The sequence below is a fragment of the Micromonospora peucetia genome (genome assembly GCF_900091625.1).
GTDB classification, from domain to species: domain Bacteria; phylum Actinomycetota; class Actinomycetes; order Mycobacteriales; family Micromonosporaceae; genus Micromonospora; species Micromonospora peucetia.
Window position 1 is genome coordinate 4,735,686 of sequence record NZ_FMIC01000002.1, and the last position, 57,671, is coordinate 4,793,356.

Below are 57,671 nucleotides of genomic sequence, written 5' to 3' on the forward strand. Positions count from 1 at the left end.
GTGCAGCAGCAGCACCCCGCCGTCGTCGCGAGCCAGCCAGTGGGCCCGCAGCAGGCGCGGCTGCCCGAGGTCGAACGGGACGGCGAAGAGGGCGCGGGCCCGGTCCCGCCACCCGGCCGCGTCGCCGTCGTCGTCCGGGGCGGGCTCGTGCCACGGGTCGTAGGGCTCGGCCACCACCTGGTGTAGCCCCTCGGGGGTGGCCCGGAAAGCGGTCCGCAACGCCGCATGCCGCGTCACCACCCGGCACAGCGCCTGCCGCAGTGCGCCGACGTCGACCCGGCCTCGCAGCTCGAAGGCGAGCCCCACGTGGTAGGCGGTGGACGTCGGCGACCGCTGCTGGAGCAGCCAGAGCCGCTGCTGCTCCGAGGTGGCCGGCGCGGACCGGGCGCCGGCCGGGGAAGCCGGCAGCGGGTACGGCGAACCGCCCGTGGCCCGGGCCGTGTCGACGGCCGCGGCCAGCTCGGCGAAGTCGCCGCCCAGCACCACCGCCTGCGGCACCTCGCGGCCCCAGCGCCGCTGGATCTCGAAGCGCAGCCGCAGCGCCTTCAGCGAGTCCCCGCCGCTGGCGATCCACCGGTCGTCCGGTCGCAGCTCCGGCACCCCCAGCACCTCGGCGGCCAGCCCGAGCACCATGCGCTGCCACGCCGTGGTGGGCGCGTCGGCGGGGTCACCGTCGCGCCAGGGCGGGTCCTCGCGCCGCAGCAGCGCGTCGGAGTCCACCTTGCCGTTCGCGGTCAGCGGCAGCGCCTGGACCCGGTGGACCCGGTGCGGGCGCAGGTACGGCGGCAGGGTCGCGCCCAGGTGCCGGTCGAAATCCGCGAACGCGAGGTCGGCGGCCGTCACCAGGTATGCGAGCAGCTCGTTCGTCCCGTGCACCGGGTCGCGCCGGGTGCACACGTACGCCTGCCGCACCGCCGGGTGGGCGAGGATCTGCCGCTCCACCTCGCCGGGCTCGACCCGGAAGCCCCGGACCTTCACCTGCCGGTCGACCCGCCCGACGTACTCGATCCGGCCGGCGGCGTCGGCCCGCACGAGGTCACCGGTGCGGTAGTGGCGGTCGGCCGAGCCGTCCAGCCAGGGCAGCCGGACGAACCGGGCGGCGGTCTCGTCGGGCAGGTTGCGGTAGCCGGCCGCCAGCGCCTCGCCACCGAGGTGGAGCTCGGCGACCTCGCCCGGCTCGGCGACGCGGACGCCGTCGACCACCAGGTGCGCGTCGGTGCCCGGCAGCACCCGGCCGATCGGCACCACCTCCGCGTCGAAGTCGCGTGGAATCGGATGGCACAGGGCGAACGTGGTGGCCTCGGTGGGCCCGTACACGTTGTGCAGCCGGGTGCGGCTGGCGACGTTGTCGCGGTACCACCGGCGGATCAGCCGGGCGTTGAGCTGCTCGCCGCCGACCAGCACCTGGCGGACCCCGGCGAAGCAGTGCGGCAGCTCGTCGACCACCGCGTTGAACAGCGCCACCGTGATGAAGAGCGTGTCGATCCGCTCCCGGCGCAGCGCGGCGTCGAGCAGGCGTGGCGTCGCCACCGTCTCGTCGTCGAGGACGACGCAGCAGCCGCCGGTCAGCAGCGGCACCCAGACCTCGAAACTGATCGCGTCGAACGCCGGGTTGGCGAGGCTCGCGTACCGGGGCGCCCCGGTCAGCTCGAGGTAGCCGGGCCGGGCCAGCCGCAGCACGCCCGCGTCGCGGACCTCCACGCCCTTGGGGCGGCCCGTGGTGCCGGAGGTGTAGAAGACGAACGCGACCGGCGCGGGCGCGACCCGCGGTGCCGGCTCCCCGTCCGCACCGGGCGGGTCGTCCACCGGGAACAGCGCCTCCACCGGCAGCGGCCGGACCCCGTCGGGAAGGCCACCGGGCACGTCCGTGCCGTGGACCACCGCCACGGCGGCCGAGTCGCGCAGCATGTGCGCCCGGCGCTCGGGCGGGCTCTGCCGGTCCAGCGGCACCACGGTCGCGCCGAGCCGCAGGATGCCGAGCATGACGCAGACCAGCTGCCAGCCGCGTGGCAGGTGCACCGCGACCGCCTGACCCGGCCGGGCGCCGGCCCGGAGCAGGGCCCGGGCGGCTCCCGCGCTGGCGGCGTCCAGTTCGGCGTAGCTGAGACGCCGGTCGCCGTCGACCACCGCGACCGCGTCGGGCGTACGACGGGCCTGGGCGAGCACCGCGTGGGCGAGACCGGGACCGTGCGCCATCACGCCTCCCGTACGGCCGGTGTCATCGCCGGGGCGTCCCGGATCCGGTCCACCTCGCCGCGCAGCAGCGTGGCGACCCGCAGCACCACCGCGCTCTCCAGGATGTCCCAGTGGTCGCAGTGCACCCGCTCCAGCAGGAAGTCGGCGTCGCCGCGCCGGCGCCAGAAGGCGCCCACCTCGCGCAGGAAGGACTCCTCCCGCCCGGCGGTGGCCTGCAACAACACCAGCCGGGCCGGCGACGCCGGGGGCCGGCAGTCGCGCATGGTCGACCGGTTGTGGTTGTAGACGCGGTGGTACTGGTCGATCTGCTCGTCGTCGATGCCCGGATACATCCCGTTGAACTTGACGAGCTTGTCGCGGAACTCGGCCATGTCCACCGGCTCGATCGCGGCGCGGTGTGCCGGGTCGTCGGTGCCCAGGGTGTCCAGCAGGACCACGCTCAGCCCGGGATGCCCGGCGAGGGCCAGCCGGCGTCCCATCTCGTACGCGACCAGCCCGCCGTACGAGAGCCCGGTGAGCACCACCGGCCCGTCCAGCAGGTGTGCGACCTGCCGCAGGTACGCCTCGGCCATCGCCTCGACCGTGGGCAGGAACTCCTCGCCCGGGTTGACCCCCGGCGACTGGATCCCGTACACGCCGAGGGACTCCGGCAGCGCCTTGGCCAGCGACAGGTAACAGAACGCGGTGCCCCCGGCCGGGTGTACGCAGATCACCCGGCCGGCGCCGTCGCCCGCCCGGAACTCGATCAGGTTGCCCGGCGGCCGGCCCGACGCACCGTGCCGCAGCCGGCCGCCGAGCGCCTCGATCGTCGGATGCAGCATGATCTCGTGGACCGGCAGCGTCTCGCCGAAGGCCTCGCCGATCGCGTGGGCCAGCTTGATCGCCGAGATCGAGGTGCCGCCCACGTCGAAGAACCGGTCGGTGATGCCGATCTCCGGGTGGAGCAGCAACCGTTTCCAGATCTGGTAGAGGGTCAGCTCGATCTGGTCGCGCGGGCTGGCCAGGTTGACCTGCCACGGCGCGCTGGTACGGGCCAGCCGCAGCACCTCGTCCCGGTCGAGCTTGCCGTTGCCGGTCTGCGGCAGTCGCGGCAGCTCCACGAACGACGACGGGATCATGTAGCCGGGCAACCGCCGCGACAGCGCCTCACGCCACTCGCTGACCAGCAACGGCGCCGCCCCGCCCCGGTTGACCCCGGCGACCAGCCTCGGCTCGCCGGCGGCGTCGGAGTCGACCAGCACCGCCGCCTCGCGTACGTCCGGCCGGTCCAGCAGCGCCGCCTCGATCTCGCCCAACTCGATGCGGAAGCCCCGGATCTTGACTTGGCCGTCCCGGCGACCGAGGTACTCGATGTTCCCGTCGGGCAGGAGGCGGGCCAGGTCGCCGGTGCGGTAGAGCCGTTCACCGGGCACGAACGGGTCGGGGACGAACCGCTCGGCGGTCGCTCCCGGACGGCCCAGGTAGCCACGGGCGACACCGGCACCACCGATGTGGATCTCCCCGGTGACCCCGATCGGCGCCGGCTCCAGCCGCTCGTCGAGCAGGTGGACGCGGGTGTTGGCGATCGGCCGGCCGATCGGGCACTGCCGGGCCGACGGCTGCGGGTCGAGGTAGGCGGTGCTGTAGACGGTGGTCTCGGTCGGCCCGTACCCGTTGAGGACCCGCAGGCCGGGCAGCGCCTGCTGGATGCGGTGCAGGGCCTGCTCCGGCAGCGGTTCGACCCCGACGAGCAGTTGGCGCAGCGCCAACCCGGTTAGCCGGTCCGCCGGGTCCTCGTCGATCCACCGGACGAAGGCCGGCGGCAGGTAGGCCTGGCCGACGCGGTGCTCGCGCAGCCAGCCCATCAGCGCCGCCGGATCGCCGCGCAACGGCTCGGGTACGAGATGCAGGGTCCCACCGGTGGTCAGCGGCAGGAAGATCTCCTGCACCGAGACGTCGAAGCCGACGCTCGACCAGAGCGCCGCAGCCTCCCCCGCGGCGGTGCCGAGCCGCGACACCCAGTGGTCGAGCAGGTTCACGACGCTGCCGTGGGCGACCGCGACACCCTTCGGACGACCGGTCGAACCCGACGTGTAGATCACGTAGGCCAGGCTGGCCGGGTGCACGACGATGTCGGGCGGGCCGTCGTGGCGCCCCTCCGCCTCGACGGCGGCCAGGTCGCCGTCGCCGAGCACCAGTGCCGGGGCGGCGTCGGCGACGATGCCGGCGAGCCGCTCCGGCGGCAGGGCCGGGTCCAGCGGCAGGTAGGCGGCCCCGGCCTTGAGGACGCCCAGGATGGCGACGACCAGCCCGGCCGAGCGGCGCGCGTGCAGGCCGACCACCTGATCGGGCCGTACGCCCCGGGCGATCAGCGCGTGCGCCAGGCGGTTGGCCCGCCGCTCCAGCGTGGCGTGGTCGAGCCGCTCGTCGCCGTCGACCACGGCGAGCCGGTCGGGGTGCCGCCGCGCCTGCGCTGCGATCCGCCGCACCAGGTCGGCCGGGCCGGTGAGCGGTCGCGTGGTGCTGTTCCACTCCACCAGCAGGCGGTGCCGTTCGTCCGGGCCGAGCAGCCGCAGCGCCCCGACCGGCGCCGACGGGTCGGACGCGACCTGACCGAGCAGCCGGACGAAGTGGTCGGCCAGCCGGGCGATCGTCGCGGCGTCGAAGAGGTCGGTGTTGTACTCGAAGAGGACGTGCAGCTCGTCGGCATGCTCCAGTACCTCGACCGACAGGTCGAACTTCGCCGCGCCGGTGCTGCTCGACAGGGGCCGCAGCACCAGGCCCGGCAGCTCGAGCCGGCCGCGCGGGATGTTCTGCAACACCAGCATCACCTGGAACAGCGGCGAGTAGCTGGTGTGCCGTTCCGGGTTGAGTGCGTCCACGAGCTGCTCGAACGGCAGGTCGGGGTGGGCGTACGCGTCGAGCAGGTGCCGGCGGACGTCGGCCAGCAGCGCCGCGAAGGACTGCTCCGGGTCCAGCCGGTTGCGGATCACCACGGTGTTGACGAAGTGGCCGATCAGGCCCTCCACGTCGCGGTGGTTGCGGTTGGCGAACGGGGTGCCGACGCAGACGTCGTCCTGCCCGCTGTAGCGCCACAACAGCACCGACAGGCTGGCCATGAGCGTCATGAAGAGCGTCGCGTCGCCTTCCCGGCCGACCTCCCGCAGCCCTCGGACCACCGCCGCGTCCACCGTCGTGCCGTGACAGTCGCCCCGGTAGCGCTGCACCGCCGGCCGGGGCCGGTCGGTCGGCAGGGCCAGCAGCGTGGGCGCACCGGCCAGCGTCCGGGTCCAGTAGCCGAGCTGGCGTTCCAGCTCGCCGCCGCCGAGCTGCCGGCGCTGCCAGAGCGTGTAGTCCGGGTACTGCACGGGCAGCTCGGCCAGCGGTGCGGCCTCGCCCCGCAGGTACGCGTCGTAGAGCGCGGCGACCTCGCCGATCAGGATGCCGACGGACCAGCCGTCGGCCACCATGTGGTGCACGGTGAGCAGCCAGCGGTGCTCGTCGGGGGCCAGCCGGAGCAGGGCGCCGCGTACCAACGGACCGGTGGCCAGGTCGAACGGCGCCCGCGCCTCGGCCTCGGCGGCCTGGTCGGCGCGGCGCGACCGCTCCGACCGGGGCAGCGCGGTGAGGTCCGTGACCGGCAGGGCGACCGGCGCGGCCGGCCGTACCACCTGGCAGGGCTCGTCGTCGACCAGCGCGAAGACGGTACGCAGCGCCTCGTGCCGGCGCACCACCTCGGTCAGGGCACGGGTCAGCACCGGCACGTCGAGGGCACCGACGACGTCGAACGCCACCGGATTGTTGTAGAAGGGGTTGCCGGGGGAGAGTTGGTCGAGGAACCAGAGCTGCCGTTGGGCGAACGCGACCGGCACCGGTGCGTCCGGCCGGGGCCGGCGGGCGATGGTGTCCGGATCGGCGCCGGTCAGGATCGCGATCAGCTGTTGCTTGTGGAGCTTGATGTCGGCCAGCAGTTCGGGCGTGAGGACCTCGCGGGAGGCCGTGAGCCGGAGCCGGTCGCCGTCGACCCGCAACCCCACTGCGCGCCGGTTGAGCGTGTCGAGCAACTCGAAGGCGTTCACAGCTCCACCGTGATCGTGTCGGTGGTCGCGTCGTCGGGCTCCGGCGCGTCCGCCCCCGGACGGCTGCCGCCGACCAGCGCGTAGACCAACCGGTGGGAGGGTTCCAGGTCGAACAGGGCGGCCAGCCCCGTGGTGTCCAGCGAGCCGATCCCGCACAGGCCGAGACCGAGTCCGGGGGCGGCCATCGTCAGCAACTGGGCCATGGCGCCCGCCTCGATGGCGCTGAACGTCTGGCTCTGCTCCTGGTACAGGGGCTCGATGGCCGCGCGCTGCGCCACCAGGAACAGCGCGAACGCGGCGCTCTCGAAGACGGGCCGGTTGACGAAGTAGTCGAAGGCGTCCGGGCTCAGCTCGCGGTCGCGGCCGAGCGCCAGCAGCCGGTGCGCCGCCGGGTCGTGGTGGTACGCCCCGCCCGGCACACCGCTGACCCGTCCCGCCTTGACCAGGACGTACGTCTGCACGGCGTAGGTGCCGCCGGCCGAGCCGTACTGGTACCCGGCCCGGCCGTCGACCTCCCGCTGGGAGAGGGTGGCCAGCAGCCGGCCGAGCGCCTCGGCCGGCATCGGGCCCGCGTCGAACCGGCGGACCGAGCGGTGTCCGGTGTAGCACCGGTCGTACGCCGGGCCGGCCGGCGCGACCAGCGTGACCGCCGGGGTGTCGGGCGGGAAGGCGCGACGGCCCCGTCCGGCCGCCGTGAACGCGGCACGGGCGGCCGGATCCTCGACCACCGTGGCGGCCCGCTGCGCGGTCGCGACGACGGCCCGCTCGGCGGTGTGCTCGCGGAACATCCGCAGCAGGTCCGCGAGGGTCGGTTGGCCCATCAGCCGGGCCAGTTTCGGCCGGAAGCCCAACGAGCCGGAGAGGGCGTTCGCGATCCGCACGATGTCGATCGAGGTGGCACCGAGCAGCAGCAGGTTGGCGTCGGGCGCGACGACAGGCAGGTCGAGGATCTCGGCGACGATCTCCACCAGCCGGTTCTCGGCCGGATCGGTGAGCACCAGCGCCTCGGCGGCGGTGTCGGCTGTCGGCGTCGGTTCGGGAAGCTGGCCACGGTCGACCTTGCCGTTGGCCGACAGCGGCAGCGCCTCGAGGACGGTGAACGACGTCGGCACCATGTACGCCGGCAACCGGTGCTCCAGGTACGCGACCAGGTCGGCCGGTTCGGGCGCAGGGCCCTCGGGCACCACGTACGCGGCCAGCCGCTTCTCGCCCTGCGCCTGGCCGAGCAGCCGCAGCGCGGCGGCGCGCACTTCCGGGTGGCCCTCCAACGCCGCCTCGATCTCACCCAGCTCGATGCGGTAGCCGTGCACCTTGACCTGGCCGTCCTCGCGGCCGAGGAACTCGATCGTCCCGTCCGGCCGCAGCCGGCCGAGGTCGCCGGTGCGGTAGAGCCGTTCACCGGTGACCGGGTGGACGACGAAGCTGGCCGCCGTCGCCGCCTCGTCCCGCCAGTAGCCCAGCGCCAACCCGACGCCGCTGATGTGGAGGTCGCCGGTGGCCCAGGTCGGCCGGGGACGCAGGGCCTCGTCCAGCACGTGCACCCCCTGGTGGGCCAGCGCCCGCCCGTAGGGGATGCTGCGCCAGGCCGGGTCCACCTCGTCGACCGGGTGGTGGATGGACCAGATCGACGCCTCGGTGGCGCCCCCGAGGCTTTCGACCCGGATCTCGGGCAGCGCCTTGCGCAGCCGGCCGGGAAGCGTGAGCGGGATCCAGTCCCCGGAGAGCATGGCCAGCCGCAGCGACGGTGGCAGCGGGCGGCCGGCGTCGGCGTGGTCGAGCAGGAGGCCGGCCAGTGCCGGCACCGAGTTCCAGACACTGACCCGGTGGGTCCGGGCCAGGTCCCACCAGTGGGCCGGATCGCGGGCCAGCTCCGGGTCGAGCGTCACGACCGCCGCGCCGACCGCGAGCGTGCCGAAGATGTCGAAGACGGAGAGGTCGAAGCTGAGGGCGCTGACGGCCAGGACCCGGTCGGCCGGCCCGACGCCGAAGCGCCCGGTGACGTCGAGGAGCGTGTTCACCGCACCGCGATGGTCGATCGTCACCCCCTTCGGCGTGCCGGTGGACCCGGACGTGTAGATCACGTACGCGACATCGGTCTCCGTAAGGTCGACCGGCCGCGGCGCCGGCCCGCCCGCGCCGACCGTGGTCGCGTCCACCACCAGGCGCTCGACGCCTTCGGGCACGGCCACCCGGTCCGAGTCCACCAGGACCAGCCCCGCCCCGGCCCGCTCCAGCACCCGGGTCACCCGCTCGGCCGGCCAGTCCGGGTCGAGCGGCAGGTACGCGCCCCCGGCGTGCAGCACCGCGAGGGTGGCGACGACCTGTTTCCAGCCGCGGTCCAGCAGCACCGCGACGAGCTGGCCGGGACGGACGCCGCGCTCCTGGATGTGCCCGGCCAGCCGCCGCGCCTCGACGCACACGGTGGCGTAGTCCAGCCGCCGGTCTCCGGCGAGCACCGCGGGCGCGGTGGGGGTCGCCAGCGCCTGCCGGTCGACCAGCTCGTGCAGGAGACCACGACCGGCCGGCGGGGCCGCCGGCACCGGCGGCGCGACCGGCCCGTCCACCGTCGTGTGCCAGGCGTCCGGCTCCTCCAACCGGCCCAGCAACGTCCGGTACGCCGCGAACATCTCGGCGACCAGCCCGGCGGGGAAGAGCTCGTCGATGCTGTCCCAGTTGACGTGCAGCCGCCCGCCGGCCTCCAGCACCGTGTGGTCGATCCACACCTGCGGGGTCTGGGTGATGCCGTGCACGACCTCACCGCCGAGCGCCGCCGCGAGGCCGCTGTCGCCGACGTCGGGCGCCGCCTCGGTCAGCGTGCTGTTGAAGACGACCGGCAGGGCCGCGTGGCGGGTGCCCCGAGCCCGGGCGAGTTCGCGGTTGACCCGTACGCCGCTCACCGCCGAATGGTCGATGTCCTGCCAGAGCTGCTCCTGCACGGCCCGGGCCCGGGTCACGAAGTCGACGCCGGCGGCCACGTCGACCTCCAGCAGGACCAGCGAGGTGAAGTCGCCCAGCACCGCGTTGATGCCGGGGTGCAGCGGCAGCCGGTTGAACAGCGGCAGGCTCAGCGTGAACCGGGGCTGGCGGCTCCACCGGGCCAGCACCTGCGCGAACGCGGTCACCAGCAGCACCGACGGGGTCACCCCGTGCCGGCCGGCCGCCGCCTTCAGCCGGCTCCAGCGCTCCGCCGGCACCACCTCGTCGTAGCGGGTGAAACGCGGCCGTTCGACGCTCTCCGGTTGGCGTTCCAGCGGCAGCCCCGGCGCGGGGGCCAGCGTGCCGACCCGCTTCCGCCAGTAGTCGAGCGCCCGCTCGTGGCGCGGCGTGCGTCGCAGGGCCCGTTCGGCCAGGACGTAGTCGCGGAAGGTCACCGCGAGTGGCGGCAGGTCGTCGTCCGGGTCGGCGTAGAGGAGCGCCAGCTCGTGTTCCAGGATCTGCCCGCTGGCCGCGTCGAGGATCAGCGCGTCGATGCTGACGTGCAGCCGCGCCTCGCCGTCGAGCAGCGTCACCGCGAACTCGAACAGCGGCCAGCGGCTCGCGTCGAGCAACTGGTGCGACATCCGTTCGCGGGTCTCGCCCAGCCGGCGACCGACGGTCTGCGCGTCGAGTCCGCGCAGGTCCTGCCGGGCCATCGCGTAGCGCGGCACGCTCGGCAGGACCCGTTGGGCTCCGTCGTGGAAGACCGCGCGGAGCATGTCGTGGCGCTCGATCAGCCGGTGCAGCGCGTGGGTGAAGCGCTCCTCGTCGAAGTCGCGGATCCGCAGTTCGCTGTAGCCGTGCGCGCCGACCCCGCCGAGTTCGATGGTGGACCCGCGACCCACCCAGTAGGCCTCCTGGATGTCGGTGAGCGGGAACGGCTCGTGCCGGCCGGCGGGATCTCCGACGAGCGGCGGGAGGGTGTCGACGGCGGGGGAGCCGGGGCCTGCCAGCTCGGCCGCCAGGTCGGCCAGGACCGGCTTCTGGAAGAGGGTACGCAGCGAGAGCCGGGCCGACATCCGCTCGTTGATCGCGTGGACGAGGCGGGTCGCCAGGAGCGAGTGGCCGCCCAGCGCGAAGAAGTCGTCGTGCGCGCCGACCCGGTCGCGGCGCAGCACCTCCGCCCAGATGGCGGCCATCCGGGCTTCCCGATCGTCGCGCGGCGCGACGTAGGCGGTGCTGACGTCGGCCTGCTGCGGCGCGCGTAGGGCCCGCCGGTCCAGTTTGCCGTTGGCGGTCAGCGGCAGCCGGTCCAGCACCACCCAGCGGGTCGGCACCAGGTGCTCGGGCAGCCGGCGCCGCAGCCGCTCGCGGGCCGCCTCGGCGGTGACGTCGCCAACCAGGTAGCCGACCAGGTGCGGGTCGCCGGGCGTGTCCTCGCGCAGTAGGACGGCCGCCTCGCGGACGCCCGGTACGTGCCGCAGGGCGTTCTCCACCTCGCCCGGCTCGACCCGGAAGCCGCGTACCTTGACCTGGTCGTCGGCCCGCCCGACGAACTCGATGGTCCCGTCGGCCCGGCGGCGGGCCAGGTCGCCGCTGCGGTACATCCGCTCGCCCGGTCCGGCGAACGGATCGGGCAGGAACCGCTGCGCGGTCGCCGCCGGCCGGTTGAGGTAGCCGCGCGCCAGGCCGGCACCGCCGATGTAGAGCTCGCCGAGCACCCCGGCCGGCACCGGTTCGCACCGCTCGTCGAGCACGTAGAGCCGGGCGTTGGCGATCGGCCGGCCGATCGGCGGCAGCGCCGGCCAGTCGGCCGCCGACGCGGTGGCCAGCGCGAACTGGCTGACCACGTGGGTCTCGGTCGGGCCGTACTGGTTGTAGAGGTACCGGCCGCCCAGCCCGACCACCAGGGCGCGGACGTCGTCGTTGACCCGCAGCGCCTCGCCGGCGGTGACGATCTCGCAGCCGGGCGCGAGCGGGGGAACGGCTCCGGTGAGACCGGCCATCTGGTGCAGCACGGCCGCCGGCAGGAACGCCCGGCGCACCCCCTGCTCGGCGAGGACGTGGCGTAGCTGGCCCAGGTCCCGGCCGCGCTCCGCACCGATCAGCACCAGCGTGCCGCCCTGGCACAGGGTGCTCCAGATCTCCTGGACGGAGACGTCGAAACCGATCGAGGCGAACTGGAGCACGCGTCGCGGCGTCGGGCTGCCCGGCGCGGCGTAGCGGAGCTGCCAGTCGATCAGGTTGTCCAGGCAACGCCAGGTCTGCGCCACGCCCTTGGGTCGGCCGGTGGAGCCGGAGGTGTGGATGACGTAGGCGAGGTGGTCAGGGTGGGTGCCGGGGTCGGGGCTGGTGGTGGGGTGGTTCGCCCATTGTGGTTTGTCGAGGTTGACGACGGGTGCGGTGGTGAGGCCGTCGAGGGTGGTGCGGGTGACGTCGTGGGTCAGCACGGCGACCGGTGCCCCGTCGGCCAGCAGGTCGGCCAGCCGCTCGGCGGGGTGGGCCGGGTCCAGGGGAAGGTACCCGCCGCCGGCCCTGGCGATGGCCACGAGCGCGACGATCAGTTCGGGTGAGCGTTCCAGGCAGACCGCGACGAGGGTGTCGGGGCGTACGCCGTGGTCGCGCAGGTGGTGGGCGAGTTGGTTGGCGCGCGCGTCGAGGTCGCGGTACGTGAGCGAGGTGCCCTCGAACGTCACGGCCACCGCGTCGGGGGTGGCGGCGACCCGCTGCGCGAAGCGGGCCGCGACGCCCCGTTCGACCGGGGACGGCCCGGCCTGGCGCAGCGCCTGCTCCCGTTCCCGTTCGTCGAGCAGGGTGAGCTGGTCGATCGGCTGGTCGGGGTGCTCGACCAGTTGGGTGAGGACGTGGTGCAGGTACCGGATGTGCCGTTGCGCGGTGCTGGTGTCGAAGAGGGCGGTGGCGTATTCGAGGCTGCCGGTGATCCGCCCGTCGTGTTCGGTGAGCGCGAGGGTGAGGTCGAACTTGGCGGTGGTGTGGGGCGGTGGCAGGGCGGTGACCCGCACACCCGGGAGGGCCAGCTCGCCGTCTTCGGTGTTCTGCCAGGCGAACATGACTTGGAAGAGGGGGGTGTGGGCGAGGTTGCGGGTGGGGTTGGTTTGTTCGACGACGTGTTCGAAGGGGAGGTCTTGGTGGTCGAGGGTGGTGAGGGTGTGGTTGCGGATGCGGTGGAGGAGTTGGGTGGTGGTGGGGTTGTCGGTGAGGTTGATGCGTAGGGCGAGGGTGTTGACGAAGAAGCCGATGAGGTTTTCGAGTTCGGCGCGGCGTCGGTTGGCGGTGGGGGTGCCGATGATGAGGTCGTGGTGTCCGGAGAGGCGGGACAGGACGATGGCCCAGGCGGTGAGGAGGGTCATGTAGAGGGTGCTGCCGTGTTGGGTGGTGAGGGTTTTGAGGGCGGTGGTGAGGTGGGTGTCGAGGGTGATGGGTAGGTGGTTGCCGTGGTGGTTTTGTTCGGTGGGGCGGGGTCGGTCGGTGGGTAGTTCGAGGAGGGTGGGTGCGTTGGCCAGGACCTCCCGCCAGTGGGTTTCCTGGCGGGTGAGGGTGCCGTCGGTGAGCCAGTGTCGTTGCCAGGCGGCGTAGTCGGCGTACTGGACGGGTAGTGGTGGCAGCGGGTCGGGTTGGCCGTGGTGGAACGCGGTGTAGAGCGCCCCCAACTCGCGGGTCAGGATGCCGATGGACCAGCCGTCGGACACGACGTGGTGCATCGTGACGAGCAGGACGTGCCGGTCGGGGGCGAGGCTGACCAGGCGCCCCCGGATCAGGGGACCGGTGGTCAGGTCGAACAGGGCGGTGCTCTCCTCGTCCTGGAGGCGGGACAGCCGGGTGGCGGCGTCGGGCGCTCCGGTGAAATCGTGCGTGTGCAGGGTGAAGCCCGCCCCGGGCAGGTCGACGTGCTGGTGGACGTCGGAGCCGGCGGGGACGAGGCGGGTCCGCAGCACCTCGTGCCGGTCGACCAGGGCGTCCAGGGCGGCCCGCAACGCGTGCTGGTCGAGCCAGCCGGCCAGCTCCAGGGCGAGGGGCATGTGGTAGGCGTGGCCGAGACCGCCGAGCCGTTCCAGGAACCACAGCCGCCGCTGCGCGAAGGAGAGCTCCAACGGGCCGGCCCGGTCGACCGGGCGGATCGGGGGCAGCACGTCGCGGCCGTCCGGCGTCAACCGGGCCACGAAGGCGGCCAGGACCGGTGCCGCGAAGAGCGCCGCCGGTGAGACCTCCCGCCCCAGCAGCTGCCGGACCCTGGAGACCAGCCGCATGGCCAGCAGCGAATGGCCGCCCAGGGCGAAGAAGTCGTCGTGCCGGCCGACCCGGTCGATGCCCAGCACCTCGGCCCAGATGCCGGCGACCATGGTCTCCAGCAGGCCGACCGGCTCGACGTGGCCGCGTTGGCCGAAGGCCTCCCCGTCCGGTGCGGGCAGCGCCACCCGGTCGAGCTTGCCGTTGGGCGTCAGCGGCCAGGCCGCCAGCCGGACGTACGCCGCGGGCACCATGTACTCGGGCAGTTCGCCGGCGAGCCGGTCCCGCAACCGCCCGGCGTCCGGCTCCTGCCCCGCCCCGGCCAGCACGTACGCGACGAGCCGCTGGTGGCCGGCGGTGTCCGGACGCGCCACGACGACCGCCTCCCGAACCCCCTCGACGGCCGCCAACCGTGCCTCGACCTCGCCGAGTTCGACGCGGAAGCCCCGGATCTTCACCTGGAAGTCGTCCCGGCCGAGGAACTCGATCTCCCCGTCCAGGAGGCGACGACCCAGGTCACCCGTGCGGTAGAGCCGCTCACCCGGCACGAACGGGCTGGCGCGGAAGCGCTGCGCGGTCAGTTCGGGCCGGTTCAGGTAGCCGCGCGCCACGCCCGCGCCCCCGATGTGGATCTCGCCGACCACCCCGTCCGGGACCGGCTCACCCTCGCCGTCCAGCAGGTAGACCCGCACGTTCGGCAACGGCCGGCCGATCGGCAGGCAGGTCAGCCCGGCGAGGTCGTGGGCCGGGAGCAGGTGGCAGGTGCTGTCGACGGCGGCCTCCGTCACGCCGTACGCGTTGACGATCCGCACCCGAGGGCCGCAGAGGGCCCGGAGCTGGACGGCGTTCGTTACCGTCCAGGCGTCCGAGCCGCAGACCACCGTCTCCAGCCCGGCGAGGCTCCCCCCGGTGGACTCCAGATGGTCCATCAGCGGGTTGAGCACCGCCGGCACGAAGTCGGCGAAGTCCACGTCGTACCGGCGCAGCAGGTCGTACAGGCCCGCGCTGTCCAGCAGCAGCGGACGCGGGCAGAGCACCAGCCGCCCGCCGAAGCCGAGCGCCCGCACCACGTCGGCGGTGAAGACGTCGAAGGAGAAACTCGCCATCTGCAGGTGCACCAGGCCGGGACGCAGGTCGAAGAGGCGTTCCCAGGCGGCGGCGACGGCCACCAGTTGCCGGTGCTCGACCAGCACCCCGTTCGCCGTACCGGAGGTGCCGGACGTGTAGATCACGTACGCCAGGTGGTGCGGGCCCAGCCCGTCGACCACCGGATCGGTCACCGGCAGCTCCGCCCAGCCGGCCGCGTCGAGGTCCAGGTCGACCACCGGGGTGTCGAGCCCGGCCAGCGCGGCGTGCAGCCGCTCGCGGGACGGCCCGTGGGTCAGCGCCGCCACCGGCGTGCTGTCGCGCAGCATGGCCGCGAGCCGGTCGACCGGGTAGGCCGGGTCGAGCGGGAGGTAGGCGCCACCCGCCTTGAGGACCGCCAGCAGACCGACCACCGTGTCCAACGACCGCTCGACGCAGATCGCCACCAGCCGGTCCGGGCCGACGCCCCGCCGGCGAAGGTGGTGGGCCAACCGGTTGGCCCGCGCGTTCAGCTCGCCGTAGCTGAGCCGCTCGTCGCCGAGGACGAGGGCCACCGCGTCCGGGTCGCGGGCCGCCCGGTCCTCGACGAGGTGGTGCACGCAGCGCCCCGGCGGGTACGCCACCGTGGCGTCGTTGCCGTCCTCGACCAGCCGGCGGCGCTCGGCGGAGGGCAGCACGTCGAGCCCGCCCACCGGCGCGTCGGGCGTGAGCTCCAGCGCGTCGGCCAGCGTCTCCAGGGCCCGTTCGACCATCGCGCAGACCCGGTCGGCCGCCACCCCGGCCGCGGCGGCGACCGTCAGCACGACGTCGTCCCGCAGGTCGTCGACGTCCAGCGCGAGCGGGTAGTTGCCGCGTTCCTCCGCGGCCAGGTAGGTCAGGTCGTCCGCGTCGGGATCCGGCGCGGGGCTGTCGGACTCGGCCAGCACCTCGGCGTGCCGGTAGTTGAGCAGGGCGGTGAAGAGCGGAGCCGGCGGCGTCACCCCGCTGCACGACTGGGCCAGCGCCAGCGACGCGTGCTCGTGCCGGATCAGCCCGGTCAGCGCCCGGTGGGTGCGCAGCACACAGTCCGTGGCGCCGGTCCCGTCGAGGGTGACCCGCAGGGGGAGCGTGTTGAGGAAGGGCCCGAGGATCCGGTCGCTGCCCGCGCCGCCGTCCATCCGACCGGAGAGCACGGTGCCGAAGACGACGTCCCGACGGCCGCTGGCCCGGGCCAGCACCTGCCCCCAGGCGACGTGGAAGAGGCTGGTCATCCCGACCTGGAGGGCCTGGGCCAGCAGCCGCAGCCGCAGCGTCAGCGCCGGACCCAGCCACACCCGGGCGTCCCGCATGGTGTGCCCGTCGCCGTGGATGTCCCGCAGGCCGAAGGGCACGGTCGGGCTGTCGACGTCGGAGAGCATCCGGCGGAAGAAACTCTCCTGCTCGGCCCGGTCCGCGCCGCGCCGGATCCGCGCCACGAAGTCGCGGAAGGGCAACGGCGCCGGCAGCCGGTCGCCCTGACCGGCCAGGTACGCGCGGACCTCGGCCCGCAGCTGCTTGAGCGAGGTGTTGTCGTCGACGATGTGGTGGATCAGCTCCACGGTCAGCCACCCGCCGTCGCGCGGGTCCCGCGCGACCAGCAGTCGCAGCAGGGGAGCCTGGTCCAGCGGCAGGCGGGCGTACCGCCGGTCGACGTGTGCGCGCAGCTGCCGGACCGGGTCGTCGCCGGTCGGGTCGAGCGTGACCTCCTCCACCGGCAGGGGCGCCTGGCGCCACACCACCTGCACCGGCTCGTTGATCCCGTGCCACACCACCCCGGTGCGCAGCACGTCGTGCCGGGCGATCACCGCCTCCAGCGCGGCGCGGTAGCGGTCCCAACGGTTCCGGTCGGCGAAGCGGAGGACGGTGGTGACCAGGTAGGGGTCACGGTCGCGGGCCATCAGGTGGTGGAAGAGCATTCCCTCCTGCACCGGGGCCAGGGGGTAGATGTCCTGCACGTTCGGCGCCCCGCCGGCCACCGTGGCGACGACCGCGTCGATCTCCGGCTGGCCCAGCGCCACCAGCGGCAGCAGGTCCGGGGTGATCCGGTCGCAGCCGGCCGGGATCGACGACGAGGCGACCTCGGCCCGGTCCGCGCCGGCACCCACCGCGTCGGCCAGGTCGGCCAGGACCGGTGATCCGAAGAGTGCGCGTACGTCGGCGGTCAGGCCGTGACGGCGCATCCGCTCCAACACCCGCAGGGCCAGCAGCGAGTGACCACCCAGCGCGAAGAAGTTGTCGTGTCGGCCGACCCGATCGACGCCGAGCACCTCGGCCCAGATGGCGGCGAGGGCGGTCTCCGTCGGACCGACCGGCTCGGCGTACTGCCGGGTGGCGAAGGCCGTCCCGTCGGGTGCGGGCAGCGCCGCCCGGTCGAGCTTGCCGTTGGGCGTGAGCGGCCACTCGGCGACCCGCACGTACGCGGCCGGGACCATGTGCTCCGGCAGGACAGCGGCCAGCCGGGTCCGCAGCGACTCGGCGGTCAGCCGGCGCACCGAGGCGGTGTAGTGGCCGACCAGGCGTGGCTCACCCGTGGCGTCCGTCGTGACCGACACCACCGCGTCGCGTACGCCGGGACAGGCCGCCAGTCGGGCCTCGATCTCGCCCAGTTCGACGCGGTAGCCACGGATCTGCACCTGGGAGTCGTTGCGGCCCAGGTAGTCGAGGCCGCCGTCGGCGCGGTGGCGGACGAGGTCACCGGTGGCGTAGAGCCGGTCCCCGGCGACGAACGGGCTGGGCAGGAAGCGTTGCGCGGTCAGCGCGGGACGGTTGAGGTAGCCGCGTGCGACCCCGGCGCCGCCGACGTACAGCTCACCGACGACCCCGGGCGGCACCGGTTCTCCCCACCCGTCGAGCACGTAGAGGCGCAGGTCGGCGATGGGCCGCCCGATCGGGCTCACACCCGGCCGTTCGGCGTCGGCCAGGGTCAACGGCCGGTGGGTCACGTGCACGGTGGTCTCGGTGATGCCGTACATGTTGACCAGCTCGGTGCGCCCGTTGCGGGTGTCCGCGTACCACGGCCGCAGCATCGTCGGGTCCAGCGCCTCGCCCCCGAAGACCACCGTACGCAGCCGGTGCGGACGCTCGCTGTCGGCCTGCGCGGCGATCAGGCCGCGGAACGCGCTGGGCGTCTGGTTGAGGACGGTCACGCCCTCGGCGCAGAGCAGCCGGTGGAAGTCGGCGGGGGAGCGGCCGGTCAGCCGGGGAACGATCACCAGCCGGCCGCCGTGCAGCAGCGCCCCCCAGATCTCCCAGACGGAGAAGTCGAACGCGAAGGAGTGGAAGAGGCTCCACACGTCGGTCGGACCGAAACCGAACAGGTCCGCCGTGGCGGAGAAGAGCCGGACCACGTTGGCGTGCGTGACCATGACGCCCTTGGGTCGGCCGGTGGAGCCGGAGGTGTGGATGACGTAGGCGAGGTGGTCGGGGTGGGTGCCGGGGTCGGGGCTGGTGGTGGGGTGGTTCGCCCAATGTGGTTTGTCGAGGTTGACGACAGGTGCGGTGGTCAGGCCGTCGAGGGTGGTGCGGGTGACGTCGTGGGTCAGCACGGCGACCGGTGCCCCGTCGCGGAGCAGTTCGGCGAGGCGCTCGGCGGGGTGGGTGGGGTCGAGCGGCAGGTACGCGCCGCCAGCCTTGAGGACGGCCACGAGCGCGACGATCAGTTCGGGTGAGCGTTCCAGGCAGACCGCGACGAGGGTGTCGGGGCGTACGCCGTGGTCGCGCAGGTGGTGGGCGAGTTGGTTGGCGCGCGCGTCGAGGTCGCGGTACGTGAGCGAGGTGCCTTCGAACGTCACCGCCACCGCGTCCGGCGTCGCCGCGGCCCGCTCCGCGAACAGCGCGGGGATCGTCCGCTCGACCGGGTGCGCGGTCGCCTCGTTCCAGGCCGCGAGGAGTTCGCGCCGCTCCACCGGATCGAGCAGGGTGAGTTGGTCGATCGGCTTGTCGGGGTGCTCGACCAGTTGGGTGAGGACGTGGTGCAGGTACCGGATGTGCCGCTGCGCGGTGCTGGTGTCGAACAGGGCGGTGGCGTATTCGAGGCTGCCGGTGATCCGCCCGTCGTGCTCGGCCAGGGAGAGGGTGAGGTCGAACTTCGCGCTGGTCCACGGGGTGCGCAGGGCGGTCACCTCGACACCGGGCAGGTCCAGGTCCACGTCCTCGTTGTTCTGCCAGGCGAACATGACTTGGAAGAGGGGGGTGTGGGCGAGGTTGCGGGTGGGGTTGGTTTGTTCGACGACGTGTTCGAAGGGGAGGTCTTGGTGGTCGAGGGTGGTGAGGGTGTGGTTGCGGATGCGGTGGAGGAGTTGGGTGGTGGTGGGGTTGTCGGTGAGGTTGATGCGTAGGGCGAGGGTGTTGACGAAGAAGCCGATGAGGTTTTCGAGTTCGGCGCGGCGTCGGTTGGCGGTGGGGGTGCCGATGATGAGGTCGTGGTGTCCGGAGAGGCGGGACAGGACGATGGCCCAGGCGGTGAGGAGGGTCATGTAGAGGGTGCTGCCGTGTTGGGTGGTGAGGGTTTTGAGGGCGGTGGTGAGGTGGGTGTCGAGGGTGATGGGTAGGTGGTTGCCGTGGTGGTTTTGTTCGGTGGGGCGGGGTCGGTCGGTGGGTAGTTCGAGGAGGGTGGGTGCGTTGGCCAGGACCTCCCGCCAGTGGGTTTCCTGGCGGGTGAGGGTGCCGTCGGTGAGCCAGTGTCGTTGCCAGGCGGCGTAGTCGGCGTACTGGACGGGTAGTGGTGGCAGTGGGTCGGGTTGGCCGTGGTGGAACGCCGTGTAGAGCGCCCCCAACTCGCGGGTCAGGATCCCCAGCGACCAACCGTCGGAGACGATGTGGTGCATCGTCAGCAGGAGCACGTGCCGGTCCGCGGCCGTCCAGACCAGGCGCCCCCGGACCAGGGGACCGGCCGCCAGGTCGAACGGGGCGGTGCTCTCCTCGTCCTGGAGCCGGGCCAGGGCGGCGGCCGGGTCGGTGTGCCCGGTCAGGTCCTCGAACCGGAGTGCGAACCCGCCCCCGGGCGGGTCGATGCGTTGGCCCGCGTCGGCGTCGTCGGGGACGATGCGGGTCCGCAGCACCTCGTGCCGGTCGACCAGGGCGTCCAGGGCCGCCCGTAGCGCATCCCGGTCGAGCCGGCCGTCGAGCTGGAGGGCGAGCGGCATGTGGTAGGCGTGGCCTAGACCGCCGAGCCGTTCCAGGAACCACAACCTCCGCTGCGCGAAGGAGAGCGGCAGCAGGCCGGTGCGGTCCGGCAGGCGCTCGACCTCGGCGGATGTCCGTGCCGGTGGTACTCGATCGCGGGCCGAAACACGGATCGGGTGATCTTCCGGCAAGGCGTTCCCCCTCAGCTCCCGCGGCCCGTCGCGCTACCGGACATCGGCCGAAGTGGATCCACAGTAGATGACTCGGCAGGCCGAAACCAGGGCCCGACGTACGGGTCCGTGGGCCTCAGTCCGACACGCGACTCAGACTTTCGGCCAGCGCGTCGGCGAGCCGCCCGTACGCGGCCCGGAGCGCGTGCGGCGCACCGGCGGTGCCGGCCCGGTTCGCCTCCGCCAGGGCGTACGCGCGTACCAGGGCGGCCGGATACGTCCCGGCGTACGCCGGCTCGTCGGCCAGCGCCAGGGCGTTCGCCAGCGCGTCGGCGTTCGCGATGGCGTTGGCGTCGGCGAACGCCTCCGCGTTGGCCCCGGTGCTGAGGTCGGCATAGTGCTCGGCGAACCCGACCACCTCGTCGGGGCCGTAGTCGTTGGCCGTCGCGTAGGCGTGGGCGTCGGCGTACGCGACCGCCCGGGCCTCGGCGTACGGGTAGCCGGCCAGGTACAGCTCGTACAGGGCGGGCCGGAGCGCGTCGCGCCACCCGTGCGCCCCGACCCGGTCACCGGCCAGCGCCCGGCGGAGCAGGTCACCCACCGGCCGGTCGGCGGCACCGTCAGGCGTCGTGGCGAGCAGGTACACGTGCCACTCGTACGCCACCCGGAACGGCACCCGGCCGGCCAGCCGGTCGAGCTCGCCGTTCACCCGCCGTCGCCAGGCCGTCGACGTGGCCGGGTCGTGGCCCTCGGCGAGCGCGGCGAGCACCGCCGCCAGCCAGGCCGGCGGCTCCGGCGGCCGGCTCATCCGTCCCACCTCGACGGTCCCGAGCGGTCCATGCCGGCCAGGAGGTCGTCGACGTCGTCGTCGGTCAACGCGTCGAGATATCCCGCATCGTCGGCCGCGGCGCCGCTCACCGCCGGTCCGGCTCCCGCCGACGCGGCGCCGGCGGGTTCCGTGTCGCCCCCCGCGTGTGCTCCGACCCCGGCGGCGGTGATCGCCGCCGCCAGCCCGGCCATCGTCGGGTCGTCGAAGAGCGTTCGGACCGGAAGATCGACCCCGTACGTCGTCCAGACCCGGGCCATCAGCTGGGTGGCCTTCACGGAGTGCCCGCCCAGGACGAAGAAGTTGTCGGCGACCCCGACCGGGCCGGGCAGGCCCAGCAGGTCGGCCACCAACCCCACCAGCTCCCGCTCCAACGGGGTACGCGGGGCGACCGGTGCCTCGCCCGGGCCGGAACCCCTCCCGGGAGCTGGCAGGGCCCGCAGGTCCAGCTTGCCGCGGGAGGTCCGGGGCACCTCGGCCAGCGCCACGAAGACCGCCGGCACCATGTGCCCGGGCAGGAACCCGCGCGCGTACTCGGCCAGCCCCGCCGGCGGGTCGGCCGAGGCCGGATCGGTGACCACGTACCCGACCAGCCGTACGCCGTCGTGCTCCACGTCGGAGGCGGTCGTCACGACCGCGTCGCGCACCTGCGGGTGGCCGCGCAGCACCGCCTCGACCTCCGCCGTCTCGACCCGGAACCCCCGCACCTTCACCTGCCGGTCGGCCCGCCCCAGCGGCTCGATGCGGCCGGTCGGCAGCCACCGGCCCAGGTCCCCGCTGCGGTACAACCGGCCGCCGGGGGTGAACGGGTCGGGTACGAACCGGTCGGCGGTCCAGCCGGGCGCGCCGTCGTAGCCCCGGCCGACCCCCGCGCCGCCGATACAGATCTCGCCGACCACGCCCGGCGGCACCGGCCGCAGCCACCGGTCCAGCACGTAGACCCGGCTGCCGACGACGGCCGGACCGAGGTCCGGTGGCGCGGATCCCGGCTCGACCTCGGCCCCCGTCGAATAGACGGTCGTCTCGGTCGGGCCGTACAGGTTCCACAGGCGCGCGCCCGGCTCGGACAGGGCGTCGGCGAGAGCCCGGGGCAGCGCCTCCCCGCCGCTGAGGCGCAGCCGAACCCCTGCCGGCACCCCACCGGCGGCGACCAGCATCCGCCAGGTCGTCGGCGTCGCCTGGAGCACCGTGGCCCCGGCCGTGCCGAGCAGCCGTCGCAGCCGGTTGCCGTCGATCACGTCGTCCTCGCCGGCCACCACGACCGGTGCCCCGCACAGCAGCGGCAGGAGCAGGTCGAGCAGGGCGATGTCGAACGCGAACGGACTCACCGAGAGGACCCGGTCGGTCGGCCCCAACGGAACCAGCTCGCGGAACGCGTGCAGCAGGTGTGCCACCGCTCCCTGGGTGACGGTGACCGCCTTCGGCCGGCCGGTGGACCCCGAGGTGAACAGCACGTACGCCGCCGCCGTCGCCGGCACCGGACACGGGGGCGGCACCGACTCCGCCCCCGCGCCGGGCGGCTCCGCCGCGGCCAGGTCGAGCAGGGTCACCGACGCCGCCAGCTCGGCCAGCAACGGCGCGGGAACGGCGGTGCGGTCGGTGACGACCACCCGCACCCCGGCGTCGGCGAGCATTCCGCGCAGCCGCCCCGGCGGATGGGTCGGATCGAGCGGCAGGTACGCAGCCCCGAGCCACCAGACGCCGAGCAGCGCCGGGAGCGGTCGCGCCCCCCGGGGCAGGACGATGCCCACGGTCTGCTGGGCCCGTACGCCGAGCCCGCGCAGCCCGGTGGCGATCCGGCCGGCGAGGTCGTGCAGCGCGGCGCCGGTCAGGGTGACGTCGTCGCCCTGGATCACCACCCGGTCGCCGGCGTCGATGCCGGTCACCAGCGCCGCAGCGGTGCTCCCCGGCGGCGGGACCGACCCGGAGCGGGCCGCCGGCCACACCCGGGTGACGAGGTCCGTCGTCGCCAGGGAGAGCAGGTGCACGTCGCAGACGCGGGTCTGCGGCCGGGTCGCCAGCGCGGTCAGGATCGCGGCCAGGGCGTCGGCGAACCGGCCCGCGCCGTCCGGGGTGAAGAGATCGGTGAGGTACCGCAGTCGGACGGTCAGCTCGTCCGGGCCGGCGACGGCGGCCAACTCCAGCTCGAACTTGCCGGTGCCGGTGGGCACCAGCTCCGGGCGCCAGCGCAGCGCCCCCCGCTCCAGCGGCGGCGACGCCTCCTCGACCGTGCACATCACCTGCACCAGTGGCGCCCGGGACGGGTGCCGCGGCGGCCGGCACAGCTCGACCACCCGCGTGAACGGCAGGTCCTGGTGGGCCTGGGCGCGTGCGGTGGCGGCGTGCACCCGGTCGAGGAGTTCGGCGAGCGTCGGGTCACCGTGCAGCGCCGCCCGGATCGCGACGGTGTTGGCGAAGAGGCCGAGCATCGGCTCGGTCTCGATCCGGGTGCGCCCGGCCACGGGCACGCCGACGAGCACCTCGTCCGCGCCGCTCAGCCGGGACAGCAGGGCAGCGTACGCGGTCAGCAGCACGGCGAAGAGGGTGCTGCCCCGGGCTCCGGCCAGGCGGCGCAGCGCCCCCGCCAGCTCCCCGTCGACGGGCACCTCCACCTCGGCGGCGGCCGGCGACAGCCGGTCGGGGTACGGGTGGTCGACCGGGAGCGGCAGCTCCGGCGGGGCGCCGGCCAGCTCGGCCGGCCAGAACCGTTCCGCCTCGGCGTGGCCGCCCGCGTCGGCGTGCTCCCGCTCCCAGAGGGCGAAGTCCGCGTACTGCAGGGGTGGCTCGACCGAGACGGCCGGCCGGCCGGCGCACAGCGCCTCGTAGTCGGCGGAGATCTCGTCGAGGAGCAGCCGGAACGACCAGCCGTCGACGATCGCGTGGTGCGCCACCAGCGCCAGGACGTGCCGTTGCGGGGCGAGACGCAGCAGCCGGACCCTGGTCAGCGGGCCACGGTCGAGCGGCAACGGGGTGCGGGCGTGCTCCCGCAGCGCGGCGTGGGCCGCCGCCGCCCGGTCCGCCTCGGGCAACTGGTCCAGGGCCACGATCTCCAGTCCGGTGGTGCGGGCGCTGTCGTCGATCACCTGGATCGGCCGCCCGCCGTTGGCCCGGAAGGTGGTGCGCAGGATCTCGTGCCGCTCGACGGCCGCCGCCCAGGCCCCGTCGAGCGCGGCCGGGTCCAGCGGCCCGTCCAGCCACACCGCGAACCCGACGTGGTAGGTCGGCTGGCCCGGGTCCAGCTGGTCGAGCAGCCACATCCGCCGTTGCGCGGCCGAGGCCGGGAACTCGAAGACGGCCATCTCAGCGCACCTGCCCGTCGACCGCGACGACCCGCAGTTCGGCGGTGTACCGGCCGTCGGGCCCGGTGAGCCAGAGCTGGTCCGGCGCCGGCAGCATCTCCACCACCACCACCTTCGCGTCGTCGCCACCGTGCCGGCGGGCCCGGCGGACCGACCGGGACACCAGATCGACCGAGGCGAGGCTGGTCAGGTCGGCGTGGACCGGTTTCCGCTCGCCCGCGCAGCGCAGGAACACATGGCGCGGCAGGGCGTGGTCGGCGGCCCAGCCCCGGGCCTGCCGGAACCGCAGCGCCTCGTCCCGGGTGTCGGCGAAGGCGAGGTCGGCGGCGGTGAACGTCCACGCCTCGCGGCTGACCACGAGGGAGTCGATGGTGACCCTGGGCTGGTGCGCCGCCGGGGGCAGGATGCGGAACAGCTGGGACAGCCCGGCGCCGACCACGTCGCCGAGGACGTGCGTCAGGTCGACGTCGAACCGCCCGTCACGCGACCGTACGCGCAGCCCGCCGGCCGTACCGACCAGGTCGCACTCACCGACGCGCAGGCTCCGGAGCGGGTCGTGCCCGAACGAGTCGTGGGCGAAAACCAACCGGAGGTCGTCCGGTCCGGTGAGCCCGTTGCTCTGCCTGGTCGGCACGCCACCCTCCTGGCCGGTCTCGGCGGGATAGACCACCCCGGCGCCCACGTCCCGCCCCAGCGCGGCGCGCAGCGCGTCCACCTCCGGGTGGTAGGCCACCCAGGTGGCGTACCGCAGGGTGTTGACGCCCGGGTGCAGCTCGCCCAGGACCCACTCGTCGCCGGCCCGCATCAGGTCCGGGCTGTGCTGCCGCGCGGTCGGCCAGCCGGGCCGCCCCGGCGGGAAGGCGGTGGCCACCGCCGGAGCCAGGTCCGCCGCCGTGAGCCGGATCCGCCGCCGGTCCGCCGGCAGCGCCAGCACGTCGGCCCAGCGCCGGTGCAACGCGGCGGTCAGCAGTGCGGTCAGCCGTTCCGGCGGGTGGAACAGCGCCTCGCCGGCCAGCAGCCAGAAGTCGGCCAGTGGGACCACGTCCGTGCCCAGTTCGGCGGCCCGACGCCGGTAGATCTGCGTGCAGAGGCGTTCGTAGAGCGTCGCGCCGGCGGCGGTGAACCAGCGCGCGCTCTCCAGCACCAGGCCGAGCGCGTCGCGGATCCCGTCCAGGCTCGCCTCGCCGATGCCGACCGTGCCGGCCCGCAGGCACTCCTCGTAGACGGGGGTCCGTCCCGCGTACATCGTGCCGGCCCGCCGGGTGGGCGGGACGCCGGCCAGCCGGGTGAAGGTGGCCTCCAGGCCGGCCATCGCACCGGTCAACCGGTCGGGGTCACCGGCGGACGCGGCGAGCGCGTCCCGGGCGGCGCAGAGCTCGTCCAGGGCGGCGAGAGCCGGCCCGCGCACGGCCTCGTCGGTGACCCGGGCCAGCCGGGCCCGCACCGACCGCTCCGGCCGGGTGTCGTGCGGCGCCACCTCCGGCTGCCAGGCGATCCGGTGGGCCGCGGCCAGCGTCTCCAGCACCTCGTGCACGTCCCGCGCCGACCGCAGTCCCGACCCCGGATCGGCCAGCACCACGCCTGCGACCTCGTTCGCGTCGCGCACCCCGTCGCAGGCGTGCAGCACCGCCGCCTCGGCGTCGGCCAGCGTCACCGGCGGGGCGAGCGGCACCCGCAGCGTCGTCCCGACCAGATCCAGGAAGGGCATGAGCCGGGGTACGAGCCAGGGACGCAACCGGATCGCGTACGGGGCCAGCACCGCGGCGACCGCCCACCCCTCCAGGTAGACCGTTCGCTCGGCGAGGAGCGCCGGTGGATCCGCGGGGTCGACCCGTACGCCTGCGCCCGGCTCGATCCGCGCCCAGCCGACCGGCCCGAAGAACCCGATCGTGTCGTTCTTCGCGCAGTAGCGCTGGAGGTAGCTGGTGACCAGTGCCTCGTGCTGGCGGTGCTTGGTGTTGCGGGTCGGGTTCCCGGGGCCCCGGCGCAGCAGCGCGTCGACGCCGGTGCGCAGCGCGTGCGGGTTCTGCCAGGCCACCGCCTCGCGGAACCGGGGGTGGGCCGCCACCGCGTGCAGCGCGACCGTGAGCCGGCCGACCGCCTCCGGGAACACGGCCGCGTACGCCGCCTCGGCGTGGGCGATGCCGGCCGGGTCCCCGTCCGCCCGGGCCGCCACCACCCGGTCCGCGGCGGCGGAGAGCTCCGGGTCGCCGAGCGGGGTCAGCAGGTCGACCGGGAGTCCCGCGCCCCGCAGGCAGACGGTCCGCCACAGTGCCCACCCGTCGCTCAACCGGGCCAGGTGTGTGGGCTGGTCCGGCCCGGTCCGGTGCGGGACCCGGTCGCGGCGGCGCAGCACCGGCCCGGTCTCCACCCGGAGGCCCGGTGCCGGTCCGGTCTCCATCCCGGCGCCCGGTGCCGGCCCGGTCGCCGCGTCGATCGACGCCGCCGTCGCGGCCAGGGTCGGCGCCCGGTAGAACCCGCCCACGCCCAGCTCCACGCCGAGCGCCTCGCGGATCCGGAACATCAGCCGGGTGGCCGTCAGCGAGTTGCCGCCGAGGGCGAAGAAGCTGGTCTCCCGCCCGATGCTCGCGGGTGGGCGCTCGCCGGGCAGCAGCCGGGACCAGAGCCCGGCCAGCCGGTGCTCGGTCGGCGAGGCGGGCCCGGCGACGTCCGGATCCTGCCCGGCGAGGTCGGGCGCCGGCAACGCGGCCCGGTCGACCTTCCCGTACGCGGTCAGCGGCAACCGGTCGAGGACGGCGAACCCGGCCGGCACGAGATGGGCCGGTAACCGTGCGGCGACGTGCTCACGCAGGCCCGCCGGGGTCGGGACCGCCGCGCCGGCCGGCGTGACGTAGCCGACCAGGTGGCGGTCCGGCCCGTCGCCCCGGGCGCACACCGCCGCCGTGGCGACCTCCGGGTGCGCCCTGAGTACCGCCTCCACCTCGCCCGGCTCGACCCGGAACCCCCGGATCTTCACCTGCTCGTCGCGGCGGCCGAGGAACTCCAGCACCCCGTCCGCGCGCCAGCGGACGACGTCGCCGGTCCGGTAGAGGCGCTCGCCGGGCACCTGCGGATCCGGCACGAACGCCCGGGCGGTTGCCGCCGGGTCGCCGAGGTAGCCGCGGGCCAGCCCGTCGCCACCGGTGTACAGCTCGCCCGCGACTCCGACCGGCACCGGCCGGCCGCCCTCGTCCAGCACGTGGACGGTGGTCTGCGGCACGGGCCGGCCGATCGGCACCCGGTCGCCCACCGGGCCGGGGCCGCCCATCAGGTGGCAGCTGGTCAGCGTCGTGTTCTCGGTCGGCCCGTACGCGTTGACCAGCGGAAGCCCGTCGCGTGCGGCGAGTACGGCGCGGACCGCGCCCGGGTCGGCCACGTCCCCGCCGGTGAGCAACTGCCGGACGCCCGCCAGCGCCGTGACGTCCTGTTCGACGAGTTGCCGGAAGAGCCCGGCGGTGAGGAAGGCGACGGTGACCCCGCCGGTGCGGATCAGCGTGGCCAGCCCGGTGAGGTCCACCGGATCCGGTGGCGCGACCACCGCCGTGGCACCGGTCAGCAGCGCACCCCAGATCTCCCAGGTGGACGCGTCGAACGCGGTCGGAGCGAACTGGAGCACCCGCTCGCCGGGGCCGAGGGTGGCGAAGTCCGGGCCCGCCACGAGCCGCATCACGCCCCGGTGGGTGATCCCGACCTGCTTTGGCGCCCCCGTCGAGCCGGAGGTGTAGAGGACGGCGGCGAGCTGCAACGGGTGGATCCGCCCGGGTGGCGGGCCGGCCGGCACCGGTTCTCCGGCCGGCGGGTCGAGGTTCAGCACCCGGACCGGGCCCAGGTCGGGCAGGTCGGCGGCGGTCGCGGGGGTGGTCAGGAGCAGGCGGGTGCCGCTGGCGGCGAGGAGGCCCGCGATCCGGGCGGGTGGGGCGGCCGGATCCACCGGGAGGTAGGCCCCGCCGGCCTTCAGCACGCCAAGCAGGGCCCGGATCAGCGCTTCGCCCCGGGGGAGCAGCACGGCGACGGGGGCCTCCCCGGCGACGCCGTGCCGGCGCAGCGTCCAGGCCAACTCGTCGGTCGCCCGGTCCAGCTCCGCGTAGCAGACCGTGCGGTCGCCGACCAGCAGCGCGGTGGCGGCCGGGTCCTCGGCGACGCGGGCCGCGAAGACCTCGGGGACGGACGCGTCGCGCGGGTATGGCCGCCGGGTGGCGTTCCAGGTGGCGCGCAGCGGCACCTCCCCGGTGGCGCCGAGATCCAGGTCGGCCAGGCGGACGTCCGGCCGCTCCGCCAACTCGAGCACGGTGCGGTGCAGTTGCGCGAGGATCCGCCGCGCCGAGACGGCCAGCAGCCTGGTGTCGTCCCACGTCACGCCCAGGCACAGCGCCGGTTCGTCGAAGGCGTGCACCGTCAGCGGATAGCCGGGCATCCGGTGCACACGTGCCGAACGTCGGGCCGCCTCCGGCCCGCCCTCGGCCAGGATGGTGGCCAGCCGCTGCCGCTCGAACACCACCAGGCTGTCCAGCAGCGGCGTGTCGGGTGTCAGGCCAGCCAGGCCGAGGACGGTGTGCAACGGCGTGAGCTGGTGCTCGCGGATCCGCCGGATCCGGTCCGCCACGTCGGCGAGCAACCGCCGCACCGTCCACCGGGGGTCCAGCCGGATCCGTAGCGGCACCGTGTTGAGCAGCAGCCCGACGATCCGGTCGGCGTCCGGGACGCTGTCGTACCGGCAGGACCTGGTGACCGCGAAGGTGACGTCGTCGACCCCGCCGTAGCCGCCGCGCAGCAGCGCCCAGGCAGCGTGGACCACGGCGCTGACACCGACGCCGGCAGCGGTGGCGGCGGCGCGGATCCGGCCGGAGTCCGACCGGGTCAGGACGATCTCGTGCGAGGCCGGCATGCCGCGTGCACCGGGGTCCGCGTCGAGGCGGCCCGGCAGCGCCCGGGGCATCGGGGCACCGGCGAGGTGTCCCTTCCAGAACGCGTCGCCTGCGCTCGGGTCGCGCGTGCCCCACCAGCGCACGAAGTCCGCGAACGGCGGCCGGCGCGTCGGCTCGGACACCCGGCCGGCCCGGCGCGCGGCGTAGTCGGCGAGGATCTCGTCGAGCAGCATCCGGGTGGAGCGGCCGTCGAGGATCGCGTGGTGGAAGGTGACGACGACGTGGTGGTCGGCCAGCGTGGTGACCCGCAGCAGCGGCGCCCGGCCGACATCGAGGGGTTCGTACCGGTCGGTGGGCAGGAAGTCGTCGAGCGTCGTCTCCCGCCACCGCAGGTCCGGTGCCACGATGGGTTGGACGACCTGCACCACGCCGTGGTCGCCGTCGACCTCGAAGGCCGTACGCAGCACCGCGTGCCGCCCGGTCGCGGCCTGCCAGGCGGCGCCGAACGTGTCCCGGTCCGGTGGGCCGTCCCACCTGATCGTGACCTGCTGGACGTCCACGCCGCCGGCGGGCTGCCGGAGGGCCTGCAGCACCATCCCGCGTTGCACGGCGAGGGCCGGATATCGCTGGAGACTGTCGTTCATGCGCCCTCGTCCGGTGCGGCGTCAGCCGGTCGCGGCGTGCTCGTCCATCCAGCGCCGCAACGACAGCGGCCGCATGTCCGTCCACACCTCGTCGATCCGGGCGAGGCACTCGGCGCGTGTCCCGGTGGTGCCCTCGCGCCGCCAGCCGGCGGGCAGTTCCCGGTCGTCCCACCAGATCGAGAACTGTTCCTCGTCGTTCACGACCACCGCGTACGTCCGGGTGTCGTCGTCGTCAGCGCTCATCGGACCCCCTTCGCGGGGAAGGATTTCAGCCACGTCGATCGCGTGTCAAGGAATCGGTCGATCTTCCGACGTCAGGCGGAGGTGGGCCGTACGACCGGCTTGGAATCCGATGTGGACGTGGCCGGCGGATCGGCGGCAGCCCCGGCGATCCGGGGCGTTCGGGCGACCCAGCCGACGGCCGGCCCGGCGGCGAGCGCGCAGCCCACGAAGAGCGCCGCGACGACCCACCAGCCCCAGCCGCCGGTCTGGATCGCGAGGAGGGTCAGCCCGACCGGCGCGAAGACGTCCGCCGCCGAGCTGATCGTCTGTGCCGTGCCGAGGTAGACCCCGCGTGACCCGGCGGGTGGCACATTGGTCTGGACGAACCAGAGCGCCGCCGAGAACCACAACTCGGTGGTCGTCACCAGCACCACGACGCCGAGGAGCACGACGACGGTCCACCCGCCGCCGGTCCAGCCCGCGAGCGCGGCCAGCGGGCAGGCGACCGCGGTGACCAGGGCACCCCGGCGGATCAGGCGGGCCGCACCGGGAAGCGAGTCCGCGCCGCGCGCCGCCGGCACCTGCAACGTGATCACCAGCACCGTGTTGAGGGCCAGCATCGCCCCGAGCAGCGGCTTGGGTGCGTCGGTGTGGGTGATCGCCCAGAGCGGCAGGATCTCGACCAGGATCACCGAGTGGAACATCATGACGGCGAGGAGGGCGGCGGTCGTGACGTAGGGGAGATCCTTCAGGACCGCCCACCGCGAGACGGTGGCCGCCCGGTCGTGGCGCATTGCCGGCGCGGCCGGTAGCCGGGTCACGAGGCCGGCGTTGAGCAGGGACAACGCCGCGTTGAGCAGCACCATGGCGACGAGCGCGGCGGTGGAGCCGAACGCCAGCGCCACGGCGCCGAGCCCGGTGCCGACGGTGAACCCGGCGTTCAGGTACGAGCGCGCGTACGCCATCGTCCGCACCCGGTCCCCGGCGGGCATGGCGTCGGCGGTGTAGATGGTGCGGCCGGCGTTGGCGAACGAGTCGGTGACGGCGGCCACCACCATCAGCACCACGAAGCCCGCGAACGACGTCACGAGTGGATAGGCGGCGAACGTCAGCGCCGAACCGAGCGCGCCGAGGGCCCAGGACCGCTGCCCACCGATCCGGTCGGCCAGCGCGCCCAGCGGCAGTGAGGTGACCACCCCGGCGAGCCCCGCGACCGAGAAGCCGACCCCGATCTGCACCGGGCTGAGCCCGAGTACCTCGGTGAAGAACACGATGCTGCCGGTGAGGAAGGTGCCACTGCCGACCGCGACCATGGCGGACTGGTACGCGATCGCCCGGGGCAGCCCGGGCGGCGGCAGCAGCCGGGACACGGCGAATCGGTGACCGTCCATGGTGTCGGTCAGGCTACCCGGGCGACCGCCTCCGGCAGCGTCCCGCCGGCATCCGTGCCGGCCGGCCGGCGTCCATCCGCGACAGTGCCGTCACGGCGCACCGTCCATCCGCGATAGTGCTCCTCACGGCGCACCGTCCGCGCGCAGCACGAGCCGGCCGGTGGTCCTTTCCTCGATGTACGTCAGGTCGGCGTCGCAGCCGAGCCCGGGCGCGGCGGGCACCTCGACGAGCCCGTCGGTGCTCACGATCGGGCGGGTGGTGATGTCGCGGGCGTAGTACTTGTCGGAGCCGGAGACGTCCGAGGGCAGGGTGAAGCCGGCGAGGGCGCTCAGCGCGACGTTGGCGGCCCGCCCGATCCCGAACTCGTGCATGCCGCCGCACCAGACCGGGACACCGTGCTCGCGCGCGAGGTCGTGTGCCTGGACGGCGTGGGTCAGCCCGCCCATCCGTGACACCTTGACGTTGAGGACGCGTACGGCGCCCAGGCGCAGTGCGGTGACCAGGTCGTCCACCTCCTCGACGGACTCGTCGAGACAGACGGGGGTGCTGATCCGTTCCTGGAGGGCGGCGTGCGCGACGAGATCCCGCGGCGCGAACGGCTGCTCGATCATCAGCAGGCCCAGGCTGTCGAGCTCGGCCAGGACGGCACGGTGTTCCGGAACGTCCTGGTAGGCGCCGTTGGCGTCGACGTGCAGCGGCACGTCCGGATGGGCCGTACGGACGGCCCGTACCGGCTCGACGTCCCAGCCGGGCGCGATCTTGAGTTTGACCCTGCGGTAGCCCTCGTCGACCCGCAGCCGCACCTGCGCGAGGAGATCGTCGACGGTGGGTTCGATCCCCAGGGACACCCCCGCCTCGACGCTGCCGCGGGTGCCGCCCAGCGCGTGCGCGAGGGGGGTGCCCTCGACGGCCGACCAGAGGGCCCAGGCGGCGATGTCGAAACCGGCGCGGGCGAAGTGGTTGCCCCGGACCCTGCCGAGCGCCACGGCCAGGTCCGCCGGATGCTCCCAGTCGGTACGCAGCACCAGCGGCGCGAGGTGGTCACGGGCAACCGCCCAGCAGCTCTCGACGGTCTCGGCGGAATAGAACGGGCCGCTCGGTGACGCGATCTCGCCCCACCCCACGGCGCCGTCGGTGTCGGTGAGCGCGACCAGGATGTGCTCCAGTTCGCGCTTGGCGTGGGAACTGGTCTGGAACCGGTGCACGAGCGGCAGCCGGACCCGGCGCAGCTCGACCCTCTCGATCCGGGTCACGTCGTCACCCTGCCACGCCCGGCGCCGCCGTGCCGGTGGACCTGGGCCGGCTCGTGAGCGGGCTCTCCGCTTCGCTTCGGACCGGTCATGGCTCCTCCGGGTAGAGATCGAGCTCGGCGGCGAGGGCGTCGCGTTCGCGCAGGCGGCGGCCGGCCCCCTTCGAACTGGCGATGGTCAGGGTGGCGAGCAGGTGCAGCGCGAGCACCACCGAGGTGGGGGAGTTGGCGTACGAGGCGCTGTCGGTGCGGATGACGATGCGGACGGCGGCGCTGTCGGCCAGTGGCGCGTCCTCGGCGTCGGTGACGAGGACCAGTTGACCGCCGTGGCGGACGTAGGCGGAGGCGATGTCGATCGTCTCGCGCCGGTAGCGGGCCAGGGAGACGGCCACCAGCAGGTCGCCCTGGCGGATGTCGCCGAGCACGTCGAGGGCCCGCAGTGCCGCGCCGTCGACGAGGTGGACGCCGGACAACCCGGCGCTGAGGTCGGAGGCGAGCAGGGACGCGAAGCTGAGCGACTTGCCGTAGCCGAGCAGGTATCGCCGCCGGGCCGACACGATGAGCGCCGCGGCCTGCTCGATCGTGTCCTGCTCGGCGGCCCACGCCAGCGCCTTGCCGAACTCGGTGCGCTGCTGCTCCAGGACCCGCTGCTTGAGCACCTGCGCGGACCTGCGCTGGACGTTGCGGTCGAAGCGCTCCGAGGGCGTCGATCTCTTCGTGGTCATGCCTGATCCTGCCCGAACAGGTAGCTGACGCGACCGGGGGTGTCCTCCCGCCGCGCGACGCCGACGAGCCGCCCGCCGGCGGCGAACCGGTCGGCCAACTCCCGGCGCAGTCGCGCCCGGTCGTCGGGATCTCCCGCGGCGGTACGGTCGTCGGCGGGCGCGTCGACTGCCGGGTGCCCCGAGGGGCCCTCCGCAGGGTGCCCGGACGCGGGTGCCCTGGTGCCACTCCCGGGACGGTCGAGGTCCCATCGGACCAGGACCCGGTCGCTGCCGCCGTCGTCGTAGAAGTCGGGCAGGAACCGGATCCCGGCGGCGCCCAGCACGGCGAGGTTGAAGTGCGCGTTGCGCAGCGCGTACGGGTCGAAGGTCCACCGCATCGTGCCCGCGCCCGTGCGACGTGCGGCGTCGGCCTGGGCGTGCTTGAGCTGGCGGCCGACGCCGCGCCCCTGCGCCCGCGCGTCGACGACGGTGGCCTGCGAGTAGTGGTAGAGCTCGCCGTGCTCGACGGCGGTGAAGCCGTAGCAGAAGCCGATGAGGCAGCCGGCCTCGTCGAACGCGCCGAGCACGGTCCCGGCGTTCTCGTGCAGCGCGGCCAGCAGACGGGGGCTGACAGCGTGCTCGGGACCCTGGTAGCCGAAGACGGACCGGTAGAGCGCCGATGCCGCCGTCCGTTCGGCGAGCCCGGCGAGGTCACGTACCACGATCCCGTCCGTGTCAGCGGTCATCAGGCTCACTCCCTATGCAAGGATAGCGATCGTATGTCGCTCATGTTGCCGACATTCATGCTCGTTGACAAGGCCTGTGCGGTGATCATAGTGTCCGTATGTGTCGTCCTTGACAGCAGAACCCAGTTCCGCGCTCGACGCGCTGCGCCGCTACACGCTGCACGAGTCGCCGACCGGTGACCGGCGGGCGCTGGCCGCGCTGGCCGACGTGCTGGACGCGGACGCCGCCCGCGCCGGCTTCGACACCGCCCGGGTGTCGCACCCGAGCGGCGACCATCTGGTCTGGACCATTCCGGCGCGCGGTGTCCCGGGCGATCCGGTGCTGCTGCTGACCCACTACGACACCGTCTGGCCGGTCGGCACACTGTCCGGCATGCCGTGGTCCGTCGACGGTGACACCATCCGTGGCCCGGGCGTGTACGACACCAAGGCCGGGATCGTCGCACTGCTCGCGGCGGCGGCACACGTCGAGCGGCAGCAGGCGCCGCATCCGGAGATCAGGGTCGTCGTCGCCGCCGACGAGGAGATCGGCTCGCCCACCGCCACCGGGCTGGTCCGGGCCGAGGCGACCCGGGCCCGCGCGGTGCTGGGCCTGGAACCGCCGCATCCCGGCGGCGACCTCAAGACCGGCCGGCGCGGCAGCACCCGGGTCCGCATCGAGGTCACCGGCGTCGAGGCGCACGCCGCGCTCGACCCCGACGCCGGGGTCAACGCCATCGACGAACTCGTCGACCAGCTCGTGCGGGTCCGCGCCCTCGTCGCGGGCCGGCCGGTCCTGCTCAACACCGGCACCGTCACCGGCGGAGGTCGGACCAACGTGGTCGCCGGCGAGGCCCACGCCGACCTCGGCCTGCGCTTCACCGACCCCGAGAACGAGGACGCGGTCCTCACCGGCCTGCGGTCGCTGCACCCGGTCCGTGATCGCGCCCGGCTCACCACCCGGCTGCTGTCGCACCGGCCCACCTGGCGGCCCGACGAGGCGGGAGCGCACCTGCTCGACCGGATCGTGGGCATCGCCGCGGGCCTCGGGCAACGCCTCGCCGGTCACCCGGCGGACGGTGCCGCCGACACCAACACGACGGGTGCGCTCGGCCGTCCCACCATCGACGGGCTGGCCCCGCCCGGTGGGGGCGCACACGCCCGGCAGGAGTGGGTCTCGGCCGCCGGCATCGGCGCGCGCAGCGACCTGCTGGCCGCCCTGCTCACCATGATCTGAACGAAACGGCCTAGCGTGATCCGGCCCGCCGGGCCCGGGTCACCGCGACGAGTCCCACGACGATCAGAACCAGCCCGAGTGCGCCGGCCGCCACGACGTAGGTCCGCACGTCGTCGAAGCTGACGGTTTCGTCGCCGGCGGCCTGAGCGCTCGGCGTCGGCGTGGCATCCGGCACGCTGGGCGCGACGGCAGGTGGTGGGGAGTAGCGCAGGATCCTGGGCGTCGTTCCCGGTGGCTGGCCGGCGGTCTCGGAGACGGTGAGCAGGGACCGCCCGTCGTGGCTGTAGGTGATCGACTCGCCCTGCGGCTCGTCGGGCAGCGCGGTGACCCGTGGGGTCCCACTGGTCAACGCGGTGATCAGATCGCCGTCGGCCACGTCGAACTCGTACGCGTCGGCGTAGGTGCGCAGCACCGCCCGGCGGCCGTCCGGTGCGGTGGCGGCGCCGGTGACCGCCGTCCGGCCGAGCGCCCCGAACGGGTTGCTCGTCGTCGAGGCGGGCAGCTGGACCTGCCCCACCTTCACCAGTGGCGCCGTCGTGCCCGGCCGCAGGGGAGCGCTCGGGGCGTACAGGGTGGCCGAGTACTTGGTCACGATCACCGGCCGGCCGTCGCCGGTCACGAGCAGGGCCTCGGCGTCGTGCGGGCCGTCCGGGTACGCCAGGCGGTACAACACCGGGCGGTCGGCCCCCGGCGGGAGTTTCCACACGGCCAGCGTCTGTCGGGAGCGGTCGTTGTCGCCGACGTCCGCCACCCAGACCGTGCCGTCGCCGCCGACGGCGAGATCCTCGGTGTCCCGTGGCCGCGACGGATAGGGCACCGCCCGTACGACGGAGCACTCACGGTCCAGGAAGAAGATCCGGCGGCGGGCCTCGTCGTTCGCGCCGTCATTGATGATGACGTAGCCGTCATCCGTGGCGACCATTCCGGAGATCTCGGTCAGCCGGCCGTCACGCACCTCGCACACTGGCGTCGCGGGGACCGGAGTGGGCGACGGGTTCGCCGCCGCCGCGCCCGGGGCCGTCGTGACGGCGCAGGCGACGACGGCTGCCGCCGCGATCCGCAGCAGCCGGTTGGTCCTGTTGCCTCGTCGCCTCACCAGCAATCCTCTCAGTATCGGCCCGCCTCCGCCCGGCAGGCCGATGCCGTTTCGCGAACTGCTGACGACCCCTTCCGATCGGCGTGGACGCCACGTCGCGCACCATGGCCGGCTGCCGAGCCCGCCCCGGTGGGTCGCCGGCCGCCCGTGACGAGCGGCCTCGGGGGTGTGTGACCAGGGGGTGAGTGTATGACCTGTGGCGCCGCGACCGGTGGCGGGACCGGGACGCGCGGGGCCGGCGCCTGCGGCACGTGACCGAGCCGGACCGGACCGCCGGCGCGCCGCCGCGCCGGAAGCGTCGTACGCTGCCGCGATGACCGCCCCCTCCCGCATCCTGGTCTACGCGGTGTACGGCGCTGGCAAGTCCACGCTGGCGGCGCGGCTGGCCGAGCGGCTCGGGTTGCCGTGGCACCCGGTCGACGACCTGCTCTGGCAACCCGGCTGGGTCGAGGTGCCGGTCGCCGAGCAGCGCAGCCGGATCGAGGCGGTCTGCCGACGCGACCGCTGGATCCTCGACGGCGCATACCACGGGTGGCGGGACGTGGTGCTGGCCCGTGCTGACCTGATCGTCGGCCTTGACTATCCGCGCTGGCTCTCCTTCTGGCGGCTGCTGCGGCGCACCGCCCGACGGCTGGTCAGCGGCGAGGAGATCTGCAACGGCAATCGTGAGTCGCTGGGCAGCGTGCTGTCCCGGGACTCGATCCTGGTGTGGCACGTCACCGCGTTCGGCCGGGCCCGGCGGCGGATGCGGGCCTGGCAGGCCGACCCGGCCAGGCCGCCGGTGCTGCTGTTCCGCTCCCCGGCGGACCTGGACCGCTGGCTGGCCGGCCTGACCCGCCGATGAGGACGTGCCGCAGGTCCAGCCGGTCGCCGATGTCGTGAACGACGCACAATCCCGGAGCGCAGACGGCACCGTGACGGTCGCGACGGGTATTTCTGTGACGTGCAACCGATGGACGTACGCCATTGCCTCGGTCTTCGTGATCACCTAGGTTCACCCGATCGCACCCAGCCGCACTGAGCACCTCCCCGGCTCTGGCGCGGCAGCGAGACACCTACCGATCGCGCCGCTGAAGTGACTTAGGAGCTCACCGTGGCACAGCCTCTCTATCGAAGAACGTTCCCCTCCCGTTGGCGGACACCGGCCCGACTGGTCGCGGCGTTGGCGGCGAGCACCATGCTGCTCGCCGTGGCCCCCGCTCCCGCCGCCGCGGCACCCCTGCGCGCACCACTACCGGCCGGCGACAAGGCGGCCCCCGCCCGCCCGGCATCCGGAAAGCCGCAGCCCAAGAGCGGGCTCTGGCTGTTGAAGATGGACAAGCCGTCGTTGGTGGCGGCCGCACAGGGCAGCGGGGCGCGTGCCGGCAGGATCGACACCCGGTCCGCAACCAGCACCTCCTACGCCAGCGAACTGGCGCGGCAGCAGGACACGCTGGTGGACGAGATCGAGGCCGTTCTGGGCCGCTCGGTGCGGGTCGCCCACACGTACCGCAACGTGGTCAACGGCCTGGCGGTCGCGGTCAGCGCGGACGAGGCGGCGCAGTTGTCCGGTCTGCCGGGGGTCAGCGCGGTCGTACCCGACGAGACCCTGGAGCTGACGACCGACACCAGCAACGCGTTGATCCAGTCGCCTGCGGTCTGGGAGGGCAGGACGGCGGAGAACGTCGGTACCCGTGGCGAGGGCGTCGTCGTCGGGGTCCTGGACTCCGGCATCAACCCGGACCATCCGTCGTTCGCGGCGGTGGACGGCGACGGACACCGGCACACCAACCCGTTCGGCGAGGGCAGGTACGTCGGCGTCTGCGCCCCGACCCACCCCCGGCACAAGCCGATCTGCAACGACAAGCTGATCGGCGCCTGGGCCATGGTCGGCACCGACGCCCGGGACGACAACGGTCACGGCAGCCACACCGCCTCGACCGCCGCCGGCAACCGGCACGAGGCGACGATCACCGTCGGCGCGAGCTCGCACAAGCTCACCGTCTCCGGGGTCGCGCCGCGGGCCAACATCATCTCCTACAAGGTCTGCATGAGCATCGGCTGCCTCTCCTCGGCGACGATCGCCGCCGTGGACCAGGCGATCGCCGACGGTGTGGACGTCCTCAACTACTCGATCTCCGGTCGCGACGATCCCTGGAACGACCTGGTCGACCAGGCGTTCCTCGAGGCGTACTCGGCCGGTATCTTCGTCGCCGCCTCCGCCGGGAACAGCGGGCCGGGCCCCAGCACCGTCGCGAAGACGGCGCCGTGGAACATGTCCGTCGCCGCGGTCAGCCACGAGCGGGTCATCGCCCACCGGCTCGACGTGACGGCACCGGCGCCGGTCCCGGCCGCGCTCACCGGCGTCGCCGCCGTGATCGGGGAAGGCTCGCCGAGCCCGCCCATCGAGGGCGAGATCCGGTACTCGGGAACCGTCGACGCGGACAACGAGCAGGGCTGCGAGCCCTTCCCGGCGGCGGCGTTCAGCGGCGGGGTCGCCCTGATCCCCAGAGGCGGCTGCGACTTCTCCGTGAAGGTCAGGAACGCCGCCACGGCCGGCGCGACCGGTGTGGTCGTGCACACCCAGTACGGTGGCCCGCCGATCACCATGGGCGCGCTCACCGGAACCCCGATCCCCGCCGTGATGATCGGCCTCGCCGACGGGAAGCGGCTGCGCGACCACCTGGCCGCCACCGAGGGGCCCGTCACCGTGCGGGTCGGTGCCGGCAGTGAGGTGCTGCGCGACGGGGACTGGACCGACGTGGTGGCCGACTTCAGCTCGCGCGGGCCCAGCAAGTTCGACATGCTCGCGCCCACCGTCGCCGCCCCGGGCCGCAACATCCTCGCCGCCACGATGGGGACGAAGGACAACCCGGCGCCGTACACCTTCATGCAGGGCACGTCCATGGCGTCGCCGCACGTCGCCGGTGCCGGTGCGCTGCTGGCGGCACTGCACCCCGACTGGTCGCCGACGCGGATCCGTTCCGCGCTGGCGGTCACCGCGGACCGCGACGGCGTCGTCAAGGAGGACAGCACGACGCCCGCCGACGCCTTCGACATCGGCTCCGGCCGGATCAACCTGGACAAGGCGGCCCGGACCGGCCTCGTGCTCGACGAGACCGCCGCGAACTTCGTCGCGGCCGACCCCGAGGCCGGCGGCGACCCGCAGACGCTGAACCTGCCGGCCGTCGTCGAACACCACTGCCTCAAGGTCTGCACGTTCACCCGGACGGTGTCCGGGGTGGCCAAGGTGACCGCGACCTACCAGGTGGCGGCGCAGGCCCCGACCGGGGCGCGGATCACCGTCACGCCGACGCAGTTCACCCTGGCGCCCGGCGCCAGCCAGGAACTGACCGTCACCCTGGACGTCACCGGAACCGCCCGCAGGAACTGGCTCTTCGGCGCGATCAACCTGACCACCGACGCCCGGCACGCGCCGGACGGACCGCCGATCGCCCAGGCGCACTTCCCGGTCGCCGTCCTGCCCGCGGTCCCGGACCTGACCCTGGACAAGACCGCGCTGAGCTCCAGCATGGACGTGGCGCAGAACGAGAGCCACACCGTCACGGTGGGCAACGCCGGTGGGGCCGAACTCACCTGGCGGGCGACCGGCGACGGCGCCGACTGCTCGTGGCCCTCGTGGGTGAAGGTGACGCCGGACAGGGGAACGCTGGCCGCGTTCAAGAACCAGGAAATCCAGATCACCCTCGACTCCACGGGCCTGGACGACGGTGGCGTGTTCCGGGCCGACCTGTGCCTGGCCAGCAACGACCAGGACCAGCCGACAACCAGGATCGCGCTGGAACTGACGGTGGTGCCGGTGCCGAAGATCGAGGTGGCACCCCGGTCGCTCGCCGCCCGGCAGCCGGCCGGGATGGTCACCAGCAAGACGTTCGCGGTACGCAACTCCGGGCACGGGGTGCTGGACTGGCGCCTCGACGACCCGGACGCCGGCCCGGACGACGAGCGGATCAGGCTGCTGCGCGAGGGCGTCCTGCTGATCCCCAACTCGGGCACCGCCACCCGTGGGGTGATGGCGTTCGACCCGCAGACCGGCAAGCTGATTGACCCGCGGTTCGTCCCGCACTTCCCGTACAACCCGTCCAACAGCCTGTACACGCCGTTCCAGATCATCGCCAAGCCGGACGGCAGCGGCTTCCTGATGTCCGACCAGGTGAACTCGATGATCACCGAGTACGGCCTGGACGGCAGTTTCCGGCGTGTCTTCGCGCCGGCCGACGGGGTGCGGAACCCGGCCATCATGACCAACACCCGGGGGATGGCCCTCTCGCCGCGCGGCACTGTGCTGGTGACGGTCGCGTCCCAGGACAACGCCAACTCGGTGGTCGAGTTCGACGCCGACGGCAGGTATCTGGGCACCTTCGTCGCACCGGGCGCCGACGGCCTCAAGGGACCGTGGGGGATCCTGTTCCGCGGCGACGACATGCTCGTCTCCGCCAGTGACAGCGACGCCATCCACAGCTTCAGCAAGGACGGCTCCCGTGCCAACGCCCGCTTCTTCGAGGGGCTCAGCTGGCCCGGCCAGCTCGCGGAACTGCCGAACGGCAACGTGCTCGCGGCGAGCTGGGGCAGCGGCTCCACCGCCGGGGTCTGGGAGATGGACCGCACCGGAAAGCTGGTCGGCGTCTACACGCCGCCCGGCGGCTCCGGATACCAGGGCGTGCACCCGCTCGGCAACGGCAACATCCTGACCACCAGCTCGAAGGGAGTCCACGAGATCGACCGGTCCGGCCGTCTCGTCGAGGTCGAGAACGACAAGGGGGCGGCCCGGTTCATCACCCACGTACGGCTGCCGGACCTCCAGCCGTGCGTGACGCCCGACGAGGTGCCGTGGCTGACGGCGTCGCGTACGGCGGCCGGCACCGGCGCCGGTAAGGCCAGCGAGGTGACGATCTCCATGAACAGCGCCGGGTTGGCCGCCGGTACGTACCGGGCCCAGCTCTGCGTCAGTAGCGACGACCCGTCCAATCCGCTGGTGACGCTGCCGGTGACGCTGGAGGTCACCGACCAGACCTGCGGCCAGGTGGTGAGCGGCGAGCGTCGCGGCCCGCTGCCGGTCCGTGCCGGGGTGACCTGCCTCGCGCCGGGTGCCAAGGTGTTCGGGCCGGTCAACGTCGAGAAGGGCGCGGGCCTGATCGCGCTCGACGCCGCCGTCAGCGGGCCGGTGAACGCCACCGGGGCCGCGGTGGTGGAGCTGACTGGCAGCAGGGTCGACGGCCCGCTGTCGGTCACCGGAGTCACCGGCCGGGTCCTGATCAGCGGGACTCGGGTGAGCGGTCCGGTCAACGTGGTCGACAGCCGTACCGGCCACACGCCGGTCGTGGTGTCCGGCAACCGGATCGACGGACCGCTGCGGTGCGTCGGCAACCAACCGCCGCCGGTGGACAACGGGGTGGCCAACACGGTCAGTGGCCCGAAGTCCGGCCAGTGCCGAGGGCTGTGAGCGGACGGCCCCACCCGGCTCGTCGATGACGTAGCCACGCCCGCCGGTACGGTCGCTGTCGCGACCGTACCGGCGGGTCGCCGTTTCGGGCGCAGGCCGGGCACCGTCGGGCTGACCCGGTTCACGGCCGCGCAGTTCCGGCCGGCATCCGGTGAGTACGCGTGCTCACGTCCCGCGGCTCAGGCCCGGCCAGGCTGTACGGCATGACCTCGTCGACATCCGCCGCCCGGCCCCGGTATGCCATCGTGCTCCTGACAGTGCTCTGGTTGGTGGCCTCGCTGTCGGTGCTGTGGTGGTGTTTCACCATCGGCATGGAAGGGTGGGCCGACCAGCACTCGAACGGTGGCGGGCGGTCGGCGGAGTTCGGGCGCCGATCCGCGCGGGCGCTGGTGCTTCTGGCGGTGGTGGCAGCGGGCGGACCTGCCGTCGTCGCGTTGGTGGCGTTCGGCTGCCGGTATGTCCGTACCGGACTGGTCTACCTGTTCCTGGCCGTCGTGATCGCGGCGGCCCTGATGCCGGCGGTCGTGGACGCGGCGCGGACACTCAGGCCGCCGGCCGCGCCCGTCCCGGTCCCGACGACCTGCCAGGAGCGCAGTGGCGGTGACACCCACTGCCCGGGCGGCTGAGCGATCCGGCGGTGCGGTTCCGGTCCGGGCACCGCCCCCTGGACACCGGCTGGAGTCATGGTCGACAAATTCACCTATGGCTATGTATTGTCACTGCCTCGACCAGCCCGCCCCGACCAGCCAGGGAGCACGTATGGACCACCTCGACCCGCCCGGTTGCTGCGGTGCCGACGACCAGGCAGCCACCGTCGGGATCGGCCGCCGCGCGGTGCTGCTCGGCGCCGCCCTCGGCACGGGCGCCCTGGCCGGCCTGACCGTTCCCGGCCGAGCCTTCGCCGCACCCGCCATCTACAACCCCTTCTCCGGGTACCCGATCACCGGCTCCTGGCAGGAACACCTGAACCGGGGCTCGCTCGGCGGCGTCGACTTCGCCATGTCGGTCGGCACCCGGCTGCCCGCCTGCGGCGCGGGCACCATCCAGAACATCCCGTACAACGGTACGGGCGGGCACACCGTCACCATCCACCACGCGGACGGGTACCGCAGCCAGTACATGCACCTGTCGCAGTTCCTGCTCGGCAACGGTGCGGCCGTGTCCGCCGGCACTGTCGTCGGTCTCTCCGGCGGCGCGGCCGGCGCGCCGGGCTCGGGCTCGTCCACCGGGCCGCACGTCCACTGGCACATGATCAATCCGGCCGGGGTACGCATCAACCCCCTCACCTACATCGGGCAACCCGCCCCCGGAGGGCTGCCCAAGACCTCCACCGAGCAGGACGGCATCCCCGGCACGATCTTCTACCGGCGTATGCAGAACTGGCTGCGGCTCACCGCCGGCTACACCGGCCCCATCGACGGCGCACCCGGGCCGAACACCTACGCCGCTCTCCAACGCGCCATGAGGGCGTACGGCTACACCGGCCCCATCGACGGGCAGCCCGGCCCGAACACCTGGCGCGCCGTGCAGCGTCTCGCCGCCGGCCACGGCTACACCGGCCCGATCGACGGGGTCATGGGGCCCAACTCGTGGCGCGGCTTCGCCCGCTTCCTCAACCAGGACAGGTGGAACTGACCGCGCCAGCAGACATGATCAGACCCGGCCCACCTGTGTGGTCACAGCCCTAGCTCGGCGGGGCGTCCTTGACGAACACGATCCCGTCAAGGCCAGTCAGGTGGGTCGGGTCCAGCGGGGCGTAGCCGAACCAGGGGGACACGCGGGCAGTGGGCGTCACGTCGCCGAGGACAGCGGCCAGCCGGCGGGCGTCGACGACGTACCGGTCCTCCGGGAGCGCGTACAGGAGCCCTTCGACGGTGTCCGGAGGCGGGGTGTCCACTCCCTGGTGGCGGATCGTGCCGAGGGCCGTGGCCAGGAAGGCGTACCGCTCTCCCAGATGGGCGCTGACGATCGCGCCGGCGCTCCACCACTCCACCGGCAGGTCGCCCATGCGCATCCTGCTCTTGTCCCGCTGGAGGTGGCTGTTGTGGGCGTTCACCAGCGCCGGGCCTCGCTCGGCGACGGCGAGCAGGTTGGCGGCCATCATCGAGTCCCGCACGCCGAGCAGCCGCGCCAGGCGGCTCGGTGACGTGTCGGCCATCCAGAAGTGGTAGCGCAGCAGCCCGGTGGCGGTACGCCCGTACATGCGTGCCCGGTCCCAGTCGTCCCGCGAGGACGCCGCGATCAGACCTGGCGTCTGCGCGTCGAGCAGGGCTACCAGGTCGTCGGCGAGCAGCCGCAACTGGTTGGCCTCGGGTGTCCGCCCCACGGACCGGGACGGGTCCATCATCGCGGCGGGATCGGTCCACCGATCGTCGGTGCCGCACAGGCCGTCGAGCGTTTCCGCGGCGCAGGGGAGCAGGCCGGCGTCGACCCGGGCGGTGAGGTAGGCGTGGAGTGCGGTGAGGGCCTGTCGAGGGCTCGCGGCGTTGGTGATCTCCAGCGGGCCGTCGAAACCGGCGAAGCGTAGCCGCTCGGACGCGGGCCGGCCGTCGTTGTACGCGCGCATCCAGCTCACCAGCTCGCGGTTGCCCGCGAAGGCGCCCCACCCGTGGCTGAACCCGCGCTCCATGACCTCGTCGAGGATGCCCGTGCCCGACGTGACGTAGTCATCCACGACCAGGCCCATCATGCAGTCGCTCTCGATCGTGATCGTCCGGTAGTGCTCCTGCTCGACGAGTTGCCGGAAGAGATCGTTGCGCAGGTCGAGCAGACCGTTTTCGCCGTGGGTGGGCTCACCCAGGGCGAGCAGCCGCGGCCTGGCCGTGAGCAGGCCCATGACGGCAGCAGCGTCGACGACATGGGCGGCGTCTTTGACAGCAGGATTCATTCCCTCAACGGTATCGTTGAACCAACGGATGAAACTTCCCCGCGGTATTGGCAGGAAAGTGACGCGAAACCTTCAAAGCGGCGGACAGCTCAGGCCGGTTGACCTGGCACGTGGGCACGGCCTGTCCACGCAGGCGGTCAGGAACTACGAGGCGGCCGGCATCCTTCCGGGCGCCGAACGCACCGCGCATGGCTACCGCACCTACACGCCGTCGCACGCGCAGGCGCTGCGCGCGTTCCTCGCCCTCGTGCCCGGACACGGCCACCGGACGGCTACGTTGATCATGCAGGCGATCAGCCGGGGCACGACTGAGGACGCGTTCCGGCTCATCGACGAGAGTCATGCCCAGCTTCTCGACGACCGCCGCACCCTCCAGGCTGTCGAAGCCGCGCTTCGCGACCTCAGTCCCGTGCCGCGGGAACGCGGCGACACGTTCGTCGGCCCCCTGGCGAGAAGGCTCGGCATCCGCCCGGCCACCCTGCGCAAATGGGAACGCGCCGGCCTGGTCCAACCGCGCCGCGACCCGCAGACGGGCTACCGGGTCTACAGCGCGGCCGACGTGCGCGACACCCAACTCGTCCACCAGCTCAGACGGGGCGGCTACCGGCTGGAGCAGATCGGCCCACTGATCGCGCAGGTCCACTCTGCCGGAGGCGTCGCACCCCTTGAGTCGACGCTGCACGACTGGCATGCCCGCCTCTCGGCCCGCAGCCGCGCCATGCTCACCGGCGCCGCAGCCCTGGACGCCTACCTCGGCTGCCGCCCGGACCCCGCCCGCTGACCGGCGTGTCACCAACCCGGCCAACGCTCGTGGTCAGAGCACCGGGTACGCCCGACCCGGCCATGCCGAGGGCCGTCCTCCCGACCCGGCGGAGGACGGCCCTCGGCAGCGGATGAGCCGGTCAGGAGACCGAGGCGGGGAACCTCTCCCACACCCGGTGGGTGGTCAGCAGCTGCTTCACGGCGGTGAAGACCTCGGCCCCGGAGTCACCCGTGACGACGCCGGGCGTGCCGGCCACCCCCGCCTGCCGCAGCACGCCGGCGCCTGCGCCCCACGCGCCGATTGCCTTGGCGTGCCGCCAGCATTCGTCGACCAGCAGCAGCACGCGCGGATCCACGGAGCCGGAGTCCGCCGCGCCCGCCTTGGCGTCGCGCGCCGGCATCGCGTCCGGTGCGGGCGCGGGCGCCCCGGCCAGCAGGAGCACGTCGAACTCGACCGAGCGGCCGGTGGCGAAGGTCCGCTGCACCGGCAGGTTGCCGACCATGCCGCCGTGCGGGGCGATCAGCAGCGGCACCATGCCGGCGGCGAGAACCGCCCGGCGTACCTCGTCGACGTCGTCGAGCCCGGTGTGGGGGTCGACGACGATCCCCACCGTTCGGCCGTCGGCCGGCCACTGCCTGCCCACCTGCGACAGCGCGGGGCTGGGCGCGGCGTCGACGAGCGGCACGGTCGGCTCCGGTGCGGGAAGACCCAGCCCGGTGGCGACCTGCGCGCACAGCACCGGGTCGATGTTGGCGAGACACTGGAGCTGGCGTTCCCGGATCGCCTGGTGGTAGCACTTGCCCAGCTCGAAGGTGTAGGCGCGGATGATGTGCTCCCTCTCGACCGGCGACATGCTCAGCCAGAACAGGCGGACCTGGCTGTAGTGGTCGTCGAACGAGACCGGGTTGGCGCGTACCTTGGGCGCCTGCGCCACCGTCACCGGCACGTCGACGAACGCGTCGTCCCCGTCGCCGGCCGGGAAGGGGTTGCCGCCGTCGAGCGAGTTCGGCCGGTACGGCGCCACCCCGGCGTGCACGGCCTGCTGGTGGAAGCCGTCACGCAGCATGTCGTTGACCGGGGCGTGCGGGCGGTTGATCGGGATCTGTGAGAAGTTCGGCCCGCCCAGCCGGGTGAGCTGCGTGTCGACGTACGAGAACAGCCGGCCCTGCAACAGCGGATCGTTCGTGACGTCGATGCCCGGCGGCAGGTGGCCGACGTGGAAGGCGACCTGCTCGGTCTCGGCGAAGAAGTTCGTCGGCGTCCGGTTGAGCGTCAGCCTCCCGACCGGCTGCACCGGCGCCAGCTCCTCCGGCACGATCTTCGTCGGGTCGAGCAGGTCGATCCCGGCGAAGGTCTCCTCGGGGACGTCGGGGAAGACCTGGAGACCGAGCTCCCATTCGGGGAAGGCGCCGGCCTCGATGGCGTCGTACAGGTCCCGGCGGTGGAAGTCCGGGTCCATGCCGCCCAGCAACTGCGCCTCCTCCCAGGTCAGGGAGTGCACGCCCAGCCTGGGCTTCCAGTGGAACTTGACCAGCGCCGTCTCGCCGGCCGCGTTGACGAGCCGGAAGGTGTGGACGCCGAAGCCCTCCATCATCCGGAACGAGCGCGGGATGCCCCGGTCGGACATGTTCCACATGGTGTGGTGCTGCGCCTCGGTGTGCAGGGAGACGAAGTCCCAGAAGGTGTCGTGCGCGCTCTGGGCCTGCGGGATCTCCCGGTCGGGGTGCGGCTTGCCGGCGTGGATGATGTCCGGGAACTTGATCGCGTCCTGGATGAAGAAGACCGGCATGTTGTTGGCGACCAGGTCGAAGGTGCCCTCGTCGGTGTAGAACTTCGTCGCGAAGCCACGGGTGTCGCGGACCGTGTCGGCCGAGCCGCGCGAGCCGAGGACGGTGGAGAACCGTACGAAGACGTCCGTCGTCCTGCCCTTGGCCAGGAAGCCGGCCTTCGTCACCCGCTCGGCGGTGCCGTAGGCCTCGAAGACGCCGTGCGCCCCTGCCCCACGCGCGTGCACCACACGCTCGGGGATGCGTTCGTGGTCGAAGTGCGTGATCTTCTCGCGCAGGTGGTGGTCCTGGAGCAGGACCGGACCGCGCGGCCCGGCCTTCAGCGAATGGTCCGTGTCGCGCAGCCGCGCCCCCTGCGACGTCGTGAGGAAGGCGCCCTGCTGACCGTTCGCCGTCGTCGGTGCGCCGGTCGGCGCGCCCGTCGGCGTACGGGTCTCGGGGGCGCCCTGTTCCTTCTTCGGCGGCAGCGGGTCGTGCGGCGTGGTCGGCTCCTCGACGGTTGGCGGTACGCTCCCCGGCGCGCCGGGGACATCCGGAGTCAGCGCGTCGGCCACCTTCCCGGCGGCGGCCTCCACGACGTCCTTGACCGCCTTGGCGGGCTTGCTGGCATCCATCTGACGAGTTCCTCCACGAAGCGCTGTTGAGCAGGCATTCTGGGCCGTACCCCGAGACGGGCGGGGGAAACGGGAACGCGCCGACGGCAGGGCCACCGGTGTGGCGCGGCCCGGTCCGCCGTCTGTGCGGCCCGGGCTGCCGGGGACGGGTGCGGCCGGTGCCGGCGGTCCGGGTCGGCTGCCACCGTCCGGCGTCGCGTACCGTCCGTCCGTGAGCGCGGAACTTCTTGAGGACTTCGTGCGGGCGGAACGCGAGCGTGCGTTGGGTGTCTACGGCATCTGTGTGCATCGCGAGGGCCGCCCGCCGGTGGAACACCGCTTCCGGTCCGACGACCGGGTGAACCTGTACTCCGTGGCCAAGACGTTCACGTCCGTGGCGGTGGGGCTCGCGGAGGCGGAGGGGCGACTGAGCCTCGACGACCGTCTCCTGGACCATCTGCCCGAGCTGCGGCCGATCGCCGCCGACGGGTTCGCCGACGTCACGCTCCGTCAACTGCTGACGATGACCAGCGGCACCAGCCACCGCTGGTTCGCCGACGAGCGGACAACCGCCGCCGACCTGCTCCACGAGATCGTCGCCGCGCCGCTCGTCGCCGCGCCCGGGGCCCGCTTCGCGTACACGGGTTCGGGCCCGTACGCCCTCGGCCGGGTGATCGCCCGGGTCACCGGGGCGGACCTGCGCTCGTACCTGCTGCCGCGCCTGTTCGCGCCGCTGGATCTGCACAACCCGGCCTGGCACACGTGTCCGCTGGGCCACCCCTTCGCGGAGAGCGACCTCTTCCTTCGTACCGAGGAACTCGCGCGGTTCGCGCGGTTGCTGGTGCAGGAGGGCCGGTGGGAGGGCCGGCAGGTCCTGCCGGCGGAGTACGTGCGGCGGATGACGGGGGACCGGGTCGACACGAGCACCATCACGTACGGCGAGCAGTACACCCACGGATACGGGCTGGGCGTGTGGATCGACCGGGCCGACACGTACCGGCTGGACGGCCGCTACGGTCAGTACGTGGTCGTCAGCCCCGCGCGCCGGGCCGCCGTCACGGTGACCGCGCACGCGGAGCGTGACGGGGAACTGCTCACCGCGATCCACAAGCTCGTCGTCGCCCGGTGCTGACGCGGATCCCGTCCGCCCGTCGGCCCGGCACGCGAACGGGATCTGCCGAGAGGAACAGCATCGTGGCACGCCGGGAATGAGGCCGTCGTGGTCGGCCGCGCAGCCGTCCTGCCGCCCGACGGTCGGGCGGGTGGCGTCACGACCCGCCGAGTCGGGGCGCGACCGGGCGGACCTCGACCGGGTCGCCCGGTCGCCCGCCCGCGCGCGACCGGTACTCCGGGACGCCCACGCAGGTGAAGAGCAACGCCGCGAGGTCGTCTGGCCCGGCCAGCAGCCCCGGGACCTCCGAGTCGAGGAAGGTCATGCCGGAGGCGCCCGCGCCCAGGGCGTACGCCGCGAGGTGCAGCCGGCCCTCGACGAGCCCGGCGGCGAGCTGGGCGTCGCGGTAGCCACGGTCGTCGAGGGTCGCCAGCGGCGCGGCGGCGATGACGACGTACGCCGCGTCGCCGGCGAGTGCCTGGTCCAGGCAGACCCGGAGCAGCTCGTCGCGTAGGTCTCCGGTGCGCAGCGGCGTCGACAGGTCGGGCCACCAGTAGAGGCCGGGCGGCACGCCGTCGACCCCGTGCACGGCGACCCAGTGCGGAACCGGCACGCCGCGCAGGGCCGCTGCCAGGGACCATTCCAGCAGGGCGCGCGGCAGCGTCCGGGACCTGTCCATCCGTCGTTGCGAGCCGCGCCGGCGGACAACCTCGTCGAACGGGTCGGACGGCGGGAACGCCGACAGCGGCTCCGCCTGCGGCCAGGGCGCGCCGAGCACGTCGCGCTCTCCGGCGCGCTGCGCGGTGGTGCACAGCGGCAACTCGACCTGCGGAAGCTCACCGTGGACGGCCGGGCCGGTGGGCCCGATCGCCGGTGCGCCGTCGCCGAGGGACAGCAGGGCCAGCGGATACTCGTGCACCCCGTCCGCGCCGACCAGCGCGCGCACGGTGGCGTCCGGGAAGAGCGACCGCAGCCGCGGCGCGAGACCGGCGCTCGTTGCCGCCGCCGACAGTTGGGACAGCAGCGTGCCGGCGTCCCAGTAGAGGTGCCGCCACCCGCGCTCGGCGTAGCGCCACCCCGTCCGCCACGGCACGCCCGTCACCACGAGCGTCGTGACCGCCCCGGTGGCGGCGGGAGCCACCTGGACGAGCGCGTGCCGCCGTGCGTCGTACCAGTGCACGCCGTCCGGCACCCCGGCGACGCCCCTGGTGCTCGCGTAGACCTCCAGGGGGAACCGCGCCCCGGCCGAACCGGAGGCGCGGTAGAGGAAGGGGCGGCCGTTGCGCTCGGCCGTGCGCACGACGCCGGCCCCGAGGAAGAGCACGCGGCCGAGCTGCGCCGCGTCGAGGGGCTGTGCGGGGGACGCGACGCCGGCCAGCACGGCGGTCGCGGAGACGCCGGGGTCGGGCAGGTCGCGCGGCAGGGCGAGGACGGCAGGACCGTCCGGGTAGCCCTTCATGGGCGGCGGCAGGGTCTCGGGGTCGTTCGGGACGAGGTCGTGGCGGACGCGCGGATCGTCCACGGGCACGCTCCACTCACGGGCCGGCTCGTAGGACGTCAGCCGGTGCAGCAGCCCGGCGCCGGTGTCGAGGTCCATCCGGTCATCCTGCCAGCACGCGCCGCCGGGCGATGGCCCCCACGGCGGTACCGCTCAGCCGCGCTCCACCTCGGCGGCGAACTCGCTCAGCGCGATCCGGTTCGGCAGGCCGGTCTTGCCGAGCAGGCTGGACACGTGCCGCTCCACGGTGCGTGGGGACAGGTGCAGCCGGCCGGCTATCTCCCGGTTGCTGAGCCGCCCGACCAGCAGCCGCAGCACCTCGAACTCCCGCACCGTCACGCCCGCCGACCGCAGCCCGGCGGGGATGTCGCCGGCACCGGAGCGGCGCTGGTTCACGCGTACCCCCGCCTGGCGCAGCAGGGCCCGGCAGGCACTGGCCACGGCCGGCACGTCACCGCGGTGGAAGTGCTCCTCGGCGGCGCGCAGCCACTGCACCGGGTGTCCCCAGCCGTCGGCGAGGGCCGACTCACCCACCAGCCGCAACGCGAGGTGCCGGCCCATCGCGTACGGCTCGCCGGCCCGTATCGCCTCGGCCGCCGCCTCCTGCGCCGCGTCCGGCCGCCCCGACCGGCCGAGGAGTACCGCCTTGGCGAACAGTGCGAACTGGAGATCCCAGCGCAACCGGCTCGCCGAGTCGCCCTGCACCGCCTCGTAGGCCGGCCAGCCGGCCTCGCCGGACATCACCTGGAGCAGCAGGTGCAGGCCGTGCCGGCCGGAGAGGTGGAAGACCGTCGGGCTCCGCTCCTCGGCGCTGAACGCGCGGGCCAACTCGTCGAGGGCGCGGGGCCGGTCCTCCTCCAGCAGCGCGCAGAAAGCCCTCGCCAGCCCGTGCACGCGGGGAGCGTGCAGGGCCAGGTCGCCGCTCCACCGGCGGAACTCGGCCAGCGCGTGCTCCATCTCCCGGCGCCGCCCCTGGTGCCCTGCGAGCACCGCGCTGACCATCAGCACGTACTGGGTGGTCTCCAGCAGTTTCAGCCGGGTGGTCGCGGCCAGCACCTGCTGGACGAGGCTGTTCGCGGTGTCGAAGTCCCCCCGCAGCGCCGCGTGCAGGGCCAGGCTCGCCTCCGCCTGGTGGCGCGCGGTCACGGCGCCGGCCTGGGAGGCGCGTTCCCGGGCCTGTTCGAGCCGGTCCAGGCTGGCGTCGCGCAGCGCGTCGTCGTTGCCGAGCCGGATCAGCGCGTGGATCTCCCAGATCGGCAGCCGGTGCTGCGCGGCGATCACCAGGGCCCGTTCCAGGCACCGGGTCGCCTCCGTCGGGTCGCGGTGCCGGATCAGCGCGCCGAGCAGCTGCCACGCCTGGCAGGCCACCACCGGCAGCGGGACGGTCTCGGCGACGGTGGCGGCGCGGCGGGCCAGCGCCTCGGCGGTGGCGAGCTGGTCGTGTCCGGCGGTGTCCAGCACCAGGTGGGCGGCGATCACGTCGACCGGCGCGGTGTCCTCCGCGGCGGCGTCCGGGCCGAGCAGCGCCCGCGCCTGTTCCACCTGTGCCAGCCCTTCGGCCGAGCGACCGGCGACCGTCGCGGCCCAGGCCAGTCGGGTGTGCAGTTGCGCCCGCCGGCGCGGGTCGACGCCGCCGATCTGGTCGAGGATGCTGACCGACGCGAGTGCCCGCTCGACCAGCCCCGCCTCGGCCAGGGCGTGTAGCAGGGCTTCGAGGGCGGCCGCGCGCGCCACCGGGTTGTTCTCGCCGAGCAGGCCGATAGCCCGGTCCAGCAGGGCGACCGCGGTGGTGGCGCCACCCTGTGCGATGGCCCGGCGGCCCGCCTCGGTGAACAGCCGGCCGGCGGCCTCCGGGTTGTCGGCCTCCAGGTGCAGGGTGGCTGCCACCTGGCACCACTCGCCCGGCAGACCGGGGAACACCTTCTCCACCGCGTCGGTCATCCGCCGGGCGAGCCGGGGCCGCTCACCCGGACCGAGGAGGGTGAGCAGCGCCTCCCGGGTGACCCGGTGCCGGAAGGCGTACCAGTCGGTGAGCTGGTCGTCGACAGTGACCAGTCGCCCCGCGACGTCCCCGCCCAGATGGTCGAGCACCGCGCGGTCACTCAGCCCGGTGGCCGCCTGCACCACCGTCAGCGGGAAGCGCTCGCCCAGCAGCGCGCCCATCGAGAGCAGCTCCCGGGTCTGCGGGTCGAGCTGCTCGACGCCCTGCACCATGCCCCGGGCCAGGGTGCTCGGCAGGGCGGCCGGCAGCTTCTCGGACATCCGCCAGCCCTCCGGGCCACCGACCAGCAGCGCGCCGTCGATCATCCCGGCGACCAACTCCTCGATGAGGAAGGGGTTTCCGGAACTGCCTGTCGAGACGAGGGCGTGCACCGCCGCCGGCACCCGTTCCGGGGCGGCGCCGAGGCAGGCGCCGACCATCTGCCGCAGCCCGTCGTCGTCGAGCCGGCCCAGCTCGATGAGGGTGCACTGACCACGTTGGGCGGCCGAGCGGGCGAGGGCCAGCGCCGCGCAGGACTCGGCCCGGATCGCCCCCAGCAACATGGTCGGTTGCAGGGCGACGTTGTCGATCAGATACTCCAGCACGGCCAACGTCTCCGTGTCGGCGTCCTGGAGGTCGTCCAACAGCATCAGGCAACCCCGCCCCGCACCGGCCACCCCGGTCAGCCGGAGGACCGCCTCGGCGAGGATCACCAGGGACGCGTTCTCCTGGTCGGCCGGCGGCCGGCCCCAGTCGGGGACGAGCCGGCCGAGGATCGGGCCGTACGGCCCGAGCGCGGTGGGGTCGACCGGCCCGGCCCGGAGCAGCGACAGCAGCGCCTCGGTCAGGGGACGCAGCGGCACCGCGGTGCCGATCGTGCTGCCCCGGCCCCGCATCACCCGCATGCCCGCCACGGTGGCCAGCTCCGCGACCCTCGATGTGAGGCGGGACTTGCCGACGCCACTCTCGCCGACCAGGAACACCGCGCCACCCAGCCCGGCCTGGGCCGATTCGAGGCTGTCCAGCACCGCGCGGAGTTCGGCGTCCCGACCGATGAGCTTTGAGGAGCGGTACACACTCCGCACGCTATCCGAGGCGGGAGGCGACAGCCCAACGCGGTGCTGTCGTCCCCTCCCGCCCCGGCCAACCAACTAGTGTCCCGTCACCACGGGCGTTCGGGGCAGCAGGTGGTCATGGGTGCGGCCTCCGCCCCCGCCCCGCCGCCACCGACGAGACCGCCGACCACCATGCCCACGGGCACGACCAGGCTGGCCAGGGCGGCTGCGCGGATCCCGAACGTCACAACGGGCTGTACCCACATCGCCCCGACGGGATCGCCGACCGGCGCTGCGGAGTCGGTCTCGTCGGCACGACGCGGGGAGAGCTGGTTCTCGGACAACTGTCATTCCTCCTGTTGGTGTTCTGATGGGTGTTTCCGGGAGCAGATCACTCCACTGGAGACGGTGTTCACCCGCCCGGTGGTCCTCAGCCCGAGGCCGGCGGTTCAGCGGTGGGCTCCAGCAGCAGCACCGACGGAACTCGTGCGGTCCCGGCGAGCCGGAGCAGTTCGTATCCGATGCCGGCCAGCCCGGTGAGCAGGCCGGGGGTGGGCACATTGCCCGGCGTCCCGCAGGACGGCCCGTACCGGTCGACGGCGTCGAGGACCCGGCCGAGATGCCGCCGCACCGCGCTCCCGGGTGCGATGCCGTGCACCGCCTCCGCGACGCCCAGCTCGCCGTGGCAGAGGCTGAGGTCGCCGAGCAGCGGGCGGTCGGTGAGCAGGCGTACCGCCTCGTCGGGGCAAAAAGCGGGCCCCGGTCCGCCGTCGGGCGGGTGCGGGTCGCCGGGGGCGGGGATGTGCCGGGTCGGCGCGTCGGGGGCGAGGGCGCTGTGGGCGAGCGCCAGGCCGGCCGCGCCGCGACACCAGCCGTACCCGGCCCGCCCGGCGGTGGAGAGGGTGCCGGCCCGCCGCAGCGCGAGCCGGCCGGCCTGTGCGTACCGGGTGCCGCCGGTCCGGGCGTACCGGTCCAGTGCCCAGCCGATGCCGGCCAGTCCGTCGGCGAAACCCATCTTCCCGGGTGGGTCGTCCCGCTCGATCGTGTCGACGAGCCGGTCGGCGCAGCGCCGGGCGAGCGATCCCGCCGGCGGGTAACCCAGCTCGGCGTGCACCGCGTCCATGGCGGCGAGGCAGCCCGCGCTGCCGTCGGCCCAGCCCAGGGCCGGGGACTCCGCACCGGCGACGGCGAGGTCGACCGCGGTGCGGGCCTGCCCGGCGAGGCCGGGGTCGGCCAGCAAAGTGGACAGCCGGGCGAGCCCGTACGCGATGCCACCGAGGCCGTGCAGCCCGCCGGGCCCGATCGCGGCGACCAGGTCCGGGCGCGTGTCGAGCAGCTGGAACAGTCCCGGCACCGCGCCGACGGCCCGGTGGGCCAGCTCGGCGTGGCGGGCGGTGCCGGTCACCGCGGTGAGCTGGGCGAGGAAGAGCGCGACACCGAGGTGGCCGTCGGCCAGCCCGGCGCCCATCGGCAGGACCAGCCACTGCCGATCGTCGACCAGCTCCAGGCCGAGCCAGTTCACCCGGTCCGTGCCGACCACGCCGCGGGCCTGGATCTCGTCGGCGATAGCGCACGCCGTGGCGAGCAGGCGTTCCGGCGACGCGTCGGTGTCCGTGACCGCCCGCGACACCGGTGTGGCGGTGTGCCGCCCGTCGACCGGGTGCCGGGTGGCCAGTGTCGCCGCGACGATCCACTCCTGGTGCTGCCGGTCGGTGTCGCCCAACGTGGCTGTCTTCTCCAGCGCGGTGTCGAGCCCGCAGCGGGCCAGCGGCACGGGCAGCGGCCCGCCGCCGGCGACCCGGACGGTCCGGCTGCCGGCGGTGCTCTCGAACAGCGGGACGTCGCCCTCCCACAGTGCGGCGACCTCGTGCCCGGGGAGCTGGGCGAGGAACGGGTGCGTGCCGACGCTCGACCAGAGGACGCCGAACGCGCGGTCCCGCTCCAGCGCGTCGCCGAGGACGTCCGGGTGGGTGGTCTCGGTGAGCAGCGTGTGGTAGCCCGAGGTGGGGCGGGCGACCACCCGTACCGGGACGGTGGCGCAGGAGGAGACCAGCTCGGTGAACTCCCGCCGGTGCGTCCGGATCGTCTCGTACGCCAGCCGGAACCCCGCCCGCAGCGCCGGCTCGTGGGCCGTGGGGTCGATGTCGGTGTCGCCGACGCGCGGGCGGTTGCGGGCGCCGACGAAGTCGACCGCGCGCCGGGTCAACCGCATCCGGTCGGTGCCCGGGTCGGTCCAGTCGATCGCGCTGGCGGGTGCGGTCCCGCCACGGTCGCCGCCGATGCCGGACAGGTCCATCACCCCCTGGTCGCCCACGACGATCATCGGCATCAGGCCGGTCCGGTGCACCGAGGCGGCCAGCAGGTCCGCCGCCGGATCGCCGGTGCCCGCCGGCTCACCCAGCGCGGGATGGAAGAGCGTCTCGGTGTCCACCACGACCGGCGTCGCGCCGGCGGCGATCAGGTTCTCGTAGTGCATGTCCGTGGCGTGCAGGGCGTGCAGCAGCGCGAGCAGGGCGCCCTGCCGGCGGTAGAACCCGTCCGCCTGCTCCGGGCTGCTCAGCGGCGCCGCGTCGATGTGCTCCGACCAGCCGTGACCCGGCCGGGTCAGGGCCGCGACCCCGCGCAGCCCCAGCCCCGGCGTCCGCTGCTCCAGCCAGTCGACGAACCCGGTGAACCGGACCTGGGAGGCCAGGTCGCGTGGTTTGTAGACGACGCGTCGGCCGTCCGCGAAACGCAGCACGGCGGTCGTACGGCCACCGGCGTGGGCGTCACCCAGATTGCTGTGGACCGCGATCAGCGGGCCCGGATCGCTGTCGCCGAGCAGGGTGCGGACCAGGTCGTCGCGGTCGGCGACGAACCGGGTCAGCAGCTCGATCCCGGCCCGGGCGGCCGTCGTGGCGGTCTGCGCCAGCAGGCGGGCCAGGGTGGGGTAGCGGTCGACCAGTTCGGCCAGCCCGGCGGGGTCGCAAAGCTGCGCCACGAAGTCGGCGAACCGGGCCCGGCTGTCGACGCCGGCGAGCCGGCCGGCCTCCCGACGTCGATGCAGCTCCGAGACCAGTGTGCGGGCCGCGACGGAGAGCAGGCGACGAGCCAGCTCGGTGGCGAGATGGTCGGTGAGGGCGGGCAGGTCCACCGTCCGCCCCGTCGCGATTCGGTCAGAATTGGCGACGATTCGGTCAGCGGCGGTGACGAATCGGTCCACTGCGACCTGGACGAACGTCCTCAGGGGCGCGGAGAGGGCCTCCCGCCAGTCCGACGGGTTCGTAGGTGGGCGCGGCGCCGCCGCGGCGTACAGCGCCGCCTCAACGGTGTCCGCCCAGGCCGGACGGGGGATCCTGGCCGCGATGGCGGAGCGCTCCTCCGCCAGCAGGTCGAGCAACCCCGACTCGTCCAGGCCGACCTCGGCGAGCCGCGCCACCAGGCCCGCCCCGTGTCCGGACCGCCAGGCGGCCAGCAGACGATCCGTGTCGTCCCTACTGTTCGTGCCGTTCGTGCTGCGCGACGCGCGGTCGCGCTGGCGGCCCGGCGTGCCGCCGGCCCGGCCGGGCGCCCGTTCGTGCAGCGCGAGCCCCGACGCCCACCAGTGCGGGGCCAGCCGCACGTCGGAGCAGGCGCCCGCGGTGGCGCCGGCCAGGGGAGTCGAGGTCACGGTTGCAAGGTGCCAGAGCGGGACGCGGAGTTCATGCGTGGAAACTACCCACATTCATGTCGCTCGTGCTGGCGGGGCCGGTGCGCGCAGGGCGGGCGGTGCCGTCAGAGGGCGGGCAGTCGCGTCGGGTGGCACTCGTGGCCGACGTACGGGCCGCCACATTGTAGTAACAATCAGTGATCAAGTGAATGGCGAGCGTGACACCGGTGGGAATTTGAGTGCCGCTCCCGCATGTGGACGGTGCCGGTGCCGATGAGTCTTCGGACGACTGTTCTGACCCGGGGCGGCGCGATGAACGGAGCCAGGCATGGAGTTTCGGGTGCTAGGGCCGGTGGGGGCCTGGAGAGGCGACGTGGAGGTGGCACTGGACGGCGCGAAGCAGCGGACGGTGCTCGCGGCGTTGCTGCTCGCCGAAGGGCGTACCGTGCCGGACACCCGGCTGTGCGAGCTGCTCTGGGGGGAGCGCCCGCCGGCCACCTTCGCCGCCCAGCTCTACAACTACGTCTCGCGGCTGCGTAAGTATCTCGGCGCCGGAGTGGACATCGTCCGGCAGTGGTCGGGGTACCAGATCCGGATCGGGACCGCCCGGCTCGACCTGGACGACTTCGAGCGCCTGGCCGAGGCCGGGCGTGAGTCGCTGCACGGCGGACGCCACGCCGAGGCCGCCGAGCGGCTGCACGCCGCCATGTCGCTGTGGCGTGGTCCGGCGCTGTCCAACGTGACCGAACGCCTCGCCGCGACCGAGTCGCACCGGATGGCAGAGCTCCGGATGGCGGTCCTGGAGAGCCGGATCGAGGCTGATCTGCTGCTGGGACGCCATGTCCGGCTG

General features: G+C 73.8%; 26 protein-coding genes (2 of these 26 cut by a window edge). 8 read left to right on the forward strand and 18 right to left on the reverse strand.

Annotated elements, in window-relative coordinates:
- The 11 genes from GA0070608_RS21695 to GA0070608_RS21755 all read right to left on the reverse strand — a co-directional run.
- On the reverse strand, positions 1 to 2,196 hold the beginning of the coding sequence (locus tag GA0070608_RS21695; RefSeq protein WP_091630368.1) for a non-ribosomal peptide synthetase. 7,023 nt of this gene lie to the left of the window's left edge; only the first 2,196 of its 9,219 coding nucleotides appear in the window; it begins with the start codon at positions 2,194 to 2,196; its stop codon lies beyond the left edge, outside the window.
- Positions 2,196 to 6,254, reverse strand: a complete 4,059-nt coding sequence (locus GA0070608_RS21700) for a non-ribosomal peptide synthetase (protein ID WP_091630369.1) — start codon at positions 6,252 to 6,254, stop codon at positions 2,196 to 2,198. The genes GA0070608_RS21695 and GA0070608_RS21700 overlap by 1 nt, the downstream gene beginning before the upstream one ends.
- The gene (locus GA0070608_RS21705) at positions 6,251 to 19,837 is read right to left on the reverse strand and encodes a non-ribosomal peptide synthetase (RefSeq protein WP_091630370.1); all 13,587 of its coding nucleotides are present in this window, start codon (positions 19,835 to 19,837) and stop codon (positions 6,251 to 6,253) included. The genes GA0070608_RS21700 and GA0070608_RS21705 overlap by 4 nt, the downstream gene beginning before the upstream one ends.
- A gap of 115 nt (positions 19,838 to 19,952) precedes the next feature.
- Entirely contained in the window at positions 19,953 to 20,624 is a 672-nt protein-coding gene (locus GA0070608_RS21710; RefSeq protein ID WP_091630371.1) for a hypothetical protein, read from the reverse strand.
- Positions 20,621 to 23,941 carry a non-ribosomal peptide synthetase gene (locus tag GA0070608_RS21715; RefSeq protein WP_091630372.1) on the reverse strand — a complete coding sequence of 1,107 codons (3,321 nt, stop codon included), beginning with the start codon at positions 23,939 to 23,941 and terminating at the stop codon, positions 20,621 to 20,623. Before GA0070608_RS21715 ends, GA0070608_RS21710 begins: the two co-directional genes overlap by 4 nt.
- A gap of 1 nt (position 23,942) precedes the next feature.
- A complete protein-coding gene (locus tag GA0070608_RS32210) occupies positions 23,943 to 29,450 on the reverse strand; it encodes a non-ribosomal peptide synthetase (RefSeq protein ID WP_141719525.1) in 5,508 nt (1,835 codons plus the stop codon).
- A gap of 21 nt (positions 29,451 to 29,471) precedes the next feature.
- A complete protein-coding gene (locus tag GA0070608_RS21735) occupies positions 29,472 to 29,693 on the reverse strand; it encodes an MbtH family protein (RefSeq protein ID WP_091630373.1) in 222 nt (73 codons plus the stop codon).
- Positions 29,694 to 29,764: 71 nt separating this feature from the next.
- Positions 29,765 to 31,063: an MFS transporter gene (locus tag GA0070608_RS21740; RefSeq protein ID WP_091630374.1), complete on the reverse strand. Its 1,299-nt coding sequence runs from the start codon at positions 31,061 to 31,063 to the stop codon at positions 29,765 to 29,767.
- Positions 31,064 to 31,186: 123 nt separating this feature from the next.
- Positions 31,187 to 32,317 carry an o-succinylbenzoate synthase gene (menC, locus tag GA0070608_RS21745; RefSeq protein WP_091630375.1) on the reverse strand — a complete coding sequence of 377 codons (1,131 nt, stop codon included), beginning with the start codon at positions 32,315 to 32,317 and terminating at the stop codon, positions 31,187 to 31,189.
- 85 nt (positions 32,318 to 32,402) lie between these two features.
- Positions 32,403 to 33,038 carry a MurR/RpiR family transcriptional regulator gene (locus GA0070608_RS21750; protein ID WP_091630376.1) on the reverse strand — a complete coding sequence of 212 codons (636 nt, stop codon included), beginning with the start codon at positions 33,036 to 33,038 and terminating at the stop codon, positions 32,403 to 32,405.
- Positions 33,035 to 33,763 (reverse strand): GNAT family N-acetyltransferase, encoded by a 729-nt coding sequence (locus tag GA0070608_RS21755; protein WP_091635766.1) that lies wholly within the window; start codon positions 33,761 to 33,763, stop codon positions 33,035 to 33,037. The genes GA0070608_RS21750 and GA0070608_RS21755 overlap by 4 nt, the downstream gene beginning before the upstream one ends.
- A gap of 109 nt (positions 33,764 to 33,872) precedes the next feature.
- Between GA0070608_RS21755 and GA0070608_RS21760 the strand changes: the two genes are divergently transcribed.
- Entirely contained in the window at positions 33,873 to 34,979 is a 1,107-nt protein-coding gene (locus GA0070608_RS21760) for a M20/M25/M40 family metallo-hydrolase (protein WP_091635770.1), read from the forward strand.
- A 10-nt stretch (positions 34,980 to 34,989) separates the two neighbouring features.
- On the opposite strand, the gene GA0070608_RS21765 is transcribed toward GA0070608_RS21760, so the two are convergent.
- A complete protein-coding gene (locus GA0070608_RS21765; protein ID WP_245715875.1) occupies positions 34,990 to 36,075 on the reverse strand; it encodes an esterase-like activity of phytase family protein in 1,086 nt (361 codons plus the stop codon).
- A gap of 313 nt (positions 36,076 to 36,388) precedes the next feature.
- Between GA0070608_RS21765 and GA0070608_RS21770 the strand changes: the two genes are divergently transcribed.
- The 4 genes from GA0070608_RS21770 to GA0070608_RS21785 all read left to right on the forward strand — a co-directional run bounded on the left by GA0070608_RS21770 (position 36,389) and on the right by GA0070608_RS21785 (position 43,153).
- Positions 36,389 to 36,919, forward strand: a complete 531-nt coding sequence (locus tag GA0070608_RS21770; RefSeq protein WP_091630377.1) for a P-loop NTPase family protein — start codon at positions 36,389 to 36,391, stop codon at positions 36,917 to 36,919.
- 249 nt (positions 36,920 to 37,168) lie between these two features.
- Positions 37,169 to 41,518: a S8 family serine peptidase gene (locus tag GA0070608_RS34005; protein WP_141719526.1), complete on the forward strand. Its 4,350-nt coding sequence runs from the start codon at positions 37,169 to 37,171 to the stop codon at positions 41,516 to 41,518.
- Between the two features lie 203 nt (positions 41,519 to 41,721).
- Positions 41,722 to 42,144, forward strand: coding sequence for a DUF6234 family protein (locus GA0070608_RS21780; RefSeq protein ID WP_141719527.1), 423 nt, complete (start codon positions 41,722 to 41,724; stop codon positions 42,142 to 42,144).
- Positions 42,145 to 42,277: 133 nt separating this feature from the next.
- Complete coding sequence (locus GA0070608_RS21785) at positions 42,278 to 43,153, forward strand: peptidoglycan DD-metalloendopeptidase family protein (protein ID WP_091630380.1); 876 nt, start codon at positions 42,278 to 42,280, stop codon at positions 43,151 to 43,153.
- Positions 43,154 to 43,202: 49 nt separating this feature from the next.
- On the opposite strand, the gene GA0070608_RS21790 is transcribed toward GA0070608_RS21785, so the two are convergent.
- Positions 43,203 to 44,405, reverse strand: a complete 1,203-nt coding sequence (locus GA0070608_RS21790; RefSeq protein WP_091630381.1) for an erythromycin esterase family protein — start codon at positions 44,403 to 44,405, stop codon at positions 43,203 to 43,205.
- Between the two features lie 58 nt (positions 44,406 to 44,463).
- Between GA0070608_RS21790 and GA0070608_RS21795 the strand changes: the two genes are divergently transcribed.
- On the forward strand, positions 44,464 to 45,186 hold the full coding sequence (locus tag GA0070608_RS21795; RefSeq protein WP_091630382.1) for a TioE family transcriptional regulator: 723 nt from the start codon (positions 44,464 to 44,466) through the stop codon (positions 45,184 to 45,186).
- A 121-nt stretch (positions 45,187 to 45,307) separates the two neighbouring features.
- On the opposite strand, the gene GA0070608_RS21800 is transcribed toward GA0070608_RS21795, so the two are convergent.
- On the reverse strand, positions 45,308 to 47,569 hold the full coding sequence (locus GA0070608_RS21800) for a catalase (RefSeq protein ID WP_091630383.1): 2,262 nt from the start codon (positions 47,567 to 47,569) through the stop codon (positions 45,308 to 45,310).
- Between the two features lie 211 nt (positions 47,570 to 47,780).
- Here GA0070608_RS21800 and GA0070608_RS21805 point away from each other — a divergent pair, with 211 nt between their 5' ends.
- The gene (locus GA0070608_RS21805) at positions 47,781 to 48,680 is read left to right on the forward strand and encodes a serine hydrolase domain-containing protein (RefSeq protein ID WP_091635779.1); all 900 of its coding nucleotides are present in this window, start codon (positions 47,781 to 47,783) and stop codon (positions 48,678 to 48,680) included.
- Positions 48,681 to 48,816: 136 nt separating this feature from the next.
- Here GA0070608_RS21805 and GA0070608_RS21810 read toward each other — a convergent pair whose 3' ends face one another.
- The 4 genes from GA0070608_RS21810 to GA0070608_RS21825 form a co-directional block, all read right to left on the reverse strand.
- Positions 48,817 to 50,256 carry a nitroreductase family protein gene (locus GA0070608_RS21810; RefSeq protein ID WP_091630384.1) on the reverse strand — a complete coding sequence of 480 codons (1,440 nt, stop codon included), beginning with the start codon at positions 50,254 to 50,256 and terminating at the stop codon, positions 48,817 to 48,819.
- A 54-nt stretch (positions 50,257 to 50,310) separates the two neighbouring features.
- Positions 50,311 to 53,214, reverse strand: coding sequence for an ATP-binding protein (locus GA0070608_RS21815; protein ID WP_245715876.1), 2,904 nt, complete (start codon positions 53,212 to 53,214; stop codon positions 50,311 to 50,313).
- Between the two features lie 86 nt (positions 53,215 to 53,300).
- Positions 53,301 to 53,537: a hypothetical protein gene (locus GA0070608_RS21820; protein ID WP_091630386.1), complete on the reverse strand. Its 237-nt coding sequence runs from the start codon at positions 53,535 to 53,537 to the stop codon at positions 53,301 to 53,303.
- An 86-nt stretch (positions 53,538 to 53,623) separates the two neighbouring features.
- Complete coding sequence (locus GA0070608_RS21825; protein WP_245715877.1) at positions 53,624 to 56,842, reverse strand: type 2 lanthipeptide synthetase LanM family protein; 3,219 nt, start codon at positions 56,840 to 56,842, stop codon at positions 53,624 to 53,626.
- A 307-nt stretch (positions 56,843 to 57,149) separates the two neighbouring features.
- Here GA0070608_RS21825 and GA0070608_RS21830 point away from each other — a divergent pair, with 307 nt between their 5' ends.
- Positions 57,150 to 57,671, forward strand: the beginning of a protein-coding gene (locus tag GA0070608_RS21830) for an AfsR/SARP family transcriptional regulator (protein ID WP_091630388.1). It continues 1,302 nt past the right edge of the window; the window shows 522 of its 1,824 coding nt (coding positions 1–522); it begins with the start codon at positions 57,150 to 57,152; its stop codon lies beyond the right edge, outside the window.

Bases quoted from the DNA above. Each gene is read 5' to 3' on its own strand.
- GA0070608_RS21715 (WP_091630372.1), bottom strand. From the start codon at position 23,941: ATGGCCGTCTTCGAGTTCCCGGCCTCGGCCGCGCAACGGCGGATGTGG.
- GA0070608_RS21785 (WP_091630380.1), top strand. From the start codon at position 42,278: ATGGACCACCTCGACCCGCCCGGTTGCTGCGGTGCCGACGACCAGGCA.
- GA0070608_RS21770 (WP_091630377.1), top strand. From the start codon at position 36,389: ATGACCGCCCCCTCCCGCATCCTGGTCTACGCGGTGTACGGCGCTGGC.
- GA0070608_RS21750 (WP_091630376.1), bottom strand. From the start codon at position 33,038: ATGACCACGAAGAGATCGACGCCCTCGGAGCGCTTCGACCGCAACGTC.
- GA0070608_RS21780 (WP_141719527.1), top strand. From the start codon at position 41,722: ATGACCTCGTCGACATCCGCCGCCCGGCCCCGGTATGCCATCGTGCTC.
- GA0070608_RS21735 (WP_091630373.1), bottom strand. From the start codon at position 29,693: ATGAGCGCTGACGACGACGACACCCGGACGTACGCGGTGGTCGTGAAC.
- GA0070608_RS21740 (WP_091630374.1), bottom strand. From the start codon at position 31,063: ATGGACGGTCACCGATTCGCCGTGTCCCGGCTGCTGCCGCCGCCCGGG.
- GA0070608_RS32210 (WP_141719525.1), bottom strand. From the start codon at position 29,450: ATGAACGACAGTCTCCAGCGATATCCGGCCCTCGCCGTGCAACGCGGG.
- GA0070608_RS21800 (WP_091630383.1), bottom strand. From the start codon at position 47,569: ATGGATGCCAGCAAGCCCGCCAAGGCGGTCAAGGACGTCGTGGAGGCC.
- GA0070608_RS21755 (WP_091635766.1), bottom strand. From the start codon at position 33,763: ATGACCGCTGACACGGACGGGATCGTGGTACGTGACCTCGCCGGGCTC.
- GA0070608_RS21710 (WP_091630371.1), bottom strand. From the start codon at position 20,624: ATGAGCCGGCCGCCGGAGCCGCCGGCCTGGCTGGCGGCGGTGCTCGCC.
- GA0070608_RS21790 (WP_091630381.1), bottom strand. From the start codon at position 44,405: ATGAATCCTGCTGTCAAAGACGCCGCCCATGTCGTCGACGCTGCTGCC.
- GA0070608_RS21810 (WP_091630384.1), bottom strand. From the start codon at position 50,256: ATGGACCTCGACACCGGCGCCGGGCTGCTGCACCGGCTGACGTCCTAC.